This is a genomic window from Streptomyces sp. NPDC028289, from assembly GCF_055565975.1.
In genome coordinates this window covers 1-57453 of the sequence record NZ_JBVHTI010000013.1, presented here as the reverse complement: position 1 = coordinate 57453, position 57453 = coordinate 1, and the positions used below count along the sequence as shown (strand labels likewise).

The window sequence follows — 57453 nt, the reverse complement described above, 5'->3', positions numbered from 1 at the left end:
TACGGGGGGGGGGGGGGGGGGGGGGGGGGGGGGGGGGGGGGGGGGGGGGGGGGGGGGGGGGGGGGGGGGGGGGGGGGGGGGGGGGGGGGGGTGGGGGGGGGGGGGCGGGCGGGGCGCCGCCCCCCCCAACCCCCGATCCGAGGCAGGTGGTCGCCGGGGTCCGGACAGTGCAGGACCCCGGAACCGGCGCAGGGGTCCCGGGGCCCGATCGGAGGGCGGGCGGGATTGGCCGCCCGCCGCAGGCGTCACACGCGCCGCAGTACCGCGACGACCTTGCCCAGGATGGTGGCGTCGTCGCCGGGGATCGGCTCGTAGGCCGCGTTGTGGGGGAGGAGCCAGACGTGGCCGTCCTCGCGCTTGAAGCGCTTGACGGTGGCCTCGCCGTCGAGCATGGCGGCGACGATGTCGCCGTTCTCGGCCACAGGCTGGCGGCGGACGGTGACCCAGTCGCCGTCGCAGATCGCGGCTTCGATCATGGAGTCACCGACGACCTTGAGCACGAACAGCTCGCCGTCACCGACCAGCTGCCGGGGGAGGGGGAAGACGTCCTCGACCGACTCCTCGGCGAGGATCGGCCCACCGGCGGCGATCCGGCCGACCAGCGGGACGTACGACGCGGCGGGCTTGCCGGCGGTGTCCGTGGGCTGCACGGTCACGGCCTGGTCGGAGCCGCGCACCTCGTAGGCGCGCGGGCGGTGCGGGTCGCGGCGCAGGAAGCCCTTGCGTTCCAGTGCCATCAGCTGGTGCGCCACCGAGGACGTGCTGGACAGGCCGACGGCCTGACCGATCTCCCGCATCGACGGCGGGTAGCCGCGCCGCTGCACCGAGTCCCGGATCACCTCGATCACCCGGCGCTGCCGGTCGGTGAGGCCCGAGCTGTCCGCCCGGATGCCTGGAGGTCGGCCCGGCAGGGAACGCTTGTGTCCCTCGGGATTCACGGCTTCGTTCATGGCATGCACCGGGTCGATTCGGCCCTGGGAGCGGTCCTGGGCGGTGATGGTGGCACTGTCTGCGGTCGTGGTCACGTCGGCCCCTCTCGATGGTCTCCCTGCTGGACAACGGTAGTTGCTTTCGAAAGGTTGCGCCAAACACACGTTCGAGTGAAAAAACGCGGTTCACCGTACGTGATCGCATGTCCGGGTGTATGGCTCACGCGGTACCCGGCAGGCAAAAGAGACCATCGTTGTACTCTTCACCGCCGGGGGACGGCCTTGTGGGTGTGCCCAGTCTGCCATCCGGGCCGCCGCCGACCGGGATGTCCGTCCCCATCTGCGCCGGAGTCGCACGTGACCTCCGTGCGGCGCCCACGGTATCTCCGTATCCGCCCTAGCGGTACGTGTGCGACACGCGCAACCTGGTGATGTATCTGCCAATCACCACATCTAGTGGTTGGATTGCTACAGCAGCCCACAAGTTGTGGTCCCCCGGGTCTCCGGTCTCTCTGAGATCGCCTATGCTTGGGGCTGCTTCGAGGGGCCCATGTGGCCCATCGAGGCTATTGAGTCTGCTGTGAGGAGGGTTGGAGATCATGCACTGCCCCTTCTGCAGGCACCCCGACAGCCGTGTGGTCGACAGTCGTACGACCGACGACGGCACGTCGATCCGCAGGCGCCGCCAGTGTCCGGACTGCTCCCGTCGTTTCACGACCGTGGAGACCTGCTCGCTCATGGTGGTCAAGCGGTCCGGAGTCACCGAGCCATTCAGTCGTACCAAGGTCATCAACGGCGTGCGCAAGGCATGCCAGGGACGGCCTGTCACCGAGGACGCACTCGCCCAGCTCGGCCAGCGGGTCGAGGAGGCGGTGCGGGCCACCGGGAGCGCCGAGCTGACCACCCATGACGTGGGGCTGGCCATACTCGGCCCGTTGCAGGAGCTCGACCTGGTCGCCTACCTGCGATTCGCCTCCGTCTACCGGGCGTTCGACTCGCTCGAGGACTTCGAGGCCGCGATCGCGGAGCTCAGGCGGGCGGCCCAGGACCCCGTCGCGGACGACGAAGACGCGGGAACGGGGGGCCGGGAGGACGATCACGGGCCAGGCGGGCCCACTCGGGTGCCCGCGCCCGTCGACATCGCCGGCTGACGGGCGGACCGGACCGGGCGGAGGACCCGGATCCGGTTGTCGGACGGCGATCCAGGACTTGTCGCGGGGGCGGCTCAGCGTGCTCGCGACGCGAAAACAGAACAGCGTGCCACGGGAACATCGTGGCATTTCAGGGCGTTTTAGCCCGTACAGGGAGGCGGCATGACAGAGACGGCGAGCGGTCCGGCACGGAGTTCCCGCGCGAAGGGCACCAAGGCCACCAAGGGACTGCGTATCGAGCGCATTCACACCACCCCCGGCGTACACCCGTACGACGAGGTGAGCTGGGAGCGCCGTGACGTCGTCATGACCAACTGGCGCGACGGCTCGGTCAACTTCGAGCAGCGTGGCGTCGAGTTCCCCGACTTCTGGTCGGTGAACGCGGTCAACATCGTCACCAGCAAGTACTTCCGCGGTGCCGTCGGCACCCCGCAGCGCGAGACCGGCCTCAGGCAGCTGATCGACCGCATCGTGAAGACGTACCGGAAGGCCGGTGAGGACCACAAGTACTTCGCCTCGCCCGCCGACGCCGAGATCTTCGAGCACGAGTTGGCGTACGCCCTCCTGCACCAGATCTTCAGCTTCAACAGCCCCGTGTGGTTCAACGTGGGCACCCCGCAGCCCCAGCAGGTCTCCGCCTGCTTCATCCTGTCCGTCGACGACTCCATGGAGTCGATCCTCGACTGGTACAAGGAAGAGGGCATGATCTTCAAGGGCGGCTCCGGCGCCGGCCTGAACCTCTCCCGCATCCGCTCCTCCAAGGAGCTGCTCTCCTCCGGCGGCAACGCCTCCGGCCCGGTCTCCTTCATGCGCGGCGCCGACGCCTCCGCGGGCACCATCAAGTCCGGCGGCGCCACCCGCCGCGCCGCCAAGATGGTCATCCTCGACGTCGACCACCCCGACATCGAGGACTTCATCGAGACCAAGGTCAAGGAGGAGGAGAAGATCCGCGCCCTGCGTGACGCGGGCTTCGACATGGACCTGGGCGGCGACGACATCACCTCCGTCCAGTACCAGAACGCCAACAACTCGGTCCGCGTGAACGACGAGTTCATGAAGGCGGTCGAGCAGGGCGGACAGTTCGGTCTGCGCGCCCGGATGACCGGCGAGGTCATCGAGGAGGTCCAGGCCAAGAGCCTGTTCCGCAAGATGGCCGAGGCCGCCTGGGCCTGCGCCGACCCGGGCATCCAGTACGACGACACCATCAACCACTGGCACACCTGCCCGGAGTCCGGCCGGATCAACGGCTCGAACCCCTGCAGCGAGTACATGCACCTGGACAACACGTCCTGCAACCTCGCCTCGCTGAACCTCATGAAGTTCCTCAAGGACGACGGCAAGGGCCACCAGTCCTTCGAGGTCGAGCGCTTCGCCAAGGTCGTCGAGCTGGTCATCACCGCGATGGACATCTCCATCTGCTTCGCTGACTTCCCGACCCAGAAGATCGGCGAGAACACCCGCGCGTTCCGTCAGCTCGGCATCGGCTACGCCAACCTCGGCGCCCTGCTGATGGCGACCGGCCACGCCTACGACTCCGACGGCGGCCGCGCCCTCGCCGGTGCCATCACCTCCCTGATGACCGGTACCGCCTACAAGCGCTCCGCCGAACTCGCCGCGGTCGTCGGCCCGTACGACGGCTACGCCCGCAATGCCGACGCCCACAACCGCGTCATGCAGCAGCACGCCGACGCCAACACCGTGGCCGTCCGCATGGACGACCTGGACACCCCGGTCTGGGCCGCCGCCACGGAGGCCTGGCAGGACGTGGTCCGCCTCGGCGAGAAGAACGGTTTCCGTAACTCCCAGGCGTCCGTCCTCGCCCCGACCGGCACCATCGGTCTGGCCATGTCCTGTGACACCACGGGCGTCGAGCCCGACCTCGCCCTGGTGAAGTTCAAGAAGCTGGTCGGCGGCGGCTCGATGCAGATCGTCAACGGCACGGTCCCGCAGGCCCTGCGCCGCCTGGGCTACCAGGAGGAGCAGATCGAGGCGATCGTCGCCCACATCGCCGAGAACGGCAACGTGATCGACGCCCCCGGCCTCAAGCACGAGCACTACGAGGTCTTCGACTGCGCCATGGGCGAGCGCGCCATCTCCCCGATGGGCCACGTCCGCATGATGGCCGCGATCCAGCCGTGGATCTCCGGGGCCATCTCCAAGACGGTCAACATGCCGGAGACGGCGACCGTGGAGGAGGTCGAGGAGATCTACTTCGAGGCCTGGAAGCTCGGCGTCAAGGCGCTCGCGATCTACCGGGACAACTGCAAGGTCGGCCAGCCGCTCTCCGCCAAGACCAAGGAGAAGGAGAAGGAGGAGGTCGCCGCGAAGACCGAGACGACCATCCGTGAGACGGTCGAGAAGGTCATCGAGTACCGCCCGGTCCGCAAGCGCCTCCCGAAGGGTCGTCCCGGCATCACCACGTCCTTCACCGTCGGCGGCGCCGAGGGCTACATGACGGCCAACTCCTATCCGGACGACGGCCTGGGCGAGGTCTTCCTGAAGATGTCCAAGCAGGGCTCGACCCTCGCGGGCATGATGGACGCCTTCTCCATCGCGGTCTCCGTCGGCCTCCAGTACGGCGTGCCGCTGGAGACGTACGTCTCGAAGTTCACCAACATGCGCTTCGAGCCGGCCGGCATGACGGACGACCCGGACGTGCGCATGGCGCAGTCGATCGTCGACTACATCTTCCGCCGCCTGGCGCTGGACTTCCTGCCGTTCGAGACGCGCTCCGCGCTTGGTATCCACTCTGCCGAGGAGCGTCAGCGGCACCTGGAGACCGGTTCGTACGAGCCGTCCATCGACGATGACGACGTCGACGTCGAGGGCCTGGCCCAGTCGGCGCCGCGCGCCCAGGAGCTGAAGGCCGTCGCCGCCCCGCGGACCGAGGCCGTCGCGGCCAAGGCCGCCCCGAAGCAGGCGCACACCAGCGCCGAGCTGGTGGAGATGCAGCTGGGCATCCAGGCCGACGCCCCGCTCTGCTTCTCCTGCGGTACGAAGATGCAGCGGGCCGGTTCCTGCTACATCTGCGAGGGATGCGGCTCGACCAGCGGTTGCAGCTGACGAGTCGATGTGACGTGAAGTAAGGGGCGCCGGCCGTGGCCGGCGCCCCTTACTGTTCCGCTGTCACGGGCGGTCGTCCGCTGTCAGGGGCGGCCGAGTCCGCCCATCTCCCGGCTGAAGACCACCGGGTCGTCCTCGAATCCGTGCAGCCCGGGCCGGAAACCCCAGTCGCCGGACCCGTCGCGTACGAACTCCGCGACGGTGGCCGCCGTCGCCCCGAGAACCGAGCCGAAGTCGTCCTCGGCCAGTACGTTGTAGCCCTCCCGGACGCGGACGGCCGGGTTCAGGACATTCACGAACGTCCGGTGCGTGGCCCGCTGCTGGATGACGACTCCGACGACCACGCGCGCGTACCGGCTGTCGAGCCGGTCCAGTTCGAGCGTCATCACCTCGTCCCAGCCGAAGCCCTTGCCGTCCTGGCTGTCCCGGTTGAGAAAAATCGTGCCGTCGGGCGAACGGCTGTCGAAGTGCACGAGATAGGCCGGAGTTCCGTACGGTTCGGCCGTCGTGAACGTCCCGGCGACGACGTCGAGATCGGTGGGCGGCTGTCCGGAAGGGCTGGGATCCCACTTCACCGCGACCTCGACCTTGCGGATCGCCTTGCTGAAACCGCTCACCACGCGTCCCCTTCCCCCTAGAGGTCCCTACCCCAACTGATGTTTTGCCAAGGCTCTTTGTCCATCGTGCCACGCGCGCGGGGGCGTATGCGCGGGTGATCTCAGCCGGAGCGTGACCGACGCCACGCCCCATGGCCTTACGATGGCGCGGTGCTGGTCAAGTGGATTCGCTGCACCGTGGTTGACCGCCGGGGCTTCGAGCGGGGGCAGCGGAAATGGGCGGGGCTTCCGGGGGAGCCGGGATTTCGGGGACAGGGCGGGGGCTGGAGTCGGCAGCGACCTGGAGTGGCGCACATCTTCGCCTTCTGGGAGAGTCGTGCCTTCTACGACTCCTTCATGGCGCGTTCGCACGACCGCCTGGCCGCGTCCCAGTTCGGCACGTACAAGGACCGACAGGTGAAGCTGTTCGAGTACCGGTTCGACGTGAAGACCGGCTTCGAACCACGGTTCACGGACAGCGACCTGGTCCGGGTGGCTCTCTGCCGGGTCCACGAGGAGCGGGTCGAGCACTTCACGCTGATGCAGGAGAAGGTCTGGAACCCGGCGATGGCCGGCTCGCCCGGCATGATCCGCGGCATGTTCGCGGAGGCGCCCGAAAACGAGTTCATGATCCTTTCGATGTGGCGGTCGGCCGCCGAGCACGGCAAGTACCGCACCGAACGGGTGGAGCGGCTGGCGCTGCGCGCCCAGACGGAGGCCGACATCGCGGCCCTCACGGGTGACATCGTGGAGCTCGAGCCGAGCTGGATCGTTTGAAAATCCAACCCAGATGTGTGTGACCTGCGCTGTATGGGGGCCATCCGAGTGCTCGATTTTTCGTCACTCGATCTAGGGTTTCGGCATGGCACGACCACGGCGCATCGTCCTTGTCCGGCACGGCGAGTCAACCGGCAATGTCGACGACTCCGTGTACGAGCGGGAACCCGACCACGCGCTGGCCCTGACCGAGCGGGGCCGGCGGCAGGCCGAAGAGACCGGAAAGCGCGTTCGGGAGATCTTCGGCCAGGAGCGCGTCAGCGTGTACGTCTCGCCCTACCGGCGTACACACGAGACCCTCCGCGCCTTCCACCTCGACCCGGATCTCATACGCGTGCGCGAGGAGCCCCGGCTACGCGAGCAGGACTGGGGAAACTGGCAGGACCGCGACGACGTGCGGCTGCAGAAGACGTACCGGGACGCGTACGGACACTTCTTCTTCCGCTTCCCGCAGGGTGAGTCCGGGGCCGACGTGTACGACCGCGTCGGCGGCTTCCTGGAGAGCCTGTTCCGCAGCTTCGAGGCGCCGGACCACCCGCCCAACGTGCTCCTGGTGACCCACGGCCTGGCGATGCGGCTGTTCTGCATGCGCTGGTTCCACTGGACCGTCGCGGAGTTCGAGTCGCTCTCCAACCCGGGGAACGCCGAGATGCGGATGCTCGTTCTCGGAGACGACGGCAAGTACACGCTCAACCAGCCGTTCGACCGCTGGCGGGACCCGGAGCCCTACTGGATGAGCGGCTAGGCTGACCGCGATGACCTCCTCCTTCGATTCCCCGACCCCGGGGCGCCTGGAGCGCGCCCTGGCCAGCCTGCGCGGACTCGCGATCGGCGACGCGCTGGGCTCGCAGTTCTTCGTGCCGGTGAACTACCCGCTGCTCAAGCGACGGGAGCTGCCTCCCGCTCCCTGGCAGTGGACCGACGACACCGAGATGGCCTGCTCCGTCGTCGCCGTCCTGGCCGCGCACCACCGCATCGACCAGGACGCGCTGGCCCACTCCTTCGCCGCGCACCACGACTTCGACCGGGGCTACGGCCCCGCCGTCAACCGCCTGCTGCGCCTCGTCCGGGAAGGCGGCGACTGGCGTGAGCTGGCCGCCGGGCTCTTCGAGGGACGGGGATCCTGGGGCAACGGCGCGGCGATGCGGATCGCACCCCTGGGCGCCTGGTACGCGGACGATCCGGAGCAGGCCACGCACCAGGCCGAGATCTCCGCCTACCCCACACACCAGCACAGGGAGGCCGTGGCCGGTGCCATGGCCGTGGCGGCCGCCGCAGCCCTCGCGGCCGCGCCCGACGGCCCGCCGAGCCCCGAGGCGCTCCTCGACGGGGTCGTCGCCCTCGTCCCCAAGAGCGCCGTGGGCCAGGGCCTGCGGCGCGCCCGCGACATGCTCGACTACGCCGACGCGGGCACCGTGGCGGCCGTCCTGGGCTGCGGACGCCGTACGACCGCCCATGACACCGTCCCCTTCGCGCTCTGGTCGGCGGCACGCGCCCTCGGCGACTACGAGACGGCGTTCTGGGCGACCGCCCAGGTGGGCGGTGACGTGGACACCACCTGCGCCATCGTGGGCGGCGTGCTCGCGGGCGGCAGGGCGGGAGCGCCGCCGGCCGCGTGGGCGGAGCGGGCGGAGGCGCTGCCGGAATGGGTGCCGACGGGGGCCGGTACCGGCGTCGGCGGGTGACCGGCTGAGGCCGGGCTCGCACCGCGTGCCGCAATGACGCGGTTCGGTGCCCCTGCGGAGCCGGCTCGTGGGGAAAGCCGCCAGGCAGCGCCGCTCCTGAGACATCGGAGACGTGCGCCGAGGCCGGGCGCTGTCGTCTCGAGGCGGGCTCTGCGTCCGAGGACCGTCGAAGCGTGCCATGGCGAAGCTTCGTCGGTCCGAGGCCGCCCGTTCCCCTCTGGCCCAAGTTGAATCCCGCGATCCACATAAGAGACTCTCCGTACCTGGCGGGAACTCTGCGTGACCGTCAGGCGTTTTCCAGGCAGCCGCCCCATCCGGCGCATGTGCCGGGGGCGGGCGGAAGGCGTAGTCGCGGGGGAGGTGTGGGGCGTGTGGGCCGGGTCGGCTCTTCCGATGGTGTGCGCCGTGCTCGTGATCGCGGCGCCGACGGCCAGGATGCGGATGGCCGGGAGGCGGGTGGCCGGGACGCAGATGGCCGGACCTCTGCCTCTGCCGCCTGTCCCCTGGCGGAGGTCCGGCCATCCGCGGCTCTGCACGGACCCGGTGGGGTCAGCCCATCCCCGGGCCGGCCGTACCGGCGAGCGCTTCGAGGTCGCTCTTGCGGACCTTGATCACCAGCCAGGCGGTGAGCAGCCCGAGCCCGGCCATGACGGCGGCGGGGACGAACGCGGTCGAGATGCCGTGCGCGAGCACCTCGTGCCCCCACGGCGCGGGCAGCTGATGGGTCTTGGTGAACGCCGCCTTCTGCTCCGGCGAACCGTCGGCGAGGAACTTCGGCAGCTGCTTCTTCGCCTCGTCCTTGCTGGCCGAACCGAACACCGTGGTCAGGATGGACAGACCGAGCGAACCGCCGACCTGCTGCATGGCGTTGAGCAGCCCGGAAGCCGCCCCGGCCTCGTGCTGGTCGACACCGGAGACCGCGGTGACGGTCGCCGTCACGAAGTTCAGCCCCATGCCGAAGCCGAAGACCAGCATGGGCCCGAGGATCCCGCCGAGATAGGAGCTGTCGGGCTTGATGAACGTCTGCCAGGTGAGTCCGACGACCACGAGCGCCGAACCGGTCATCATGAACGGCTTCGGGCCCAGGACGGGCAGGAACCGCTGCGAGAGCCCGGCGCCTACGGCGATGGCCGCCGTCACGGGCAGGAAGGCCAGACCGGCCCCGATCGGGCTGTAGCCCAGCACGTTCTGCACGAACAGCACGATGTAGAAGAACATGCCGAACATCGCGGCGGCCAGGCTGAGCATGATCACATAGGTGCCGGAGCGGTTGCGGTCGGCGAACATCCGCAGCGGGGTGATGGGCTCCTTCGCCCGGGTCTCGATGAAGACGAAGGACAGCAGCAGGACCACCGCGGCGGCGAACGACCCGAGTGTCAGACTGTCGCGCCAGCCGTCCTCCGCGGCCCGGATGAAGCCGTAGACCAGGGCGGCCATGCCCAGGGTGGAGGTCAGCGCGCCCGCGATGTCGAACCGTCCGGGGTGCCGTTCGGACTCGTTGATGTACTGCGGGGTGAGGGCGGCGATCAGCAGCCCGATCGGTACGTTGACGAACAGCACCCAGCGCCAGTCGAGCCAGTCGGTGAGCATGCCGCCGGCCAGCAGGCCGATGGCCCCGCCGCCCGCAGAGACGGCGGCGAACACACCGAACGCCCGGTTCCGCTCCGGGCCTTCGGGGAAGGTCGTGGTGATCAGCGCCAGCGAGGTCGGCGACGCGATCGCGCCGCCGACTCCCTGGAGGGCGCGGGCGGCGAGCAGTTGCCAGGGTTCCTGGGCGAGTCCGCCGAGGAGCGAGGCGAAGGTGAACAGCAGGATGCCGGTCATGAACACCCGGCGTCGCCCGAGGATGTCGCCGGCCCGCGCGCCGAGGAGCAGCAGGCCGCCGAAGGTGAGCGTGTAGGCGCTGACCACCCACGTGAGGTCCGTGGTGCTGAACTTGAGCGCCTCTTGAATGTGCGGGAGCGCGATGTTCACAATCGTCGCGTCGAGTACCACCATGAGCTGACAAGCGGCAATCACGGTGAGCGCGATGCCGGGGCGCCCCTGCCGGCGGGCCGCACCTGGTTTCTGGTCCGGTATCAGTTGAGAGGTCGTCACTATGGATCCCCCACGAAGGTGTTAGTGAACGGCAGCGTTCACTGTCGCGTCAACGGTAGTGAGTCCCCGATAGAGAACGCAAGCGTTCACTTAATTGCGCGTCGTGTGCCGCGTCCCCCTTGCCGTCGCGCGCCGCGCCCCCCGCTCCGGACTTCCCGCTTCCCCTCGCTCGCTGGAGAAACATCAGATGGTTACCTCGCGCTGGACTGCCGCTGCTCCCCAGGCGGCCTCCCCTCGTCGGCGCGGTGCGGTCCTCGAACGCGCGATCCTGGACGCCGCCTTGGAGCAGCTCAGCACCGTCGGCTGGAACGGCCTCACCATGGAGGGCGTCGCCGCCGGCGCCCAGACCGGGAAGGCCGCGGTCTACCGCCGCTGGCCCTCCAAGGAGGAACTGGTCGCCGACGCGCTGCAGGCCGGCCTGCCACGTCTGGAGGAGGCCCCCGACCTCGGAAGCGTGCGCGAGGACCTGTTGGCCCTGTGCCGGCAGGCCCGGGACGCGATGTTCTCGCGCCCCGGCTTCGCGCTGCGCTCCGTGATTCACGAATGCGATCCGCTGCAGGTCGAGCGGTTCCATGGCGTGATCTTCGACGGGGTGGTGGGGCCGACGATCCGGCTGATCGGTGACGTCGTCGCCCGCGGCATTGAGCGGGGAGAGGTGCGCACCGACGCGGCCAACGGCTATGTCATCGACGCCATTCCGGCGATGATGATGTACCGGAACAAGATTTCTGGAAGCGAATGGAACGACCGGGAGATCGAGGAGATGATCGATCGGTTCATGCTTCCGCTGCTGCTGTCGCGCGGGATGTGAGCCGCGGCTCCGGCGGTCCCCGGCGCGGTCCGGGAGGCCGGGGTGTCGCTCGGGGATCAGTGCGGCGTACCCTAAGGGCGCCATGCCGTACGAACCGCCTACTCACACCGTCGAGCGCTCCCTTCGCGCCACGACCGGAGCCAAGGTCATTGCCGGTGTCGACGAGGTGGGGCGCGGCGCCTGGGCCGGGCCCGTCACCGTCTGTGCCGCGGTCACCGGTCTTCGCCGACCGCCCGAGGGCCTCACCGACTCCAAGCTGCTGACCGTCAAGCGACGTACGGAACTTGCCGAGGCGCTGCGGGGGTGGGTCACGTCCTACGCCCTCGGGCATGCCTCGCCGGAGGAGATCGACGACCTCGGGATGACGGCCGCACTGCGACTCGCGGCGGTCCGTGCCCTGGAGACCTTGCCCGTCCGCCCCGACGCGGTCATCCTCGACGGGAAGCACGACTACCTCGGTACCCCGTGGCGGGTGCGCACGGTCATCAAGGGTGACCGATCGTGTGTGGCTGTGGCCGCTGCCTCGGTGATCGCCAAAGTTCAGCGCGACAAAATGATGGCCGAACTGGGTATCGACCATGCAGACTTCGGATTTGCGGACAATGCCGGGTACCCGTCGCCCGTGCACAAGGCCGCACTGGAGGAGCGGGGCCCCACCCCGTACCACCGGTTGTCGTGGGCGTATCTTGATGCGCTGCCCCAGTGGCGGCACCTCAAGAAGGTCCGCAGCTGGGCGGAGGGAAGCGTTCCGGAGATCGAGGGTCAGCTCGGCTTCGATTTCTGACGTTCCGGTCGCACGGTTGTGCCACCCGGTTCACGTGACCTGCACCAACGTTTGATAAATATCAGCTCATGCCTCTCATTCCCGAGGAGCCTCAGATTCACGAGAGTGCCCAGGGTCCCCGCGCCACTCCGGCCAGTGGCCGTACCGCGCCGACCCCTCGTCCCGTACCCGGCCCCCGCCCCGCGGCTCCGTCGCGTCCCGGTCGTCCCGGCCCTCTGCGGCCCACGCCGCCGGTGCAGCGCACGCCGCGTGACGTGGCCAAGCCAGGCCAGCCCGGCCCGGCCGTCCCCGCCGCGGCAGCGGCGGCCCCGCAGATCCAGCTGATCCCGGCCTCGGTCGAGAGCGCTCTCGACGCGGCCGAGGAAGCAGTGGACCTGCTCCTCGAATCGGGTCGCGCCCCCGGCGACGTGCTGGTGATCACCACCGGCGCGCAGCATCCGTGGGCCGACCACGAGCTGTCCTTCGGCGAAGCCTCCTACTGGGCCCAGCACGACGCGGGCGACGACGTCTTCTACGCGGACGCCGCCGTCGCCTCCCGTGCCGTGACCCGCTCCGTGGTCGTCGTCGCTGTCAACGGCGGCCCCGACACCGTCGCCGCCACCGCCCTGCCGCTGGCCCTCTCCCGGGCCGGTGCCCTGCTGATCGTCTGCGGCGACCCGCAGCGCATCAACTCGGTGCTGGGCGCAGGCGTCTGAGCTGCCTCCGGCGCCTCCGGGACTCCGGAGGTACCGAAGGAGCCGCGGCGGTGACCCGCACAGTGGCGCCTTCGGCGTGCCCGGACGACGGACGGGAGCCGCTGTCCGTCGTGGCGGTGGCCGTGGGACGGGCGGAGGATCCGGCAGCGCGGGCACCGGGCCGGATCCCTCGGGTGGCTCGACGGGGAGCGGCGGGACGTCCGCTCCGGTGCGAGGCGCGGTGTGACTGCCGAGCACCCGATAGGGCGACTTCAGGGCGCCGTGCCCGGCGGGGCGTGCCTGCCCGGTGGCTCCCCTGCGGGGGCCGGCGTTCAGCGGGCGGCCGCGCGGCGCAGTACCTCGGAGGCGGCGCCGCCGGTACGCGGTGACAGAGGCGGGGCCTCGGACAGGGCGAAGGGTTCGGGAGGCGAGTCGGCGTTGGGACGCCGTCCGCCGCGGCCCTCGCCGAGCACCTGCCAGCCGTCGTGGGTCAGCGTGATGTACGCCCCGCAGCGCAGCCCGTGCAGAGTGCACGCGTCCCGCAGACCCCACATCCAGGCACCGTCCTCCTCGGTCCAACGCGAGTCCCCCTCGCGGCAGTAGAGCAGTACGGCGGTCCGCACCGGAGTACGGCGGCGCAGGTCGTGCGGGATGACCCGGCGCAGCTGGGCCAGCAGCGCGTTGCGGAACATCCAGCCGTCGGCCGGGGCCGCGCGCCGGCCGAAGGAGGCGCTGGCACACAGCCGTTCCTCCGGATCGAGGACGGCGACGACCGCGGTGCCCGGACGGGGGCGATGCCGGGTGTGCAGACCGCTGACGACTTCGCGGGGATTGCGCAGCAGCGGTATTCCGGCGTCGGCCCATTCCGCGGGCTCGAGCAGACGGCTGGCGGACGCGGCGGATGCGGACGTCGAGAACGATGCCGCCGAGGACGGAGCGAATCCGAAGGTCACGTTCCTCCCTTCGGCTACGCGCCCACACTGCGGGCGAGATCGGATTCGGGGCCGCGCGCACCGCAGCAAAAGCCCAACCGGATCACGGGCGAGCCGTGCGGGGAGCGGACCTCAATTCTTGCTGTCGAACTTGGATGCGGCAACGAGCAAATGGGGCCACCGACTGTTATCTGGTGGTGCGTGGCTTATATCCCTACCCGTTGATGTGCCCGGCGACCCCTGGGACGTTCGAGCGCGGCACGTTCGTACGCCGCACTCGGTGCCGCATTCGAACAGCAGCGGGTCGGTCAGCCCTGAACGGCGAGGACCAGGGGCAACACCCCCCGGGCCCCGGACCTGCGGAGCATGCGCGCCGCCACCGCCAGGGTCCAGCCGGTCTCAGTGAAGTCGTCCACCAGCAGGACCGCCCCTTGGGCTTCGGAGATCGCGGCGGCGAGGCCGGGCGGCACGGTCAGCGCACCGTCGAGGGCCTTCAGACGCTGGGCACTGTTGCTGCGCGAGACCCGGGACGCCTCGCCCGCGTACTCGACGGAACCCAGCAGAGGCAGCCTGCCGACCTCCGCGATGCGCGCGCCCAGGGAGTGAACCAGCCGGGGCCTGGAACGCGAGGCGACGGTGACGACACCCACCGGGCGCGGCTGCGGGTCGGTCGCGCCCGGAGCCCAGCCGCCGGGTCCCTTCGCCCAGTCCGCCAGCACGTCCACCACGGCACGGGTGACATCGTCCGGCACAGGCGTGTCCGGGGCCTGGGGAGCGAGCAGCGGTCGTAGCCGATTGCCCCAGCCGATGTCCGACAACCGCCCCAAGGCCCGTCCCGCCGATGCCTGTTCACCGGTCGGAATGCGCCCCTTGAGATCGATGCCGATCGCCGGCAGTCCGGTCGGCCACATCCGGCGGGGCTCCACCTCGACGCCGGCGCGGCCCAGGTCGACCCGCGCGGCGTCCAGCGCGGCCGAGGTGGTGTCGGCCGTGAAGCGGGGTTGCGCGCAGTTGTCGCAGCGGCCGCAGGGCTTCGCGCCCTCGTCGTCCAGTTGGCGCTGCAGGAACTCCATCCGGCAGTCCGGCGTGGCCGCGTACTCGCGCATCGCCTGCTGCTCGGTCTCGCGCTGCCTGGCCACCCAGGCGTACCGGTCGGCGTCGTACGTCCACGGCTGCCCGGTCGCGACCCAGCCGCCCTTGACCCGCCTGACCGCGCCGTCCACGTCGAGGACCTTCAGCATGGACTCCAGCCGTGAGCGGCGTAGTTCCACCAGCGGCTCCAGCGCGGGCAGCGACACGGGGCCGCCGGCCCGGGAGAGAACGTCCAGGGTGCGACGCACCAGCTCCTCCGACGGGAAGGCGAGCGAGGCGAAGTAGTCCCAGATCGCCTCGTCCTCCCTGCCCGGCAGCAGCAGCACCTCGGCGTGCTCGACACCGCGGCCCGCACGGCCCACCTGCTGGTAGTAGGCGATGGGGGAGGAGGGCGAGCCGAGGTGCACCACGAACCCGAGGTCGGGTTTGTCGAAGCCCATACCGAGCGCCGAGGTGGCGATCAGCGCCTTCACCCGGTTGCCGAGCAGGTCGTCCTCCGCCTGCTGCCGGTCGGCGTTCTCCGTCTTCCCCGTGTACGAGGCCACGGGATGCCCGCGCTGCCGGAGGAACGCGGTGACCTCCTCGGCCGCGGCCACGGTGAGCGTGTAGACGATGCCGGAACCCGGCAGTTCGTCCAGGTGGTCCGCGAGCCAGGCCATCCGGTGCGCGGCGTCCGGCAGCCGCAGCACGTTCAGGCTGAGGCTCTCCCTGTCCAGCGGCCCGCGCAGCACCAGCGCGTCCGAGGCGCCTCCGGTGCCGAGCTGCTCGGCCACGTCGGCGGTCACGCGCGCATTGGCCGTGGCGGTGGTCGCCAGCACCGGCACGCCCGGCGGCAGGTCGGCCAGCATGGTGCGCAGCCGCCGGTAGTCCGGCCGGAAGTCGTGGCCCCAGTCGGAGATGCAGTGGGCCTCGTCGACCACGAGCAGTCCGGTTGCCGCGGCGAGTTTGGGCAGGACCTGGTCGCGGAAGTCCGGGTTGTTGAGCCGCTCCGGGGACACGAGGAGGACATCGACCTCACCGGCCGCGATCTCCGCCTGAATCGACTCCCACTCCTCCGTGTTGGAGGAGTTGATGGTGCGGGCGTGGATACCGGCCCGGGCCGCGGCCTCCACCTGGTTGCGCATGAGCGCGAGCAGCGGCGAGACGATCACCGTCGGGCCACCGCCCGAGGCACGGAGCAGCGAGGTCGCCACGAAGTACACCGCGGACTTGCCCCAGCCCGTGCGCTGGACGACCAGGGCCCGGCGCCGGTCCGCGACCAGCGCCTCGATCGCCCGCCACTGGTCCTCACGCAGCCGGGCGGCGCCCGTGTCGTCCCCGACGAGACGGGCGAGGACGGCGTCCGCCCGGGTCCGCAGTTCCGCGTTGCTCGTGTGCTCCATGCGTCCCATACAACAGGACGGGACCGACAGCCGGGCGAGCCTGTGGATACCGGACACGGTTTTGTCGTGTCCCTGATTCAACTTATCCACAGGCGACTTATCCACAGGTCCAACCGGAATCGCGAGATCCGGGAGATCGTCTGCGCATGACGAATCACGGCGAAACCACCGGACCCTCCGAAAACGGCGACATCACCCGAGGCTCGGTCCCCCTCGGACCGTCCGCCCACGACACCCAGGTCACCCTGCGCACCCCGGCCGAGCTGGCCGACGCGCTGCCCTATCTGCTCGGGTACCGCCCCGAGGACAGCATGGTCCTGGTGGCCCTCCACGACCGCGCCGGGCGCGGCCGCTTCGGCGGACGCGCCCGGCTCGGCATCCCCGCCAACAAGGACGACTGGGAGTCGGCCGCACGCCAGCTCGCACAGGGCCTGGTGACCGGCGGCGAGCGCCGGGGAGCCCGGCCCGAGCAGATGGTCGCCTACGTCTGCCAGGAACCGGCGCCCGGCGAATCGGGCCGGGACGTGATGCAGCGGCTCGCGCCGCTGACCCAGCTGCTGCGTGTCGAGTGCGGTCGGCTCGACGTACCGGTGATCGAGGCACTGTGCGTCTCGGACGGCCGCTTCTGGTCGTACTGCTGCCCGACCGAGGCATGCTGTCCGCCCGACGGCGCCCCCATGGGCCTGCCCGGCACCTCCGTGCTCGCGGCCGCCGCGACCTACGCCGGGATCCAGGTGCGCGGCAGCCTGCGCGAGCTGCGGGCCAGGCTGCTCCCCTGGGAGTCCGGCGCCCTGCTGGAGCAGGAGATCGCCCTGGACAGCGCAGGCATGGCACTGGTGCCCCGCATCCTCGACGACACGTTCCGCACGGACGTGGCCGAGGAGACCCTGGCCCTCGCCGAACGGGTCATCGACCGGTATGCCGCCACCACCCCCGTGTCCGGCACCCACCAGGCGGATGCCCGCGACGACACCCTGCTCTCCCACGACGAGGCCGCGACGCTGATTCTCGGACTGCAGGACCGCACGACCCGCGACCGCGCGGCCGTCTGGATGGAGGGCGACGCGGCGGGCCCGGCCCTGCGGCTGTGGCGAGCCCTGGCCCGCCGCTGCGTCGGCCCCTACGGCGAACACGCCGCCGCTCCGCTCACGCTGGCGGGATGGGTCGCGTGGTCGACCGGTGACGACCTGGAGGCACGGGAGGCCTTCGCGATGGCCCTGGGCGCTGACCCCGACTACCTCTTCGCCAAGCTGCTCCACCAGGCCTGCAACGAGGGTCTGGACCCGGAGTCGATCCGCCGCTGCCTGCGGAAGGAACGAACGGACCGCACGGAGCGGATCGAACTCACGGACCGCGTCGGCCGCGTGCCGGCGGACGGGATCGCGGCAGTCGGCGACGCCGGTCCGCCTCACCACCATGCCGACGACTCGTCGGCGGCCGCCGCTTCCGGCACCCGCCGTGGCCGCCCTCGACGCACCGGAGACCCCGCCGACGACCGCCGGCCGCGACCGGCCGGAACCCGGCCGCGACAGGTGCACTCGGGGCACACCCGCCCCAGCGCCGCCGGGCCTGGCCGCACGCGCACGCGTGCGGCGGAGGAGGCGGAGCGGAGTGAGACAGGCGGCGGCCGGGCCGCGCAGGAGGGCAGGCGATCGGGGGCCGGTCGCAACGAGGCGGACGAATGAACGGGGGACGGGCATGGGCGGCAGCCGGCCGGACCTGGGCCGGTGCTGTCGGCCGCTGGGCCCGGAGTCTCGTCGGAGGGGCACGGCACCGTGACCATCCGCTCTCCGGCAGGCGCCGCATCGGCCTGCCGCACCAGGGCGTTCGCGGTCGCAGGCGCAGGCCGGCCGATTCGAACGACGTGGCACCACACCGGCATCCGATCGGCTTCGGCAGGCGGGGGCGTGACCAGGAGGAGTCCGTCTCCGTTCACCTGAGTGGCGGAACGACTGGACGGGCCGTGCCGCTGTCCGTCCCTCCGGAGCCCTCCGCCCGGCGCCCGGCACGTCACGGGCGCACAGCGCACAGAGGAAGCCTGCCCATGCATCAGCCGACTCCGCCCTTGACCGCCACCGACAACCGCCGCCTGCGGGACGGGCCGCCCTCGCCGCCGAATGCGGAAGGCAGCCTCGGCCACGCGCAGCCGCGCGGGCGCGTATCCCGGCCCTCCCCCGCCCGACCGGTTCCCCCGGCCCCGGGCGGCGCCGGCGGGCTGCCGCCCACACACGCCGCCCTGATCTGCGTCGCGCTGCCCGGCCTCGCCATCTCCACGGAACATGGTCAGTTGACCGGTCAGGGGCTGGAAGGGTTCTACCGCGCGGGCCGACGGCTGCTCGCGCGCTGTCAGGTCCGTGTCGCGGGCCACGAACCGCTCGCCGTGCAGGCCCGGATGACAGGGGCGGACTCCGCCCGTTTCGTCGGCACGCTCCGGGTCTCTCCGGCGGCGGGACCGGATCCGGACGTCGTCGTGGAACGGATCCGGCACGCCGACGGCACGGAGCGCATCACCTTGCGCAACTGCGCACCCCACCCCCTGCGCCTGCCTCTGGAGGCGGCCCTCGGTACGGACCTGGCTGACCTGAGCGCCATCGCCTCCGGCGTCCCCGGACCCGAAATCCCGGCCAGCGTCCACGACTCCGGCCTCCGCTGGACCACGCCTGCCGGCGACGCCTCGGTCACGGCGGACCCGCCACCGTCCGACGCGCTGGCCTCGGCCGGACTGCTGCGCTGGGAGTTCGAGCTGCCGCCGGGCGGAACGGCGAGCGTGGAGCTGCGGGTGCGCCCGGACGGCGCGAGCCCCCTGCGCGCCGTGGGACGCGCCGCGACCAGCCCGCTGGCACCGGCCAGAGCCACCGGCGACGATCCGCGGGCCACGGTCCTGCTCAGGGCCGGCATCGACGACCTCCAGGCGTTGCTGCTCCGCGACCCCGCGCACCCCACCGACTGCTATCTCGCCGCCGGGGCGCCGTGGCGGTGTGGTCTGGCCCCGGCCGAGGCACTCGCCGCCGCCCGGATGGCCCTGCCCCTCGGCACCCGTCTCGCCGCCGGCACTCTGCGTACGCTGGCCCGCACCCAACTCCGCGGTCCGGGACCGCGGACCGGCATGATCCCCGGTCCGCGCCGCGACGCCGGAGCGCACCTGCCACCGGGCTGCACGGGGACGGAGGCCACCCTGCTCTTCCCTGTCCTGCTCTCGGAGGCCCGCCGCTGGGGACTCCCGGAACAGGAGACGCGGGAACTGCTGCCCGCCGCCGAGCGCTGCCTGGCCTGGCTGCGCACCGCGGTGGGTGACCAGACCTACCTCCGCGACCCGCAGCCCGGCGGCCCCACGCGTGGCGAGACCCAGGCCCACGCCCACCGTGCCGCTCTGCTCGGCGCCGACCTCCTCGATGCCTTCGACCGGCCCGGAAGCGCCGGGCTGCGGCAGTGGGCTGCGGAGCTGAGGAAGGCGTTCCGGGCGGACTTCTGGGTCGAGGACCGGGGCGGCGGCCGTCCCGCGGCGGCCCTGACCCCGGACGGCCGTCCCCTGACCCACCTCGGCTCCACCGCCGTGCACCTGCTCGACACCGGCCTGCTCGGTGCGGGCGAACTGGCCGTCGGCCTGCTCGACAAGGTGCAGACCGAGCAGCTCGCCCGGCTGCTCGGCGGACCGGCCATGGACTCGGGGTGGGGGTTGCGCGGACTGGGAGCCAAGGAGGCGGGACACAGCCCGTTCGGACACCGGTCCGGCGCCGTCAGGGTCCACGAGACGGTACTGGCCGTCGCCGGGCTGGCCGCCGCCGGCTACGAGAAGGAGGCGGGCGGGCTGCTGCGCGGCCTGCTGGCGGCGGCTGAGCACTTCGACCACCGGCTGCCGGAGATGTTCGCCGGAGAGCAGCGCGGCGAGGGCAGTGCTCCCCTTCCGCACCCCGCGGCCTGCCGCCCGGCGGCCACGGCCGCCGCTGCCGGGGTCCTGCTCCTGACCACGCTCGCCGGCATCCGCCCCGACGCCCCGGCAGGTACCGTCACCCTCCGCCCGGCCCACAGCGCGCCCCTGGGCGAACTCGGCCTGACCGGGCTGCGGGTCGCCGGTGCGCCTTTCTCGGTGCGGGTCAGCCGGCTCGGCCTGGCCATGGTCGAGGAGGCCGCGGACGGCCTGCAGCTGGGGATGTGAGCTTGCGCAGGGATAAAGGCGAGCCCCTGCGGCGTCACGGCCGCGGCGAAAGGACGACCGAGTCGAGAACGCGTGCCGGAACGAACCGGGGGGCGCACACCGGAGCGAAGTGGATCAGCCGTCGGAGTGAGTACCGAAGGGAGTGTTTATCGTCAGGCAGACGACTATGATCACCGCATGCCCTACGACCCGTCAGCCTTTCCGCCGTTCGCCGTTACCGTGGACCTGGTCGTGCTGACCGTGCGCCGACATGCCCTGTGCGCGTTGGCGGTACGCAGAGGCGAGTCGCCGTTCCAGGGACGCTGGGCGCTGCCGGGCGGCTTCGTGAGGGCCGACGAGGACCTTTCGCAGGCGGCGGCGCGGGAACTGGCGGAGGAGACCGGGCTACGGGCCCACGACCCCGACGCCCCCGCCCAGGAGGGCGGAGCCCACCTGGAGCAGCTGGCGACCTACGGCGACCCCAAGCGCGACCCCCGGATGCGCGTGGTCAGCGTCGCCCACCTCGCCCTCGCCCCCGACCTCCCCGCACCGCGCGCGGGCGGCGACGCCAGCAACGCGCGCTGGGCACCGGTGGAGGAACTACTGGCGCAGGGCGGCTACGGCCGGGACGGCGAGCCCGTCGCGCCGCTCGCCTTCGACCACGCCCAGATTCTGTCCGACGGGGTGGAACGGGCCCGGTCCAAGATCGAGTATTCGTCCCTGGCCACCGCGTTCTGCCCGCCGGAGTTCACGGTCGGCGAGCTGCGCCGGGTCTACGAGGCGGTGTGGGGGGTGGCGCTCGACCCGCGCAACTTCCACCGCAAGGTGACCGGAACCCCAGGCTTCCTCGTCCCCACCGGCGGTACGACCACCCGCCAGGGCGGTCGCCCGGCCCAGCTTTTCCGGGCTGGTGGGGCCACTCTGCTCAACCCACCGATGCTCCGGCCCGAGGTGTGACCGTCCGACAGCGCGAACTCGGGCCGGGTTAAAACCTTCTATACCCGGAAAAACGGTCATTCCGCGCTATCTTCCCTAAGGTGATCCAGGCCTTCGGACTGACCAGCAACCCCCGCAAGGCGCACCCGCCCGCCGTCGACGACGTGACCTTCGAAGCGGGCGCGGGCCGCGTCACCGCACTCCTGGGCGATGCGGGCGCGGGCAAGACCACGACGCTCAGACTGATGCTCGAACTCCAACAGGGCCGCGGCCTCACCTACTTCAGGGGCCGTCCCCTGCACCGCATCGCCCACCCCGCACATGAGGTCGGCGTGGTTCTCGGTGACGTCCCCGGTCATCCGTCTCGCTCCGTCCGCGGGCATCTGCGCATGCTGTGCGCGGCGACCGGGGTGCCGGCCCGGCGCGCCGACGAAGTGCTCGAAGCGGTCGGGCTCGTCAGCCTGCGCGAGGAACGCCTCGGCACGCTGTCGCACGGCGTGGACCGCCGACTCGGCCTGGCCTGCGCCCTCCTCGCCGACCCGCACACACTCGTCCTGGACGAACCCACGGACGGCCTCCCCACCCGTGAGGCCCACTGGCTGCACCGCATGCTCCGGGCGCACGCGGCGCAGGGCGGCACGGTTCTGTTCACCACCGCCGACCCCAAGGAGGCCGCCCGTGCCGCCGACCGGGTCGTCACCCTGGAGACCGGCAGGCTCGTCGCGGACCAGGAGGCCGGCGAGTTCGCCCGCACCCGGCTCCGCCCACGCGTGGCCGTCCGCAGCCCCCACGCCGCCCGGCTCGCCGCCGCCCTCAGCAAGGAGGCCCGCGCCGCCCACCGCTCGGTGGAGGTCGTCCGGGAAGGCGGCAACCGCCTCTCCGTGTACGGCAGTTCCACCGCCGAGGTCGGCGAGACCGCCTTCCGGCACGGCATTCTGGTCCACCAACTCGCCGACGAGACCGGCGACATGGGGCCGGGCGCCGGGGCGGAGCCGCCGACGGGGGCGGGCCGGGAGACCGGCACAGCGCCGGAGACGGTGTGGCAGGAGCCGGACGACGGTGAGCCGACCGCGGCCGAGGAGGGGTGGCCGGCGTGCGCGCGGCGATGTGCCGGGAGTGCGGGGGAGCAGGCCGCGGTGGACGGTGCCCGGCCGGCGTATCCGCAGTGGGCCGAGGAGGTGTCTGCCACCGGGCGGCAGGACGCACCGCACGCGGACCGGCGCAAGGACGTGGACACGCCTGCGGTCGCGCCGCAGCCGAGGACGGAGCTGGGCGGCCCGCAGCCCGCGGCCGCCCCGGGCCTCGCGCAGCAGCCGCGCACGACCGACCAGGAGCCGGTCCGGAGCCGGGCGACGGCCGCCACGGAACCCTGCGACACGGCTGAACCCCAGCACGCCCCGACCGTCGCCGGCCGCACCGACCACCCGGCCGTCACGTCTCGGCCTGCGATCCCGGACACGGAGCGTTCCCCTCACATGCGTCCCCCCGGCGAGTTGCCCGCTCCGGCAGCGGCCGAGCCGTCGACCGCTCCCTCGCCCGCCAAGCCGTCGGCCACCCTCGGCTCCGCCGAGCCCTCCGGTCATGCCGGGTCCACCAGGACGGCGCCCGCTGTCCCCGCCCAGCCACCGGCCGCCACTTCCGCTCAGTCGCCGGGCCGCCCGGTGTCCGTCCAGACCCCGACCGCCCAGCCGTCGGCCCATGCCGTACCCGCCACAGCCCAGCCCACGACCCGCGCGGTATCCGCCGACGCTCCCGCGGCCCAGCTCTCGACGGACGCCGTGTCCGCCGAAGCCGTCAGCGAAGAGCAGCCGTTCCACGCCGAGTCCGCGGACGCTCCCGCAACCCGGCCCTCCACCCACTCGGGAGCCGCCGAAACCCCCGCGGTCCGAGTGCCCACCGGGCACACGCACCCGGAGCCGGAACTCCGCAAGGCCCCGAGAGCCGGCGCGGAGTCCACCCCAGCGGCGATCGGACCCGCTCGCCGCGACGGAGCCGTCGGCGAGCCGGACCCTCTCTCTCCGCTCCCGCCTCCCATCTCCGTCCGCCACGCCCCAAGCCCCCTCCGCCCGCTGCGCTACGAACTCCGCCGGGCCGCCGGGATCGGCACCGGCTTCCTCACCTGCGGCGCGGTACTGCTGGTGTCCGCCCTCACCGCCCTACTGCTGGCCCGGGCGGGACACACCCCGCAGGCCCGGCTGTTCGCGGCGTGGCCGCGGGAGCTGCCGCTGCCACCGGCCGCGCTCGGCGCGGGACTGCTCGGGGCACTGGCCTTCGGAGACGAGTTCCGCCACCCCGCGCTGGCGTCGGACCGCGGCACCGTGCCGCGCAGACTGGGGCTGCTCACCGCGAAGCTGCTGGTCTCCGGTGGGACCGCGGTGCTGCTCTCGTTCCTCACCATGGGCTGTGACGCCGAAGTGCTCTACCTCGTCTACGGTCGGGAACTCGCACAGGTTCCCGCCGACTGGGTCTCACTGACCGCGAGTTGGTTCGCACTGATCGTCGGCTGTGCCTGGGCCGGCGTACTGGCGGCCGGTGTCTTCCGCTCCACCACGGCCGGTCTCGCCGCGGTCCTCGCCGTACCCGTGCTCGTCGTGCCCGTAGTACACCGGGCCGTGCAGGGGACGGGTGTACGGATGGCCGCCGGATTCCCGATGCGGATGCGGGAGATGTTCCTGCTGAAGTGGCCCTTCGGGGGAGAGCGCTATCTGGTCGGAGCGGCCCGGGTGCTGGCCCAACCTGTGGGCGGTGCACTGGCGTTGTCGCTGGTGGCGCTGGTCTGCGCGTATCTGTTCAGCACCCTGCGGACCAGGGCCCGATGACCGCGGACCGGGCGCTTGCGATCCCGTCGTGCGCACAACTCCCCGCAGAACGGCCATTTCTTTCCGATAAGGCGTCAATTGCGATGGGGTGAGCGATCACCCTTTCGTGTGCTTTTCACCAAAGACCTCAAGGGAGTTGGAGGCAGCGCCGACAAAGGATCCGTGAGTACCCTTGCGCACACCATGATGACCGCCGCCCGCTCCGCAGACTCTGGTCTGGTCGGCCCGGGCGAACTCGACCGCTATCCCTATGCGGAGGTCCCCGTCACCGATCGGGTCGGCACGCCCGCCTGGGAGGGCGCGGATCCGGAGCTGGGCCGTGTGGGCCGGCGCGCCGCGGGCAGCCGCGGCCGCGGACTGCACGGTCAACTCGTCCAACAGCTGGGTCAGATGATCGTCTCCGGCGACCTGGGCGCGGACCGTCCCCTGGTCCCCGAGGAGATCGGCCAGCGTTTCGAGGTCTCCCGCACCGTCGTCCGTGAGTCCCTCCGGGTCCTCGAGGCCAAGGGCCTCGTCAGCGCCCGCCCGAACGTCGGCACCAGGGTGCGTCCCGTCAGTGACTGGAACCTCCTCGACCCGGACATCATCGAATGGCGGGCCTTCGGGCCGCAGCGCGACGACCAGCGCCGCGAGCTCAGCGAGCTGCGCTGGACGATCGAGCCGCTCGCTGCCCGCCTCGCCGCCGGGCACGGGCGCGAGGACGTCCAGCAGCGGCTGTGCGACATGGTCGAGATCATGAGCCACGCCATGGCACAGGGTGACGCGCTGACCTTCTCGCGTGCCGACGCCGAGTTCCACTCGCTGCTCATCCAGATCGCCGGCAACCGCATGCTGGAACACCTCTCCGGCATCGTGTCGGCGGCCCTCCAGGTGTCCGGCGGCCCGGTCACCGGCTGTGAGCGGCCGAACGACACGTCCCTGGCCCAGCACGCGCGGATCGTCGACGCGCTCGGCACCGGCGACGGCACCGCGGCCGAGTCGGCGATGCGTCAGCTGCTGACCGTCCACCCCGAGGTGGAGCGCGTGGTGCCCGCCCCGCGCGAGCACTGACCCGCGTCGAGAACAGTGTGCTCGGTCAGTGCCGCGTTCTCGGGGCGCCGTCGGTCCGGGAACCCGTTTCCGCCGGCCGCCGCCGGGCCCCGCCGGATCCCTCAGGGCTCCGGCGGGGCCCCGCGGTACGGCGGGGCCGACGCGGTGCACGGCGACCGGTCGCGCGACAGGTTCCGCAGCGGTCGTACGACGGGCTGCGCGGCGGCCGTATGCCAGGCTCCGTGGTGGTCCGAACGGCCGGAGAGATCATCAACGACAACCTCTGTCCATGTCTGACCGTTTTTGAGCGCTTACGGGGTGTGACTCGGGCCACGTAGATTGGGCGTAACGCTCTTGCGAACAACGCGATGACCTAAGAGGTGACAGCCGCGGAGGGAATACGGACGCCATTCATGGCGCTGTGCATCTTCCCGGCCCCCGCCCGCGCCGTCGGCCCATCCCCAAGCCGGCGGTCGGCTCCAGTCCGTCCCGGACGGGGCCGGAAGCCGTTTTCCAACGTTCCGAGAGGTTGTTCGTGTCGGCCAGCACATCCCGTACGCTCCCGCCGGAGATCGCCGAGTCCGTCTCTGTCATGGCTCTCATTGAGCGGGGAAAGGCTGAGGGGCAGATCGCCGGCGACGATGTGCGTCGGGCCTTCGAAGCTGACCAGATTCCGGCCACTCAGTGGAAGAACGTACTGCGCAGCCTCAACCAGATCCTTGAGGAAGAGGGTGTGACGCTGATGGTCAGTGCCGCGGAGCCCAAGCGCACCCGTAAGAGCGTCGCAGCGAAGAGTCCGGCCAAGCGCACCGCCACCAAGACGGTCGCGGCGAAGACGGTGACCACCAGGAAGGCCACCGCCACGGCCGCCCCCGCCGTGGCGCCCGCCGTCGCCGACGACCCGGCCGAGGAGGCGGGGCCCGTGAAGAAGGCCGTTGCCAAGAAGGCCGCCCCCACCGCAAAGAAGGCGGCCGCGAAGAAGACCGCGACCGCCGCCGCCAAGAAGACGGTGGCCAAGAAGACCGCCACCAAGAAGGACGACGCCGAGATTCTCGAGGACGAGGTTCTCGAGGAGGTCAAGGCGGGCGGCGAGGAGCCCGAGGGCACCGAGAGCGCGGGCTTCGTCCTGTCCGACGAGGACGAGGACGACGCGCCGGCGCAGCAGGTCGCCGCGGCCGGTGCCACCGCCGACCCGGTCAAGGACTACCTCAAGCAGATCGGCAAGGTCCCCCTGCTCAACGCCGAGCAGGAGGTCGAGCTCGCCAAGCGCATCGAGGCCGGACTGTTCGCCGAGGACAAGCTGGCCAACGCCGACAAACTGGCCCCCAAGCTCAAGCGCGAGCTGGAGATCATCGCCGAGGACGGCCGCCGCGCCAAGAACCACCTCCTGGAGGCCAACCTCCGTCTGGTGGTCTCCCTGGCCAAGCGCTACACCGGCCGCGGCATGCTCTTCCTGGACCTCATCCAGGAAGGCAACCTCGGTCTGATCCGCGCGGTCGAGAAGTTCGACTACACCAAGGGCTACAAGTTCTCCACGTACGCCACCTGGTGGATCCGCCAGGCGATCACCCGCGCCATGGCCGACCAGGCCCGCACCATCCGTATCCCGGTGCACATGGTCGAGGTCATCAACAAGCTCGCGCGCGTACAGCGCCAGATGCTCCAGGACCTGGGCCGCGAACCCACCCCGGAGGAGCTGGCCAAGGAACTCGACATGACCCCGGAGAAGGTCATCGAGGTCCAGAAGTACGGCCGTGAGCCCATCTCCCTGCACACCCCGCTGGGCGAGGACGGCGACAGCGAGTTCGGCGACCTCATCGAGGACTCCGAGGCCGTCGTCCCCGCCGACGCCGTCAGCTTCACGCTCCTCCAGGAGCAGCTGCACTCGGTGCTGGACACCCTGTCCGAGCGCGAGGCCGGCGTCGTGTCCATGCGGTTCGGTCTCACCGACGGTCAGCCGAAGACCCTCGACGAGATCGGCAAGGTGTACGGCGTCACGCGTGAGCGCATCCGCCAGATCGAGTCCAAGACCATGTCGAAGCTGCGCCACCCGTCGCGGTCCCAGGTGCTGCGCGACTACCTCGACTAGGTCGCGGTCGTACGGCGTCGAAGGCCCGGCCTCCCACCGTGGGGGCCGGGCCTTCGTGCTGCGGGTCGCGGTGCGCTGGATGACTCTGGGTGTCCCAGTCCCACCCAGAGTGAGGAGCGTGCATGCGCCGTTCTGTTGCCCCGGCCCTGATCCAGCCGCTGATCCTGGCGGCCGTCAGCACAGCCATACCACTGGCCACCACGGCTCCCGCCACTGCCGACAGCGTCGTGGTCGGCGGCTTCCCCGTCGACGTCTCCCAGGCCCCGTGGACGGTCGCACTGTCCAGCCGTGACCGGTTCGGAGGTACGCGGGCCGGTCAGTTCTGCGGCGGGGTGGCGATCGGCCGGACCACGGTGCTGACCGCGGCCCACTGCCTGGCCGACGAGGTCATCGGCGGGCCGTCCGACCCGGTCCGCGACCTCAAGGTCATCGCGGGCCGCACGGATCTGCTCGCGACGCAGGGCCAGGAGATCCCCGTGACCACCGCCCGGGTCAATCCGGCCTACGACCCCGACGCGAACACCGGTGACTTCGCCGTGCTCACCCTCGCCGAGCCCCTGCCGGCCCGCGCGGTCATCGCGATGGCCCCTCGGGGGGACACCGCCTACACGCCGGGCACCGGCGCCCTGGTCTCGGGATGGGGGGACATCACGGGTGGCGGCGACTACTCGCGCCGCCTGTACGCGGCGCGGCTCCATGTGCTGCCCGACGAGACGTGCGAACGGGCCTATCCCGGCGGCCCCGACGGCACCTACCGGTCGGACTCGATGGTGTGTGCGGGCGAGACCCGCGGCGGCCCGGACGCCTGCCAGGGTGACAGCGGAGGGCCGCTGGTCGCCAAGGGGAAGCTGATCGGGCTCGTGTCGTGGGGGAGCGGCTGCGGGCGCCCGGGGAGTCCCGGCGTCTACACGCGCGTCTCGGAGGTCGTACGGGCGCTTGCTCCCAGGGGTGCCCTCAGTGGCTCGCGAGGGCCGCACAAAGCCTCCTGAAGGCTTTTGCGCGGATACGACGAGGGCGGCCACTCCCTGAGAAGCGGCCGCCCTTCACCGGCCTGTGCCGGAGCTGGCTCGTCGTGGATGCGAGAGGTCAGCGCTCATCTTCGGAGGCGGTGGCCTGAACGGAGGTCAGCCGTTCCGTCTCGTCCTGTATCTCAGCGGCGATCTTCTTGAGTTCCGGCTCGAACTTGCGACCGTGGTGGGCGCAGAAGAGCAGTTCTCCGCCGCTGAGCAGCACGACGCGCAGGTATGCCTGGGCGCCGCAGCGGTCGCAGCGATCGGCGGCCGTCAGGTGGCTCGCGGGGGTCAGAACAGTAGTCACGTCGCCTCTTCTCTAGCTCGACGAGCTGTCGTACCAGGGTCAACATCCAACCAGCCCGAAAACGTTCCCGCTCGGGGCTTCTCCTCGAAAAAAATCTTTCGAGGTGGCCGTCTGCTGCCGGTTGGCGGCGAATGTGCCGTATTGCGTCGTCTTAGGTGCTTACGGGTTCGCGCGGATCATCGGTCTCATCCTCCCGGCCGGGTTGCCGGTTGTTTGTGAGGACGTGCCCGGAGCCTAAATGGTTCATGCCTCGAAGGGAACGTGATATGTACTTCACTCCATCGAGGGATCGAACACGCATACGACCCTGGGCTAGTGTGAGTTCATGACGAGGGTGGCGTTACAACGGCTCTACCAGGCCTCGGTACCCTCTGAGCGGCGACCGAAGCCGGCCCCTTACCCCAAAGGGGCTCCATTGAAATTCAGCGAGGAGCGAACCGCGTGACCGCCGATACGTCCGTGCCGTCCACAGCGCTGCTGGCAGGAGCAGACCGGGACGGCTCCAACTACACCGCGCGGCATCTGCTCGTCCTTGAGGGCCTCGAAGCCGTGCGCAAGCGCCCCGGCATGTACATCGGCTCGACCGACAGCCGCGGTCTGATGCACTGCCTGTGGGAGATCATCGACAACGCCGTGGACGAGGCCCTCGGCGGGTACTGCGACCACATCGACGTGATCCTCCACGACGACGGCTCCGTCGAGGTCCGGGACAACGGCCGCGGCATCCCCGTGGACGTGGAGCCCAAGACCGGCCTGTCCGGCGTCGAGGTCGTGATGACCAAGCTGCACGCCGGCGGCAAGTTCGGCGGCGGCTCCTACGCGGCCTCCGGCGGTCTGCACGGCGTCGGTGCCTCCGTGGTGAACGCGCTCTCCGCGCGTCTCGACGTCGAGGTCGACCGTGGCGGCAGTGTGCACGCCATCAGCTTCCGCCGTGGCGTGCCGGGAGCCTTCACCGGTGCCGGCCCGGACGGCAAGTTCGAGGCCGGGAGCGGGCTGCGCAAGACCAAGAGGGTGCCCAAGACCCGCAGTGGCACGCGCGTGCGCTACTGGGCCGACCGCCAGATCTTCCTCAAGGACGCGAAGCTCTCCCTGGACACGCTCCACCAGCGCGCCCGCCAGACCGCGTTCCTGGTGCCCGGCCTGACCATCGTCGTCCGTGACGAGTACGGTCTCGGCGAGGGTGGCAGCAAGGGCGAGGAGTCGTTCCGCTTCGACGGCGGCATCAGCGAGTTCTGCGAGTACCTGGCCACCGACAAGCCGGTCTGCGACGTCCTCCGCTTCTCCGGACAGGGCACCTTCAAGGAGACCGTCCCGGTCCTGGACGAGCACGGCCAGATGACCCCCACCGAGGTCACCCGGGAGCTCGGCGTCGACGTGGCGCTGCGCTGGGGCACCGGTTACGACCAGACCCTGAGGTCGTTCGTCAACATCATCGCCACGCCCAAGGGCGGCACCCACGTGGCCGGCTTCGAGCAGGCCGTCCGTGAAACCCTCAACGAGGCGTTGCGCGCCAAGAAGCTGCTGCGCGTCGCCGAGGACGACATCGTCAAGGACGACGCCCTGGAGGGCCTCACGGCCGTCGTCACCGTCCGGCTCGCCGAGCCGCAGTTCGAGGGCCAGACCAAGGAGGTCCTCGGCACCTCGGCGGCCCGCCGGATCGTGAACAGCGTGATCACCAAGGAACTGAAGGCGTTCCTCACCTCCACCAAGCGCGACGCCGCCGCCCAGGCCCGCGTGGTCATGGAGAAGGTGGTCGCCGCCGCGCGGACCCGCATCGCGGCCCGCCAGCACAAGGACGCGCAGCGCCGCAAGACGGCCCTGGAGTCCTCGTCCCTGCCCGCCAAGCTCGCCGACTGCCGCAGCGACGACGTCGAGCGCAGCGAGCTGTTCATCGTCGAGGGCGACTCCGCGCTCGGTACGGCGAAGCTCGCCCGGAACTCCGAGTTCCAGGCCCTGCTGCCGATCCGCGGCAAGATCCTCAACGTCCAGCGGTCCTCGGTGACGGACATGCTGAAGAACGCCGAGTGCGGGGCGATCATCCAGGTCATAGGGGCGGGCTCCGGCCGCACCTTCGACATCGACGCGGCCCGCTACGGCAAGATCATCATGATGACCGACGCCGACGTCGACGGCTCGCACATCCGCTGCCTGCTGCTGACGCTGTTCCAGCGGTACATGCGTCCCATGGTCGAGGCCGGCCGGGTCTTCGCCGCGGTGCCGCCGCTGCACCGCATCGAGATCGTCCAGCCCAAGAAGGGCCAGGACAAGTACGTGTACACGTACTCGGACCGCGAGCTGCGCGACAAGCTCATGGAGTTCCAGAGCAAGGGCGTCCGGTACAAGGACTCCATCCAGCGCTACAAGGGTCTCGGAGAGATGGACGCCGACCAGCTGGCCGAGACGACGATGGACCCGCGCCACCGCACCCTGCGCCGCATCAACCTCTCCGACCTGGAGGCGGCCGAACAGGTCTTCGACCTGCTGATGGGCAACGACGTGGCTCCCCGCAAGGAGTTCATCTCCGGCTCGGCGGCGACGCTGGACCGGTCGCGGATCGACGCGTAGCCGCTGCGCCGGGCCACAGCCGCAGAGGCGGCCGACGGGCCGGGGCCCGGTAGGCCGGGCCGGGCGGCGGGTGTACCGCTGTCCGGCCCGGTCTGTCCGGCAAGGGCGCCGGCGTCGGCCGCCCGGTCGGGGTACGAGCGGTGGTTTGCACTGGGTGGGTGCCTGCTGGGATGCCTGCCGAATGCCCTGCGGAGGTGTCGGGCCGGCTGAGGTGTGAGGCGTCCGGCGGCCGCTGCGGCGGCGTGCCCGCCGGTCATCCTGCGGAGCTCCGGCCCGTCGTTTCCGAGAGCGGCTTGTCGGCTGCCCACCGAACGCTCCGGAGAATCCCGCCGTCGGCCTTCCGTACCCATCCGCGGCCCGTCGGCCCAACCGCCCCATCGGGCTCGACTGCGGCCTGTCGGCTCGTCCGCGCCCGTCGGCTCGTCCGCGGCCCGTCGGCCGCCCGTGCAGCCCCGCGTGGGGTTCTCCACCCGAGGGTGGAGGGATCCCGCTCGCTGGAATCCACCCGTGATCCACCCCCGCTCCGATCTGCTGATCTGCGCATTTCCGTAGCGTCGAAGGTGTCGGCAGCTCCCGCTCCCGGCACCGCCCCTTCCCGCTCACGGAGGCTCTGATGTCCGGGCTCGTCAACGCTTTGCTGATCGTGGCCGTCGTCGTCGTGGTGATCGCTCGCCAGTTCCGCGCCCGCCCGATCGACACAGGCAGGCGCTGGTGGCTGGTGCCCGTGATCCTCGCGGTCGTCGCACTGCGCGAACCCGGCGTGCTCGACACCCACCACCGCACCGCCTCCGTCCTCCTGCTCGGCACGGAATTGCTGGTGGGACTGGTGATGGGCGCCGCCTGGGCCTGGACCACCCGGGTGTGGGCGGAAGCCGACGGCGTCGTGTGGACCAAGAGCACCAAGGCCAGCGCATTCGTCTGGTTCGGCGGCATAGCCCTGCGCATCGGTCTCTACGCTCTCGGAGCCGTCGTCGGCGTCCATCAGAACAGCGCGGCCCTCATGCTCGGACTGGCGCTCACCCTGCTGGTCCGGGCCGGCATCCTCGTCTGGCGCGCGCAGTCGCTCCCCTCCGCCGCCTCCGCGAGCGGTCCCGCCCGGGCGTACGGTGACGGCATGGCGCGGGTCACCAGGAAGGAAGGCGTGTGACGGAGAACGCCTGGACACGCTGGCCCTCACGAGAGGCGCTGAGCCGGCAGGGGCTCTCCCAGCCTCGGCGCGCCCTCGCCTGGGCTGTGAGACTGCTCGTCCTCGCTTTGCTGCTGTGGAGTGCCTTCAACCAGTCACACGTCCACGGCTGGGGCATCGCCGCGGCGGTGGCGGGGGTTGTCGTGACCGCCGTGGTCTCCTGGGGATTCTTCCGGACCACCTATGCCCACCGGCTCGTGCCCTCCCTGGCGCTCATCACCGTCCTCCTGAGCATCGCGGTCCTGGCGGAGACCACCGGCTTCCGGGGACCGGCCCTCGTGATCTGGTGCGGCTGCGGCATCTCTGCGCTGGAGCGGCTGCCGGTCGCGATCGCTCTGCCCGTGGCTTCGGTGGGTCTGGCCTCGTACTCCGCGTTCAACAACGACGTATGGCTGACCACCGCGGCCACCGTCGTGGGAATGGCTCTCGCCGGCTATGTCCTGCGACTCGACGCCGAGGCCCGGGGCAGCGCCCAGCGGCTGCTCGCCCAGGAGCGGGCCGCGAGAGCGGCCGAGGCCGAGTCGGCGGCGCTGGCGGAGCGGGCCAGGATCGCACGGGAGATCCACGACGTGCTGGCCCACAGCCTCTCGGCCCAGATGGTGCACCTGGAGGCCGCACGGTTGCTGATCGAGCGCGGAGCCGACCGGGAGCAGATCCTCGAACGGGTGGTGGCCGCCCGGGGAATGGCCCGCGACGGACTCGCCGAGACCCGCCAGGCCCTGTCCGCCCTGCGTGGTGAGCTCACCCCCCTGGAGGACTTCCTGACCGAACTCGTCGGCTCGACCGACGGTGCCGAGGTCACCGTGACGGGCGAACGCAGATCTCTGCCCGCGGAGGCGTCGCAGACCGTGCGACGCGTCGCCCAGGAGGCGTTGACGAACGTGCGCAAGCACGCCCACGGCGCCAAGGTCCAGGTGCGGCTGGACTACAGCGAGCACGAAGTGGCGCTGAAGGTACGGGACTCGGGCGGTCGTCCCGGCGAGCTCAGCGGTGCCGGCGGCGGGTACGGTCTGCTGGGTATGCGGGAGCGGGCCGAGCTGCTGGGCGGGTCGCTGGAGGCAGGGCGTGACGACGAGGGGTTCGAGGTGAGGTTGAGGGTGCCCGTATGACGGAGACGGAGGGGGAGAAGAAGCCCGCACGGGTCGTGGTCGCCGACGACCAGACAGTGGTCAGGGAGGGGATCGTGATGCTCCTCGGGCTGCTGCCCGGTGTGGAGGTCGTCGGAGCGGCGGGCGACGGGGAGGAGGCGGTCCGGCTGGTCGCCGAACTCTCCCCGGACGTGGTGTTGATGGACCTGAGGATGCCGCGCTGTGACGGCGTGGAGGCGACCCGGCGGATCCGGTCGGAGTACCCCGGGACCCAGGTGGTGGTGCTGACCACGTTCGCGGACGACGAGTCGCTGTTCCCGGCGCTGCGGGCGGGCGCCCGTGGTTACCTGACCAAGGACGCGGGCGGCGACGAGATCGTGCGAGCCGTGGAGAGTGTGCTGTCGGGAGACGCGGGACTGTCGCCGAGCATTCAGCGGCGGCTGCTGGAGCGGCTGTCACAGCCTGAACCGGCGCCCGCCGCGACCGAGGCGCCCGACGGGCTGACCGCGCGGGAGACCGAGGTCCTCGTACTGATCGCGGAGGGGTTCACCAACCAGGAGATCGCCCGGAAGCTGCACGTCTCCACCGCGACCGTGAAGACACACATCAACAACCTGTTCGCCAAGACGGGGCTCAAGGACCGCGCCCAGGCAGTGCGTTACGCCTACGGGAAGGGACTGGTACGGCCACCAGCGGATTGAGTCACCTGATGGGGTGAAGAGGCCGGGGAAGAAGAGTCGGGGATCTTCCCGATCTGTCCATCCTTGGGCATGCAGTCAAGCAACGGGCGTCACCGCGACGGTGGGGGCGGCTCCGAGAGTTCGGCCGGGCGGCACGAGGACCAGGGCGAGTACGGCACGGCCGCTCGAGAAGTCAGGTACGAGGACCCCTGGTACGACGCACTGGCCTCCGGCTGGGGAGAGCCGGCCGGCACCGGGGAGCCGGCGTCGGCCGTTCCCGGCGCGCGAACGGAGCGGGACGGGGCGGCTGTTCGCGCCCGTGACGTCTATCTGGAGGTGCAGCGCAGCACGGCCTTCCAGGAGGTGCGCAGCCGCTACCGGAGGTTCGTGATGCCGGGGGTCGCCGTCTTTCTCACCTGGTACGTGGGGTACGTGGTGACCGCGACGACGGCGCCCGGGCTGATGGCGCGGCCCGTCGCCGGAGCGGTGAACGTGGCGATGGTGGCGGGGCTCGGGCAGTTCCTCACCACGTTCCTGCTCACCTGGGCCTACGCCCGGCACGCGCGACTGCGCAGGGACCGCGCGGCGCTGGAGCTGCGCTGGGACACCCAGGAGCTTGCCCGGGGTGCCCGGGGTGACGCGTCATGACGGACCGGCACCAGACGCTGGCACTGCTGCTGTTCAGCGCGTTCGTCGCCGTGACGCTCGGGATCACGACATGGGTGAGCCGGAGGCGGCACGGTTCGGCGGAGGAGTTCTACGCGGGCGGGCGGCTCTTCTCCCCGATGGAGAATGGTTTTGCCATCGCGGGCGACTACATGTCGGCGGCGTCCTTCCTCGGAGTGACCGGGCTGATCGCGCTGTTCGGCTACGACGGGCTGCTGTATGTGGTCGGGTTCCTGGTGGCGTGGCTTGTCGTGCTGTTCCTCGTGGCGGAACTGGTGCGCAACTGCGGGCGGTTCACCCTGGCCGACGTGATCGCGGCGCGAATGGGCGAGCGACCGGTGCGGATCGCGGTGGGAACGTCGTCGGTCACCGTGTCCGTTCTCTATTTGGTGGCGCAAATGGTGGGGGCGGGCAGTCTGGTCGCGCTGCTGCTCGGGCGGACCAGCGAGGCGGCGCAGGCGTGGACGGTCATCGGGGTCGGCGCGCTGATGGTGATCTATGTGTCGCTCGGCGGGATGCGGGCCACCACGTGGATCCAGATCGTGAAGGCGGTCCTGCTGCTGAGCGGGACGGTGGTGCTGACCGTGCTGGTGCTGCTGCGCTTCCACGGCGACATCGACCGGCTGCTGCTCACGGCGGCCGAGCGCAGTGGGCACGGGAAGGCGTTCCTGGTTCCGGGACTCAGGTACGGCGGGAGCTGGAGCGCGCGGCTGGACTTCATCAGCCTGGGGCTGGCGCTGGTGCTGGGCACGGCGGGCCTGCCGCACATCCTGTCCCGCTTCTACACGGTGCCGACCGCGCGGGCGGCGCGGCGTTCGGTGGTCTGGTCGATCGGCCTGATCGGAGGTTTCTACCTGATGGCGATCGTGCTCGGCTTCGGGGCGGCGGCCCTGGTCGGGCCGGACGCGGTGCGGGCGTCGAACGAGTCGGGGAACACGGCGGTTCCGCTGCTGGCGCTCGACCTGGGCGGCGGCGCGGGCTCCACAGGTGGAGCGGTTCTGTTCGCGGTGGTCGCCGCCGTCGCCTTCGCGACGATCCTCGCCGTGGTCGCGGGGATCACCCTCGCCTCCTCGGCGTCCGTCGCCCACGATCTCTACGCCTCCCTGCGCAGACCGCACGCAAGGCAGCGCAGCGAGGTCGGGGTGGCGCGCACGGCGGCCGTCGGCATCGGTGTCGTGGCGATCGCCCTCGGCCTGCTGGCCCGTGACATGAACGTCGCCTTCCTCGTGGGGCTCGCCTTCGCGGTGGCGGCCTCGGCGAACCTGCCGGTGCTGCTCTACTCGCTGTTCTGGCGGAACTTCACGACACGCGGTGCGGTGTGGGCCGTATACGGCGGGCTGGTGCCCGCGTTGGGGCTGGTCGTGCTGTCCCCGGTGGTGTCCGGTAGCCCGGGCGCGCTGTTCCCCGGGGTGGACTTCCAGTACTTCCCGTTGCAGAACCCGGGGATCGTCTCGGTCCCGCTCGGCTTCCTGGCCGGCTGGCTCGGCACGGTCACCTCGGACGAGGTTGCGGACGAGGCCAGGCACGCGGAGACCGAGGTGCGGTCGCTGACCGGAGCGGGGGCCGTGTAGAGCGCTTCCGCCGCGGCTACGGCGCCACCCAGGCGTAGCGGTGCTCCGGGCGGCCGGTGTCGCCGTACTTGAGGGAGAGGCGGAGGCGGCCGGCCTGTTCCAGGTGGCGGAGGTAGCGCTGGGCGGTGGAGCGGCTGAGGCCGGTCTCGGCGGCGACCTCGTGGGCGGAGAGCGGATGGTCGGCGCGGTGCAGGACGCCGCAGATGAGGTCCGTGGTGGGCTCGGAGTGGCCGCTGGGCAGGCCGGGCGCGGACGGCGCCGGTGAGGTGCGCAGGGCGCCGAAGATCCGGTCGACCTGTTCCTGGCCCGTCAGTCCCCGGCCGCCGACCCGGTCGACGGTGCGGCGCAGGGCCGCGTAGGAGTCCAGGCGGGCCCGCAGGGCGGCGAAGGTGAACGGTTTGACCAGGTAGTGGAGGGCGCCCAGGCGCATCGCCTTCTGGACGGTGGTCACGTCGCTGGCCGCCGTGATCATGATGACGTCGGTGCCGTGGCCCTGTTCCCGCATGCGGTGGACGAGGTCGAGGCCGGTCTCGTCCGGCAGGTAGTGGTCCAGCAGGACCAGGTCGATGGTGCCGCGGTTCACGGCCGCCAGGGCCTGGGCGGCACTGTGCGCGCGGGCGGCCACCCGGAAGCCGGGAACCTTCCCCACGTACTTGGCGTTTATCTCAGCGACGCGGAAGTCGTCGTCGACCACCAGGACGTCAATCATCAGGCCTCTCCTTCAAGGCCGGCGAGCGTTAAGCCCGTGTTTCGTCTGCGCAGTTGTAGCGCGAGCAAAAAGAGCACAACAGATGCTTGCGAGCAAAAGAACGGCTTGCGCCCAGAAGACTGCTGTCGTGGTCCGGGGCACACCTACCGTCCCGGCCCATGAGCGCAGACACCAGCCCCGCCATCGAGCTGCGGGGCGCCAGCAAGATCTTCAAGACCCCGTCGGGGGGTCTGCACACGGCTGTCCGCGACCTCGACCTCACCGTGGGGCGTGGTGAGTTCGTGGCCGTCGTAGGGCCGACGGGTTGTGGCAAGTCCACCACGCTGACCCTGGTCAGCGGGCTGGAGGAGCCCAGCGAGGGCGAGGTGCTGGTGGCCGGTGAGCCGGTCGCCGGCGTCGGCGACAAGGTCGGCTTCGTCTTCCAGCAGGACGCCACCTTCCCGTGGCGGACCGTGCTCTCCAACGTGATGGCCGGGCCCCGCTTCCGGGGCGTGCCCAAGGCGGAGGCGAAGGAGAAGGCCCGCGCCTGGCTGGCCCGGGTCGGTCTCGCCGCCTTCGAGGACCGCTATCCGCACCAGCTCTCCGGCGGCCAGCGCAAGCGCGTGGCGCTCGCCGCGACCTTCGTCAACGACCCCGAGATCCTGCTCATGGACGAGCCGTTCTCCGCGCTCGACGTGCAGACCAGGGCCCTGATGTCGGACGAACTCCTCGAGCTGTGGGAGGGCACCGGCGCCTCCGTCGTGTTCGTCACCCACGACCTGGAGGAGTCCATCGCACTCGCCGACAAGGTCGTCGTCATGACCGCCGGGCCCGCGACGGTGAAGCAGGTCTTCGAGATCGACCTGCCCCGCCCCCGCAAGGTCGAGTCGGTGCGTCTGGAGCCGCGGTTCATCGAGATCTACCGCGAGATCTGGGAGTCCCTCGGCGAAGAGGTCCGCATCACCCGTGAGAGGGGTGCCGCCAATGTCGCCTGAGGTCCTCAGCACACCCGTCGCCGACGCGGTGAAGACCACCCCGGACCGCGCCCGGTCCAGGGCCCAGGCCGCCCGCAGACGCAAGGCGATCGTGTTCGCCGTGCGCGTGCTGCTCCTGGTGGCCGTCCTCGGCCTGTGGGAGGTCCTGTCCCGGGCCGAGGTCATCGACCCGTTCAACTTCTCGATGCCGTCGAAGATCTGGGACCAGATCTGGACCTGGGTGACCCACGGCACCGCGCTCGGCTCCCTGGGCGAGCAGATCTGGTACACGCTCTACGAGGCGTTGCTCGGCTGGGTCATCGGGGTCATCGCCGGTGTGGTCTTCGGCATCGCCCTCGGGCGGATCGCCTTCCTGGCCGACGTCCTCGGTCCCTACATCAAGGTGCTCAACTCGATCCCCAGGATCGTGCTCGCCCCCATCTTCGTGATCTGGTTCGGGCTCGGCGCGTCCTCCAAGGTCGCCTCGGCCGTCGTGCTGGTGTTCTTCCCGGTGTTCTTCAACGCCTTCCAGGGCGCCCGCGAGGTCGACCGCAACCTGGTCGCCAACGCCCGGATCCTCGGCGCGAGCGACCGCAGGGTGACCCTCCAGGTCGTCATCCCGTCGGCCACCTCGTGGATCTTCACGAGCCTCCACGTCAGCTTCGGTTTCGCCCTGATCGGCGCCATCGTCGGCGAGTACATCGGCGCCACCAAGGGCATCGGCCTGCTCGTCGCGCAGTCGCAGGGCACCTTCAACGCGGCCGGTGTGTATGCCGCGATGGTCATCCTCGCCGTCGTCGCGCTCGCCGCCGAAGGGCTGCTCACCTTCGCCGAACGCCGCATCTTCCGGTGGAAGCCGTCGGACTCCGACAGCTGACCCCCCTCCTTCCACTCCACCCCGCACCGCCCTCTCACAAGGACGTGAACCGCATGCGCAAGTCCGCCAGATACAGCACCCTGGCCGCCGCCGGCCTGCTCGCCCTCTCCTCCCTCACCGCCTGCGCCAACGACGCGGCGAGCACCGCCTCCACCGGCTCCGGCGGCAAGAGCGACGGCAAGGGCACGAAGGTCAAGATCATGGTCGGTGGCCTGGACAAGGTCATCTACCTGCCCGCGATGCTCACTCAGCGGCTCGGTTACTTCGACGCCGAGGGCCTGAACGTGGAACTGCTGACCGAGCCGGCCGGCGTCCAGGCCGAGACGGCGCTCGTCGCCGGGCAGGTGCAGGGCACGGTCGGCTTCTACGACCACACGCTGGACCTCCAGACCAAGGGCAAGGCCGTGGAGTCCGTCGTGCAGTTCTCGCGCGCTCCCGGTGAGGTGGAGGTCGTCTCCACCAAGGCGGCCGGCGACATCACCTCGCCGAAGGACTTCAAGGGCAAGAAGCTCGGCATCACCAGCCTCGGGTCGTCGACCGACTTCCTCACCAAGTACCTCGCCGTCAAGAACGGGGTGAAGGTCAGCGACTTCTCGCCGGTCGCCGTCGGCGCGGGCGCGACCTTCATCTCGGCCCTCCAGCAGGGCTCCATCGACGGCGGCATGACGACCGACCCGACCGTCGCGACGATCCTGGACAAGAAGGCGGGCAAGGTCCTGGTGGACATGCGGACGCCGGAGGGATCCCAGAAGGCGCTCGGCGGGCCGTACCCGTCGTCGAGCCTGTACATGCAGACGGACTGGGTCAACGGTCACAAGGACACCGTCCAGAAGCTGGTCAATGCATTCGTCAAGACGCTCAAGTGGATGTCCACGCACAGCGCCGCCGAGATCGCGGCCAAGATGCCCGCCGACTACGCCCAGGGCGACAAGGCCCTCTACACGCAGTCCATCAAGAGCACGCTGCCGATGTTCACCGACGACGGAGTGATGCCCGAGAACGGCCCGGAGACCGTGGAGAAGGTGCTCAAGGCGTTCAACACGAACATCCAGAACGCCGATGTCGACCTGAGCAAGACGTACACCACGGAGTTCGTCGAGGCCGCGAAGTAACGGCCTCAGCCGCGGGTCGCCCACACGTAACGGTGTTCGGGGCGGCCCGCGTCGCCGTACTTGAGGGTCAGCCGGGCCCGCCCGGTGCGTTCCAGGAGCTTGAGGTAGCGCTGGGCGGTCTGGCGGCTCACCCCCGTCCGCTCGGCGATCTCCTGGGCCGACAGCGGCCCCTCGGCGCTCATCAGGGACTGGCGCACCAGTTCGGCGGTGCTGGGGGAGTGCCCCTTGGGCAGCCCCGGTTCGGACGGCGCGGACAGGGCGCCGAAGATGCGGTCCACCTCGGCCTGTTCGGCCTCGCCGCCGCCGTCCAGGGTGCGCCGCAACTGCGCGTACGCCTCCAGCTTGGCGCGCAGCCCCGCGAACGCGAACGGCTTGACCAGGTACTGCAGGGCACCGTGGCGCATCGCCGCTTGCACGGTCGACACGTCCCGGGCCGCCGTCACCATGATCACGTCGGTCTGGTGGCCGCGCCGGCGCATCTCCTGGACCACCGCGAGGCCCGTGTCGTCCGGCAGATAGTGGTCCATCAGGACGAGGTCGAGGCGGGGCAGGGTCTCCAGCCGGTGCAGGGCCTCGGCCGCGTTGTGCGCCTTCCCGGCCACATGGAAGCCGGGCACCTTCTCGACGTAGGCGGCGTTGACCCGGGCGACCCGGGTGTCGTCGTCCACGACCAGGACCTCGATCATCGTGCCTCCTCCTCGGCCGGGGTGAGCGCCGGCTCCAGCTCCGGCTCGGTCAGCGCCTCGGGGAGCACGACCGTGAACTGCGCGCCCCCGCCCTCCGGTTCGCCCACGGTCGCGCTGCCGCCCTGCCGTTCGGCGAGCCGGCGCACCAGGGAGAGCCCGATGCCGCGCTTGCCGTGTGCGGGCGGTTTCTTGGTGGACCAGCCGTCCGAGAAGACCAGCTCCCGCTGTTCCACCGGGATCCCGGGTCCCGTGTCACGCACCCCGAGGACGATCGCGCGGCCCTCCGCGCACAACTCCACCTCCACGCGCGCGTGCGGCGTACCCGCGACCGCGTCCAGTGCGTTGTCCACCAGGTTGCCCACGATCGTGACCAGCCCCCTGGGGTCGATCAGCCGGTCCGGGAGCCAGGTGCGGTCCGACACCCACAGGGCGACCCCGCGTTCGGCCGCGACGGTCGCCTTGCCGACCAGCAGGGCGGCCAGCAGCGGGTCCTGGATCTTCTCCGTGACCTGCTCGGCGGTGACCCGGTGGTCGCCGACCACCTCGCCGACGAACTCCACGGCGTCGTCGAACATCTCCAGTTCCAGCAGCCCGAGCAGGGTGTGCATGCGGTTGGCGTGCTCGTGGTCCTGGGCGCGCAGGGCGTCGATCAGACCGCGCGTGGAGTCGAGTTCGCGGCCGAGCTGCTCCAGCTCGGTGCGGTCGCGCAGGGTGGCCACCGCGCCGCCGTCGTCGGTGGGCATGCGGTTGGCGACCAGGACCCGCTGCCCGCGCACGGTGAGCAGGTCGGTGCCGGTCACCCGGCCGGCCAGGACGTCGGTGGTACGGCCGGCGCCGAGCGCCTCGTCGGGGGAGCGGCCGATCGCCTCGTCGCCGATGCCCAGGAGCCGCCGCGCCTCGTCGTTCAACAGGCGGACACGGCCGCCGCGGTCGAGCGCGACGACGCCCTCCCGGATGCCGTGCAGCATCGCCTCGCGCTCCGCGAGCAGCGCCGAGATGTCGGAGAAGGCCAGGTCGCGGGTCTGCCGCTGGACTCTCCGGGAGATCAGCCAGGCGGCCAGCGCGCCGGCCGCGAGGGCGCCGCCGGCGTAGGCGAACAGCCCGGGGATCGTGCTGAGCAGGCGCGCCCGCACGCTGTCGTAGGCGATGCCGACCGAGACCGCCCCGATGATCCGGTGCTTCGAGTCGTACAACGGAACCTTGCCGCGTGCGGAGCGGCCCAGGGTGCCGTTGTCGATCTGCATGACCTCCTTGCCGGCCAGCGCCTCCTTGGGGTCGGTCGAGACATGGCGGCCGATCTCCGAGGGCGTGGTGTGCGACCAGCGGAATCCGCCCCGGTCCATCACCACGATGTACTCGGCGTGGGTGGCCTTCCGGATCCGCTCCGCCTCCTGCTGCACCGGTCCGGTCACACTGGGACGGGTGGTCAGCACCCCCTCGGCGATCTGCGGGTCCTGCGCCGTGGTCTGGGCGATCGCCAGCGCCCTGCGCATCGCCTCCTGGTCCAGCTGCTTGCTCAGCGGCGCCAGGAAGAGCCCGGTCGCGAGCACCGCGACCCCCGCGGCGATCGCCAGCTGCATCAACAGGACCTGGGAGAACACCTTCCGGGGCAGCCGGGGGCGTAGACGGCGCACGGGGGGCGTGGGGCTCATACCCATGACGGTACGTGCGCGGGTACGCCGTGCTTAAGGGGGTGTGGCGTGGATCTCTTGACCAATTCTTGGGAAAGATCGGGTCAGCTCGCCAGGGCCGGCGTCGTCCGCAGCTCCCGCAGCGACACCACGTCCATCCGGGCCGGCGACCCCAGCACCGACACCCCGCAGCTCTCCGGGCGCGGCGGCAGCGAATCACCCTGGGCCACGCACACCCGCCAGCGGCGGCCGTCGGCGTGGGCGACCGTGACCTCCCAGCGCGGAGCCGCACCCTCGGTCCGTACGACGCTCAGCACGCCCGCCGTGTATTCGTCCGCCGCCTCGCGCACGGCCAGCTCGGCCGCCTGGCCGGGGCGTTCCCAGGCGGAGCAGCCGCGGCACCCCTCCAGCACCACACGGCCCTCGTGGATGCCGTGCAGGACCTCCTTGACGGCATGGGCCTCGGCGCGGCCGTACGCGTAGCCGTACGGCAGGACGAGCACCGTCGGCGAGAAGCGATGACCACCCAGATGGGTGACCTCCCAGGTTCCCTCCACCCCGGACGCGGCCAGCTCGGCTGCGAGCGGGCGGCCCAGCAGGGCGCAACAGCGGTCGCGCCTGCCGTTGGTGCAGACGAGCGCGAGCGGGCTGCCCGGGTGCGGCCGGCCGCCGAGGGCCGCGCCGAACGAACGGTGGTCGCCCGCGCCGAGCGCGGCGAAGTCCAGGTCGAGCAGGCGGGCCGGATCGCGGGTCGTGGCGCTGTGCAGCCAGACGTTGCCGGGGACGGTGTGGGCGACGTACACCTGGCGCACGGCGGGGGTGCCGGGGTCGGCGTGGCGGCCGGGGCGGCGGATGAGCGCGATCCGTACGCCGGTCCCCTGGGCGGCAGTCTCCAGGGCGTGGCCCAGTGCGGGGTCCAGATGGCTCGACGTGAGCGCCTTGGGACCCCACGGGCCGGGTTGTTCCAGCAGCAGCCACGTCGTCGCGGTGGCGGCGGTACCCGAAACGGGCTCGTCGAGCATCCGGGAGACGGTTGCGCACCTACTCACAGAGGTGAGCCTAACCTGACTTTCCCCCGGGTGACTTCCGGCCTCGCCCGTTCGGGACTCCGGCGGGGCTGTCGAAGCGGGCTATTCCGGCAGGGGCTGCGGTGGTTTCGGGCCGACGTAGTGGCCGCTGGGGCGCATGCGCAGCGGGCGTTCGCCGTACTCCTCCAGGGCGTGGGCGATCCAGCCCGCCGTTCGGGCGACGGCGAAGATCGTCTCGCCGGCGGTGGACGGCATCCCGCAGGAGGCCGTGAACACGGCGAGCGCCAGGTCGACGTTGGCGTGCAGCGGGGTGTGCCGGGCGGTCGTGGCGACGACGTCCCGGGCCGCGAGCAGGGCGGGCTCCGCGCGGGGGACCTCCTCCAGCAGCGTGAAGAGCACCCGCGCGCGTGGGTCCTCGCCCTGGTAGAGGCGGTGGCCGAGGCCGGGGATGCGGCGGCCCGCGCGGAGCTCGTCCGCGATCACCGTGACCGCGGTGCCCTGGTCGAGGACGTCGAGCAGCAGCCGGTGGGCGAGGCCGCTGGAGGCACCGTGCAGGGGGCCTTCGAGTACACCGAGCCCCGCCGACACGGCCGCGTAGGCGTGCGCACGGGCGGAGGCGGCGACCCGGACGGCGAGGGTGGAGGCGGCCAGGTCGTGGTCGACGAGCAGCGCGAGAGCGGTGTCCAGGACGCGCAGTTCGGCGTCACCGGGGTCGGTGCCGGTCAGCCGGCGCCACAGGCGGTGGGCCAGCGGGCCGTCGTCGTGCCCCCGCCGGCGCCGCACCGGGAGCGCGGCGACGAGTGTGGGGATCAGTACGCGCGCGGCGCCCAGGACGGACTCCTCGGACAGGTCGAAGCGCAGCGGGTCCTCGGCGGCCGCGGCGATCGTGGCCACCCGCAGCCGGTCGGTGGGCGAGGTGTGCTCGGGCAGTGCGTCGACGGCCCGGCGGGCGACCGCGACGGTGGCCTCCGGAGCGGTGAAGGTCGTGCCCCGGGTCATGCGGCCCGTCCACAGCCACTCGGCCACCTCCTCGTAGGAGTGGTGCGCGGCGAGCTCGGTGGCGTCGACGCCCCGGAAGAAGTACCGGTCCTGGTCGATCAGCGTGATCCGGGTGCGTACCGACAGTTCTCCACCGGAGCCCGGACTCCCGGCGGCCTCCCGCCTGTTGCGCCGGGCGAGCGCCGCCACCTCCCCGGCGTCGAAGGTGCTGGCACGGCCCCCGGGCTCGCGTCTGCTGCTGAGCTGACCCCGGCTCACGTAGGCGTACACGGTCTCGGGCTTCACGCCGAGGAGTTCGGCGGTCTCCCTGGTGCTCAGCCGCCGCGCGGGACTGCCGGGAGTGGGGTGTTGATCGCGCATGGGCGTCACCGTAGCCGTTTCGGCATGAGTTGACTCGGTCAATGTTGACAGGAAGTCTGCGGTGTATCGACGAGCGGGTCAATGCGTGCAGTGGGCCGGCGGTCGTGGAGGTGCCCGGGCCCATAAGCTCACTGCATGACCGACCACACCCGTACCCTCTCCCTGGTCCTGGGACTGATCAGGAGCGGAGCGGCCGTGACCAGGCCCGACCTCGGCCGGCAGACCGGGCTGGGCCGGACGATCATCACGCAGCGGGTGGACCACGCGGTCCGGGTCGGCCTGGTGGCCGAGGGCGAGCCGGCCCCCTCCACCGGCGGACGGCCCTCCCGCATCCTGCGGATCGCCTCCGGTCGCGGTGCCGTCCTCGGCGCGGTGTTCGGCGCCACCCATCTGCACGCCGCGGTGACCGACCTCGACGGGACCCTGATCGCCGACCGGCGGGTGCCGTGGGACATCGAGTCGGGCCCCGAGGCGTCCTTGGCCACGCTGGTCGAGACGGCGGGGCGGCTGCTGGGCCCGGCGCTGCGGGAGCGCCTGTGGGGGGTGTGCGTCGGCGTCCCCGGACCGGTCGACTTCGCGCGCGGGATGCCGGTGCGGCCGCCCATCATGGCCGGCTGGCACGGCTTCCCGCTCCGGGACCGGCTCGAAGACCACTACGACGTGCCGGCCTGGGTCGACAACGACGCCAACCTGATGGCGCTGGGCGCCTGGAGCCGGACTCGGACGGCGGCGGGCGAGAACATCCTGCTCGTCAAGGCGAGCACCGGGATCGGCCTGGGCCTGATGTCCAGGGGCCGGCTGCACCGGGGAGCGCGCGGCGCGGCCGGCGACCTGGGGCATACCATCGTCGCCGAGGAGTCCCGGCACCGGTGCCGGTGCGGCAAGTTCGGGTGCCTCGAAGCGTTCGCGGGCGGCTGGGCCCTCACCCGTGACGCACGCGCCGCGGCCCTGGAGGGGCGCAGCCTCTTCCTGGCCGAACGCCTGGAGCGCCTGGAGCGTCGGGAGGCGCCGCTGGCCGTCACCGACGTGCTCGACGGCTGCCGGGCCGGGGACCGGGTCAGCACCGAGCTCGTCACCAGGGCGGGCGAGCTGGTCGGCGGGCAACTGGCGACGCTCGTCAGCGTCTTCAACCCCTCGACGGTCTACCTCGCCGGAGTGCTGGCGCAGGCGGGCGACGTGTTCCGGGACCCCGTCGCCGAGGTCGTGGCCAGACGGTCCCTGCCGCTCGCCACCGACGAACTCGTCATCGCCCGGGTCGACCTCGACCGCGCCGAAGGAGTCGTCGGAGCGGCGACCCTGGCCGTCGACGAGCTGCTGCACCCGGACCTGCTCGACCAGTGGCTCCGGCACGGCAGCCCGCGCGGGATCCGCGCACGCACCGGCGGCTTCACCGACCCGCTTCCCCTCGACGTGCCGCTGGCGGGTGCGCGGTAGCGGCTCAGCCGCGCTCCTCCGCCGGCCCCTTCGCCGCCGCGGGAAGGTCGACCCAGCCGCCGCCGCGCGCCGAGTCCACGACCGCCTGGGCGAGCTCTGCCGCTCGCAGGCCGTCGGCGAAGGACGGCATCCCGGTGACTTGCTCGCCGCGGATCGCCGCGTAGGCGTCGGCCACGAAGTCGGCGAAGGCCTCGTAGTAGCCCTGCGGATGCCCGGACGGCAGGCCGGCCGCCCGCCCGGTGGGGGCGCCGGGCCGGTTCGGGTCGCGCAGCAGCACCTCGTTGGCGGTCCGGCCGCCGATCCACAGCGACTCGGGGGTCTCCTGGCGGAACGCGTAGCTGGCGTCCGGTCCGTCGAGGGACAACGACAGCGCGTTCTTGTAGCCGGCGGAGACCTGGCTGACCACGACCGATCCGATCGCGCCGGCGTCGGTTTCGAGGAGGACGACCGCGCCGTCCTCGGTCTCGACGGGGCGCGGGGTGCCGTCGGCGGCCGGTCGCGCCGGGACCGCACGGGCGAAGGACGCGTTCACCCGGGTGATCCGCTGCCCGGTCACGAACTCGGCGAGATCGCACCAGTGGACCCCGATGTCCCCGAACGCGCGCGTGGCACCGCCGTCCGCCGGGTCGACCCGCCAGTTGGTGGCCCCGGCGTCGGCGAGCCAGTCCTGCAGATAGCTGCCGTGGATCAGCCAGGGCGGCCGGTGCCCGGGCCGCCGGATCCGCTCGCGTGCCTCCCGCACGGAGGCGTAGTACCGGTACACGAAGGGCACGGCGGTGACCAGCCCGCGCTCCGCCGCCAGTTCGGTGAGCTCGCGTGCGGTCGCGGCATCGGTGGCCAGCGGCTTCTCGCAGACGACCGGTACACCGGCGGCGAGTGCCGCGCGGCAGAACCCGGCGTGGGTGGCGTTGGGTGTGCACACGTGCAGCACGTCCACCCCGTGCCTCAGCAGCTCCTCGACCGAGTCGAAGCCCTGGCCGGCCCGGAACTCCGCGGCGGCACGGCGGCCCTTCCCGGGCGTCGACCCGACCACGCCCACCACGTCGCCGCCGGCCACGAGCGCGGACCGGGTATGCACGGCCCCCATGAAGCCGGTACCGATGACACCGACGCGCATGACACGCACCTCTTCTCTCTCCCAGGAGCTAACGCGTGAACAGATCGAAAAAACGGGGAACGATAACTCCCGCAAGGTCGACTTTTGCTCACCGTAAGCTAAAGTGGCGGGAACGCCAAGGAGGCCGCACATGAACCAGAGCCAGGCACAGAGCCGGGAACCGGCCCGGCAGCCGGTCACCCTCTTCACCGGTCAGTGGGCGGATCTGCCGTTCGAGGAGGTGGCGCGGCGCGCGAGCGAGTGGGGCTACGACGGACTGGAGATCGCGGCCTCCGGCGACCACCTGGACCTGGCCCGTGCCGAGGCCGACCCCGACTACCTGCCCCACCGGCAGGCGATCCTGGAGCGCTACGGGCTGAAGGTCTGGGCGATCTCCCACCACCTCGGCGGCCAGGCCGTGTGCGACGATCCGATCGACTTCCGCCACCAGGCGATCCTGCGCCCGGAGGTCTGGGGCGACGGCGACCCGGAGGGCGTCCGGCAGCGTGCGGCCGAGGACATGAAGCGCGCCGCCCGCATCGCCCGCAGGCTCGGCGCCGACACCGTCGTCGGGTTCACCGGATCGAAGATCTGGAAGTACGTGGCGATGTTCCCGCCGGTCTCCCAGGCGGTGATCGACGAAGGGTACGAGGACTTCGCGCGCCGCTGGAACCCGATCCTCGACGTCTTCGACGCCGAGGGCGTGCGCTTCGCCCACGAGGTCCATCCGTCCGAGATCGCCTACGACTACTGGACGAGCGAGCGCACGCTCGAAGCGATCGGCCGCCGCCCGGCCTTCGGCTTCAACTGGGACCCCTCGCACATGATCTGGCAGGGCGTCGACCCCGTCGGCTTCATCACGGACTTCGCCGACCGCATCTACCACGTCGACTGCAAGGACACCCGCCTGCGGCCGCCGTCGGGACGCGCCGGAATCCTCGGCTCCCACCTGCCCTGGGGCGACCCGCGCCGGCGCTGGGACTTCGTCTCCGTCGGCCACGGGGACATGCCCTGGGAGGACGCCTTCCGTGCCCTGGCCGCCATCGGCTACGACGGACCCGTCTCCGTGGAGTGGGAGGACGCGGGCATGGACCGGCTGCACGGCGCGGCAGAGGCCGTCGGCCGGATCCGCTCCGCCCTGTGGCCACTGCCGAAGGCGTCGTTCGACTCGGCGTTCAGCAACCAGTGAGCATGCCGGGCGGCGGTCGAGGACCCCGCCCGGGCAGCAGCCGGTCACCTCACCTCGCCGTCACCCTCCCATAATATTGATTCAATCAATATTGACAGAGATTGAGTCAATCATGGACAGTCAAATCATCTTCTGGGAGGCAAACGGAGGCACGTCATGACCGTGAACAGGACCGCGTCGACCCTTGTCGAGGTGCCGCGCGGGCTCGCCGGCGTCGTCGTCACGGAGACCGAGGTCGGTGACGTCCGGGGGAGCGAGGGCTTCTACCACTACCGCCAGTAAAGACTGACGGCCTCCGCCGCGCCCCATCTTCCCTGGTCAGAGCCATGATTGACTCTGCCGGTACTCGTTGGGTCGAATCGGGGTCGAATCGAGTGCACCGGTCGTTCCACGGGCCGGTACCCCTCGCGCTGCGATGGGTAGCCTCGAACTGACGTTGAGTCTTGCACAACAAGGCCACCACGCGGCGCCTGCTGGCCGAGCACGGAGTTCCCTCAGCGCTGTCCTACCTCGCCGAAGACCCCGACCAAGCGGTGAAGATCGCCGACCGGCTGGGCTACCCCGTCGTCGTCAAGCCCCGCGGCCACGCTGGAAGCGCCGGCGTCCTGCGGGCCGACACCGACGACGACGCCCGCGCCGCGGTCGACCGCGCCCTGACCGACAGCATCCTCGGCCTCGAAGACTGGGCCGTGCCCGGCGCCCTGGTCGAGGAGTACATACCCCGCCCCGAAATCAGCGTCGAGGCCGTCGTCCTCGACAACCCCGAACACGTCCACATCGCCGCCGTCACCCGAAAGTCCCTGGGCCCCGAACCCCAGTTCCAGGAAGTAGCACACAGCGTCGACGCGGCCGACCCCCTGCTCACCGACCCGGTCCTCGCCTTCGTCGTCACCGCCGCCGTACGCGCCCTCGGCATCACCCGGGCCGTCCTGCACATCGAGCTCAGGCTCAGCCCCGACGGACCCCGCATCATCGAGGTCAACGGACGCCCCGCCGGCGACCTCATCCCCCTCCTCGTCGAGGAGGCCACCGGCATCAACCTCCCCCAGGCCCTCGCCACCCTCGCCACAGGCGGCACACCCGATCTAACCCCCACCCGCTCCAGCGCTGCGGCGATCGGCTTCCTCTACCCCGAACACACCGGCCGCATCGAACACCTCGCCCTGCGCGGAACCCTGCGCGAACAGGTCTGGCTGGAACGATTCGTGTGGACTCGCGCTACCGCCACCCACGTCTCCGCACCGCCCCACACCAGCATCGACGACCGCATCGCACACTGGATCGTCACCGGCCCCACCACCGAAGCCTGCACCCGCCGCCGCACCCTGGTCACCGACCACCTCTCCGTGCACATCTCCCGCCCCGCCCACACCACGACCTGCACCACGTGACCTCCAGCTCCGCCGTCCCAGGCAGGGGACTACCGGCATTGGGGAGCCCCGCAGTTGCCGTCATCGCCCCCGAGGCTGGCTCCCGGCACGCCCACGCCCTCCACGCCCGCGACCACACCGCCATCGCGGCCAACCCGGTCACCGCCGCAACGCCGCCCTCCCACCGCGGCGTTGCGGCCGGCGACGGCTACGCCCACGTCATCACGTATGACGGCGACCTGCGCCGCACACTCAAGAGGCTCAGGGCGGCCGCAGTGGGGACGGTCCTGGCGGCGCGCCCGGCCGGCGTCGAGCTCGCCGAACGGATCGCCTGGCACCTGCACCTTCCCGCCACCGGCGGCCCGGGCTCGACCAGCCTGCGTACCAACGTCGGCGCCCAGGCCAAAGTCCTCGCCCGCACCGGGACCGCCACCCCCCATACCCTGCGCACCAGCCGCCTCGTCGAAGCCATGTCCTGGGCCAGCTGCGTTCCGGCCCGCGCCTTCCGGCTCATGCCCGCCGTGCTCGGCACGGCCGCCGAAGCAGCCCACTGCCACAGCGGCGATCAGATCGCCCGGGCCTGGCCACAGATCCAGGACGCCGCCCACCGCCACACCGGCACGACCGCCCTCGTCCTCCAGGAACTGGTGCCCGGCCACGAGTACCTGGTCGACTCCATCACCCACCCCGGCCCCGGCGGCCCCCAGCACACGGTCACCGGCATCTGGGCACGCCGCACGACCGCGCCCGGCCAACCGCACCGGCATGACCTCCTGCACCGCCACAACCTCCTGGCCCGCCGCCTGTCCATCGAGGTGCGCCGCGCCCTCGACGCCCTCGGCGTCGAAGACGGCACCATCACCAGCCACCTCGTCCTCGCACCCGACCGCGGCCCCCTCCTGTTCTCCGCCCGCGTCGCCACCCACCGCTCCCACGCCGACGAAACGGTCTGGAAGATCACCGACACGGACCCGATCGACGCCGCCCTGGGACCCACACGCCCTGACCTGCCCATGCTCAGCCCGAGTGCCGGCCTGCGCATCGCACACATCCGCCTTCAAACCCCGCAGCCAGGCCGCCCGAGCACCGTGCCCGTTCACCGCCTTCAAGACCTGCCGACGGTCAGATGCCTCGACACACACCCCGGCCCGAACCTCTTCATGACCCCCTCGGCGGCGCCCAGCTACGAGATCGTCCTCAGCCATGACAGCCATGACGCAGTCGAGCGCGACTACCACCACATCACAGCGCTGACAGCCCCCGACCACCTGTCCCCAGGATCTGCCTGACCGCTCCAGCGGAGACTCGCTCGAACAGGGCGGCCAGCCAAAGAACCGGGCGGAGTCGGTGAAGGCGGCGACCGCGTTCACGGCTGGTGGCCCCCGGCCGGGGGCGCCACCCCGAGTCAACGCGCGACCGACAGCCCCTGCCGGACCGACGCCTCGTGCGTCCCCGTGTCCGGTCGGGTCACCGAGATCAACCAGGGCGCCTATCGTCCACGCCCTGTTGCCGACCGCCCTCAGTCCGGTCTGTACGGGCGCGGCTCGGCACCGTCCGGGCCGGCATCGGCGTACGGCAGGTGGATCGCCAAGTGAGACCGTCCCGAGGAGGTACGCAGCCCCTCTCTAGGGCAACCATCGTTGCGCTGTTCTTGCAGGTCAGGGGGTATTTTGTGGTTTGGTTAAAACCGTGTCCTACATGGTCAGTTTGAGAAACCGTTTGTAGCAGCAGAGGGCGGCTGCGAGGCCGAGAAAGACACCTCAGGCACTTAGCGTGTCAAGCTGCAGCGGCGAGGTCGACGGGGAAAGCAGTGTGTTCGTCGAACGGTTTGCGGTGCTGGAGGCAGTGGTGGAGCTGGCCGAGCATGCGGTTGAAGAGGTTCCTCTGGGCGGCTGCGTGCCAGTCTCCGTGCTCGTCGCGGCGCCTGCGGTAGTGGGCCTTGGCGCCTGGTGAGGCGGTGATCGCGGAGAAGGCCCAGAGGTAGCCGGCATGGTTGAGGCGGTCGTTCTTCACCCACCGGCGCGTGATGCTCGACTTCTTGCCAGAGGCTCTGGTGATGGGGGAAGCCCCGGCGTATGCCTTCAGGCCGCGGGCGTCGGCGAAGCGGTTGCGGTCGTCTCCGATCTCGGCGAGCACTCGGGCGCAATGCAGGCGGCCTCCAGCTGGACTAGGAGCGCGTCCTCGACCAGCGGGGCTGGTGGGCCCAGTCGGCGCGGAAGACGTCCCGGAGTCGTTCGGCCTCGGCTTCGATGCCGCGTTGGCGGCCGGCGCGCTTGAGCGCGGCCTGCAGCTGCTTGCGCGTCAGCCGCGATGCTCGTGCTGGTGTCGGAGCCGCCCTGAGGAGTTCTTGCGCTTCTCGACGGCACAGGCCGTTCTTCCAGGACTCGAAGGCGGCCCAGCGCGGACGGATAGTACTCGCGTAACAGGGAGCGGAGCTGGTTGGAGATCTGCTGCCGGTTCCACGTGGCGTCCTGCTGAGCCCTGGCGAGCACGGCCAGGGCGCGGGCCAGGTCGCTGTCCTGCGGCAGCGGCCGGTGTGCGTGCATGTCGGTGCGCAAGATATTGGCCAGGACCAGGGCGTCTCCGGGATCGGACTTCTTGCGGGAGACGCTGTGCCGGGCGCGGTAGCGGGCGGCAGCCATCGGGTTGATGGCGAAAACTTGCCGCTTGCCCGTCCGTAGCACCGCGACGAGCAGGCCACGGGAGGTCTCGATCGCGACCGGGATCGGGTTCTCCGCAGTGTCGCCGTACTCGGCGAGCAGGTCCAGCAGGATCTTGTATCCGACCGCGTCGTCGGTAATGTGCCGTTTGGCCAGTAACCGGCCACTGTCGTCGACCAGGGGGACGTCATGCGTGCGTTCGGCCCAGTCAATACCGCAGTAGATCAAGGTCTTTCTCCTCCGCTGTGCCGTTCCTGCTGGTCACGAGCTCATGCGGGCCACGCAGCGACCTAATCCCAGGACTCAGCCCTATGGCCGGTCCGCCACCTCAGTAGCTGTTCGCGGCACCAGCTCGCCCCGCGGGCCTCGGTCTCTTCGCGAGCTCGGTCAGCTCGGGCCCAGGGAGAGATCACCGCGGAGTGGGCTCGCTCCACCAACACCAACGAGTGAGCCAGGTGCGGGCGTTGACACTCGACGGCGCTGGACAGCGCCGATCTTTCTACAGGCATCAAGGCCCGGCCAGGTACAGGCGTTCGCCCAGCACCGACGAGCACCAACATCCGCGCTGTGGTGGTGGCCACGAGGACGCCGAACCGTGCTCGATCTGTCAGAGAGCATCAAGGCTTGGTCGGGCACAGGCATCAGCTCGGCGTCCACGGAGCCACCGCTACTAATCCCGGATTAGGCCAGGTAGTTGCGGGGATTGCGTTCGTAGCGGGGGCTGAGCCTGCGGTAACCGGACAGCCAGGACATGGTCCGCTCGATCACCCATCTGCGGCGGCCTAGTCGCTCGCTGGACTCGATGCCCTTGCGGGCGATACGCACTCCGATCCGCTGGCCACGGAGCCATCTCCGCAGGTGAGGAATGTCGTAGGCCTTGTCGGTGTGGAGGCATCGGGGTTTGAAATCGCGGCCGCGGAAGGGGTCGTGTTTCGTTTGGTGACCCGCCACCATGGGCTTCAGCCCTTCACTGTCGTGGACGTTGCCGGCCGAGACACCGACGACCAGGGGCAGTCCGTTCGCGTCCGACAGGACGTGCCTCTAAGAACCCGGCTTGCCCCGGTCCACGGGACTCGGACCTGTGTGGTCCCCCCTTTTTTAGCCCTGATGTGAGCAGAGTCGAGGACCACACGGGAGACATAGACGAGGCCGGCGTCGTCGAGTCGGTGCAGGACGGTTTCGTGGAGGCGGCCCCAGACGCCGGCCCGCGACTAGATCATGAACCTGTGGTGCGCGGTCGACTTCGATATCCCGAAGCACGGCGGCAGCGACCGCCAGGCGCAGCCGCTGACCAGTACATAGTTGATCGCCGCGAACAGCGTCTCATCAGGTGGGTTCTGCTTCCCGCCGCCCTGCGGCCGCACCCGGTCCTCCGGAATCAACGGCTTGGCGATCTCCCACAAGCCGTCCGGAATAATCCAGCTCCACGTACCCCGCCCCATACGCAGTCCAATGACCAACTGACCATGTAGGACACGGTCTAAGGTTGCCAGGCGACCGCGACGGTGCGCGGCACCGTTCGTACTCGCGAAGTGCCACTAGAGCGCAACCAAGCCATCAAAGGTGCATCCCTGCCCCTGCCCCTGCCCCTGCCCCTGCCTTTGGCAGGGGCAGGGGCAGGGGTGTAGGTGTGCCTCGTTGCGTGAATGGATGGGAGTCGCTGAACGTCGGCGTCACATCGTGGTTCAAACCAAATGTTATAGACTTCCCCTGAGGGAGGTTTTTTGATGTCCATAGAGGCAGTTGACCGGACGGGGCTTCCGCAGACGTACGCGAGTCGGGTTCGTGCTGACCTTGACAGGGTTGACGCTGAGATCGAAGAGCTCAAGGTCCGGCTGGAGTCCCTCGCCGGGGACCGGAGGTTTCTCAGCAAGCTGCTGGACAACATCCACGAAGAGGACCGGGCCGTCCCTGATGCAGGGGCTGATGGGGCTGGTGGGGCTGGTGCTCGACTGGCACACGGGGTTGCTGCGGTCCCGTCGGCGGGACGTGCTCCGCGTGGTGCGGTGAAGGCTGCCGTGCGTACGTTGCTGTCCGAGCGTCGGGGTCCCATGTCTGTGACCGAGATGTGTGATGCGCTCAATGCGGCTGGTGCCGGCAAGCCCGCGGGGAAAGTGGTGGTCAGGAACACGCTTGAGGCCCTGGTCGCCAAGGGTCTGGTGCATCGTTCGCGGGAGGGTGGGTCCGTCTTGTACACGTGCGCGGGATCGGCTGCCGCGGACCGGGGTTCCTCGTAGGGGAGCACCATTGCGGGCGGGCGGGCCCCTGCTGAGGCGGCAGGGACCGCTGCGGAGGCGAAACCAGGCAGGTGCGGGCCGGCCTCGTCGGTCCGGCCGTCGGCCCTGCTGCGCCGGCGCGGGGCCGACGCTCTTGAGGGGGTGCGGTGGAGAGACCGCTCGGCGGTCTCATGGTGCAAGAGATGCCAGGGCAAGGTCGAGTCGCTCGGACAGTGAATATTCGGTCGGCGTCGCTTTCCCGCGGAGCACCGCTCCTTCGAACACGTCCACCAGGAAGGCGCCCAGCGAGGCACTCGACGTGCGCTGGGTGATCTGCCCGAGTCGCTGGCCCTCAGCGATCGCGCTCGCAATCGAGGCGGTCCACCGGTCCAGAGCGGTGTGAACAGCCGATCCGAGTACGTCACCCGCCACAGGAACCTCGTTCGCAAAGGTCCCGATCAGGCAGCCGTACGACACTCCGGATTTGACGTTCCGGGCAAACTGATTCTCGAAGTGTGTGCGCAGACGTGCAACGACCGGGCGACCGTCTGGATGTAGATCATGGGTGTCGATGTCATCCGCGTAGCGAAGCACGATTGCAGCAGCCAAATCGGCCTTGCTCCCGAAGTGGTTGTAGAACGACCCTTTGGGCACGCCGGCGGCATCCACGAGGTCCTGGATGCTGGTGGCGGTGAAGCCTTGCCTGCGGAACACTTCTTCCGCGTTGTCGATGATCTTTCCCTTGACGCTGACTCTGCCCATGCACCCAATAAGACCGGTCATCTTGCTTTTGTCAAGGTGATGCATCACACGGTGCGACGATGTTCGGCGGCAGGGCTGCGCCGGTGTCGACCTGGCTGATTCGAGGGTCCGGCCCCTTTACGGATACGAGTGCCGCCCGGCGTCGCGAAGCGGTCGATGCCGATGCCCCCCGCGAGGGCGGGGGGGTGCCCCTATCTCCTTCGTCAAGCGATCGTGATGATGACGGGCATGACGGATGAGGATCAGGGCTTGGGTCGTGAGAGCCGCCAGGGGTGGACGCAGTTGCACTTCGCGGCGGATGCGCAGGATGCCGCGGTTGTCGGCTCTCTCCTGGCGGGGGGTGCGCAGGTGGATGCCCCGGATGGGCAGGGCAATACGCCTTTGTGGCTGGCCGTGTTCACGTATCGAGGCGATGGCGCAGTGTTGTCGTTGCTGGTCAAGGCCGGTGCTGATCCGGACAGGGACAACCTTCATGGTGTGAGCCCGCGGCGTCTTGCCGACTGGCGTATTGGTTCAGATGTCGCGGTGCATTTCGGGGAACGTCCTTCCTAGTAGTGCAATTTCTGCAGGTCAGGCCGCCTTGGCGGGCTGGGGTTCGTAGAAGGTGCCGTCGCGGAGCATCGCGAAGAGGACATCGGCCCGGCGTCGGGCGAGGCAGAGCAGGGCTTGGGTGTGGTGCTTGCCCTGGGCGATTTTCTTGTCGCAGTAGGCCCGGGATGCCGGGTCGCCGAGGGCGGCGAAGGCGGAGAGGAAGAAGGCTCGCTTGAGCTGCTTGTTTCCCCTCCGGGACGGCTGTTCGCCACGGATCGAGGAGCCCGAACTGCGGGTCGCGGGTGCGAGTCCTGCGTAGGCGGCGAGGTGGCCGGCGGTCGGGAAGGTGCTGCCGTCGCCGACTTCGATCAGGATGCGGGCTCCGGTCCTGACGCCGACTCCCGGCATGGACGTCAGGACCTTGGAAAGAGGGTGGGCCTCCAGCAGTTCCTCGATCCGCCCGGCCAGCAGCTTGCGCTGGTCGAGCACGGCGGTGAGGGAGTTGGCCAGGCTCGGGACGATCAGCGCGGCCGCCTGGGTCCCCGGAACGGTGACGGTCTGCTCGTCCAGGGCGGCCAAGATGTCCTCGACCAGCCGCTCTGCCATCCTCGGGGCCTTCGGCCGTAACAGCGTGACCAGCCTTCGGCGGCCGGCCTTGCGGATCTGGGCGGGTGACCCGAACCGCTCCAGCAGGGTCAGGACGGCCGGGTGCTGCATTGCAGCCGCGGCCCCAGTTCCCGCTCCAGCGACGGATGGATCTGGGTCAGCATGCCGTGCAGCCGGTTCGCGACCCTGGTGGCCTCGCCGGCCAGGTCGTCGCCGAACCCGACGATCATCTCCAGTTCGGCGATCGTCTCGTCCTGGCCGTCGATCGCCCGGAGCGTGTGGGGCATTGCGCGGGCGGCGTCCGCGATGATGAACGCGTCCTTCGCGTCGGTCTTTGCCTCGCCCGGATAGAGGTCGGCGATCCGCCGCGTCGTCAGCCCCGGAAGATAGGCGACAGGGCAGCCCATGTCCCTCGCGACCGCCAGCGGCAGGGCCCCGATCGATGCCGGCTGATCCACCACGACCAGCAACGTTCCGTGCTTGGCCTGGAGTTTCGCGAACACCTCGCGGAGCTTGGGCTCGGTGTTGGGCAGGCGTTTGTCGAAGGCTTTCTTGCCGGCCGGGGTGACGGCGGTGGCGTGGTGTTCGCCCTTGCCGACGTCCAGGCCGAGGAAGACGTCGATGTCGCCGGTGTCGACCACGTGCAGGCCCCTCCGTTCACGCTTTCGTCCGGCCTTGCCTCGGCACCGAGCTGCCACATCCACGTTACGGAGAGCTCTTCCGGCCTGGGTGAAGCCGGTGCTCAAGCCCCTCATCAGCGGTCCGTCGATGCCTCCGGGCCCGGTGACACCACCCCCCGGATCATCAACAACAAGGGGGGAAGTCATGCCGGACCCGAAGGCCGGAGGCCCCATTGCGGAGCCATGAAAACGGTAACGGGGGGGCGTTCAGCAGGCTCCGCGGTTCCCGCCCCGGCCGTCCAAGCAGCCCTGCTGCCCTATGTTCTCTGGCGACTCTCCCGGTCGGGCCGCTGCCGCGCGGCGACGCGGGGCAGTGCAGCGTCTGGGTAGCCCCATTCCCCGGGTAGGTGTAGTCTCTAAGACGACCGGTCAGCTTAAACGGTATGTCACGGACTTGGATCCGTTATCTGTCGCGCCAGGGCTGGTCGTGTCACAAACGTTTGAATGGATCCGGCGTGGAGCGGACATGGATGCCGTCTGGTGACACACTGTGGTTCACA

Annotated in this window: 42 protein-coding genes and 4 pseudogenes; 30 read left to right on the top strand and 16 right to left on the bottom strand. The window is 70.7% G+C overall.

Annotated features, from left to right (window positions below; all coding sequences use genetic code 11):
- Nucleotides 1–245 precede the first annotated feature (245 nt).
- On the bottom strand, nucleotides 246–1025 hold the full coding sequence (gene lexA, locus ACZ4UV_RS47475; protein WP_132893616.1) for a transcriptional repressor LexA: 780 nt from the start codon (nucleotides 1023–1025) through the stop codon (nucleotides 246–248).
- A gap of 503 nt (nucleotides 1026–1528) precedes the next feature.
- Here lexA and nrdR point away from each other — a divergent pair.
- Both nrdR and ACZ4UV_RS47465 read left to right on the top strand, forming a co-directional pair.
- Nucleotides 1529–2080, top strand: coding sequence for a transcriptional regulator NrdR (gene nrdR / locus ACZ4UV_RS47470; protein ID WP_451017743.1), 552 nt, complete (start codon nucleotides 1529–1531; stop codon nucleotides 2078–2080).
- A gap of 162 nt (nucleotides 2081–2242) precedes the next feature.
- Entirely contained in the window at nucleotides 2243–5143 is a 2901-nt protein-coding gene (locus ACZ4UV_RS47465) for a vitamin B12-dependent ribonucleotide reductase (protein ID WP_451017744.1), read from the top strand.
- 83 nt (nucleotides 5144–5226) lie between these two features.
- Here the strand turns inward: ACZ4UV_RS47465 and ACZ4UV_RS47460 are convergent, their stop codons facing one another.
- Nucleotides 5227–5760 (bottom strand): TerD family protein, encoded by a 534-nt coding sequence (locus ACZ4UV_RS47460; protein WP_390035099.1) that lies wholly within the window; start codon nucleotides 5758–5760, stop codon nucleotides 5227–5229.
- A gap of 150 nt (nucleotides 5761–5910) precedes the next feature.
- On the opposite strand from ACZ4UV_RS47460, the gene ACZ4UV_RS47455 reads away from it, so the two are divergent.
- The 3 genes from ACZ4UV_RS47455 (at nucleotide 5911) to ACZ4UV_RS47445 (ending at nucleotide 8201) form a co-directional block, all read left to right on the top strand.
- Nucleotides 5911–6516 (top strand): YdbC family protein, encoded by a 606-nt coding sequence (locus tag ACZ4UV_RS47455; RefSeq protein WP_351484843.1) that lies wholly within the window; start codon nucleotides 5911–5913, stop codon nucleotides 6514–6516.
- An 85-nt stretch (nucleotides 6517–6601) separates the two neighbouring features.
- On the top strand, nucleotides 6602–7261 hold the full coding sequence (locus tag ACZ4UV_RS47450; RefSeq protein WP_451017745.1) for a histidine phosphatase family protein: 660 nt from the start codon (nucleotides 6602–6604) through the stop codon (nucleotides 7259–7261).
- Nucleotides 7262–7271: 10 nt separating this feature from the next.
- On the top strand, nucleotides 7272–8201 hold the full coding sequence (locus ACZ4UV_RS47445) for an ADP-ribosylglycohydrolase family protein (protein ID WP_451017746.1): 930 nt from the start codon (nucleotides 7272–7274) through the stop codon (nucleotides 8199–8201).
- A 549-nt stretch (nucleotides 8202–8750) separates the two neighbouring features.
- On the opposite strand, the gene ACZ4UV_RS47440 is transcribed toward ACZ4UV_RS47445, so the two are convergent.
- Nucleotides 8751–10298, bottom strand: coding sequence for an MFS transporter (locus tag ACZ4UV_RS47440; RefSeq protein WP_467847860.1), 1548 nt, complete (start codon nucleotides 10296–10298; stop codon nucleotides 8751–8753).
- 187 nt (nucleotides 10299–10485) lie between these two features.
- Here ACZ4UV_RS47440 and ACZ4UV_RS47435 point away from each other — a divergent pair, with 187 nt between their 5' ends.
- The 3 genes from ACZ4UV_RS47435 to ACZ4UV_RS47425 all read left to right on the top strand — a co-directional run bounded on the left by ACZ4UV_RS47435 (nucleotide 10486) and on the right by ACZ4UV_RS47425 (nucleotide 12588).
- The gene (locus tag ACZ4UV_RS47435; RefSeq protein WP_451017747.1) at nucleotides 10486–11109 is read left to right on the top strand and encodes a TetR/AcrR family transcriptional regulator; all 624 of its coding nucleotides are present in this window, start codon (nucleotides 10486–10488) and stop codon (nucleotides 11107–11109) included.
- A gap of 82 nt (nucleotides 11110–11191) precedes the next feature.
- Nucleotides 11192–11893, top strand: coding sequence for a ribonuclease HII (locus tag ACZ4UV_RS47430; protein WP_293989591.1), 702 nt, complete (start codon nucleotides 11192–11194; stop codon nucleotides 11891–11893).
- Nucleotides 11894–11961: 68 nt separating this feature from the next.
- Nucleotides 11962–12588, top strand: a complete 627-nt coding sequence (locus ACZ4UV_RS47425; RefSeq protein ID WP_390035094.1) for a hypothetical protein — start codon at nucleotides 11962–11964, stop codon at nucleotides 12586–12588.
- A gap of 311 nt (nucleotides 12589–12899) precedes the next feature.
- Here ACZ4UV_RS47425 and ACZ4UV_RS47420 read toward each other — a convergent pair whose 3' ends face one another.
- Both ACZ4UV_RS47420 and ACZ4UV_RS47415 read right to left on the bottom strand, forming a co-directional pair.
- On the bottom strand, nucleotides 12900–13520 hold the full coding sequence (locus tag ACZ4UV_RS47420; RefSeq protein ID WP_451017748.1) for a hypothetical protein: 621 nt from the start codon (nucleotides 13518–13520) through the stop codon (nucleotides 12900–12902).
- Between the two features lie 287 nt (nucleotides 13521–13807).
- Complete coding sequence (locus tag ACZ4UV_RS47415; RefSeq protein WP_451017749.1) at nucleotides 13808–15973, bottom strand: RecQ family ATP-dependent DNA helicase; 2166 nt, start codon at nucleotides 15971–15973, stop codon at nucleotides 13808–13810.
- Between the two features lie 146 nt (nucleotides 15974–16119).
- Between ACZ4UV_RS47415 and ACZ4UV_RS47410 the strand changes: the two genes are divergently transcribed.
- From ACZ4UV_RS47410 to ACZ4UV_RS47380, 7 genes are all read left to right on the top strand, one after another.
- Nucleotides 16120–17658 carry a DUF4192 domain-containing protein gene (locus tag ACZ4UV_RS47410; protein WP_451017750.1) on the top strand — a complete coding sequence of 513 codons (1539 nt, stop codon included), beginning with the start codon at nucleotides 16120–16122 and terminating at the stop codon, nucleotides 17656–17658.
- Nucleotides 17659–18017: 359 nt separating this feature from the next.
- Nucleotides 18018–20129, top strand: coding sequence for a glycogen debranching N-terminal domain-containing protein (locus ACZ4UV_RS47405; protein ID WP_467847850.1), 2112 nt, complete (start codon nucleotides 18018–18020; stop codon nucleotides 20127–20129).
- 177 nt (nucleotides 20130–20306) lie between these two features.
- Nucleotides 20307–21065: an NUDIX hydrolase gene (locus ACZ4UV_RS47400; RefSeq protein ID WP_093498678.1), complete on the top strand. Its 759-nt coding sequence runs from the start codon at nucleotides 20307–20309 to the stop codon at nucleotides 21063–21065.
- 80 nt (nucleotides 21066–21145) lie between these two features.
- The gene (locus ACZ4UV_RS47395; RefSeq protein WP_467847844.1) at nucleotides 21146–23863 is read left to right on the top strand and encodes an ABC transporter ATP-binding protein; all 2718 of its coding nucleotides are present in this window, start codon (nucleotides 21146–21148) and stop codon (nucleotides 23861–23863) included.
- Nucleotides 23864–24025: 162 nt separating this feature from the next.
- Entirely contained in the window at nucleotides 24026–24913 is an 888-nt protein-coding gene (locus ACZ4UV_RS47390) for a FadR/GntR family transcriptional regulator (RefSeq protein ID WP_467847837.1), read from the top strand.
- A 514-nt stretch (nucleotides 24914–25427) separates the two neighbouring features.
- A complete protein-coding gene (locus tag ACZ4UV_RS47385; RefSeq protein WP_351484814.1) occupies nucleotides 25428–26981 on the top strand; it encodes an RNA polymerase sigma factor in 1554 nt (517 codons plus the stop codon).
- Between the two features lie 122 nt (nucleotides 26982–27103).
- Nucleotides 27104–27970, top strand: coding sequence for a serine protease (locus ACZ4UV_RS47380; protein ID WP_451017791.1), 867 nt, complete (start codon nucleotides 27104–27106; stop codon nucleotides 27968–27970).
- Between the two features lie 97 nt (nucleotides 27971–28067).
- Here ACZ4UV_RS47380 and ACZ4UV_RS47375 read toward each other — a convergent pair whose 3' ends face one another.
- On the bottom strand, nucleotides 28068–28298 hold the full coding sequence (locus ACZ4UV_RS47375) for a DUF7455 domain-containing protein (RefSeq protein ID WP_351484811.1): 231 nt from the start codon (nucleotides 28296–28298) through the stop codon (nucleotides 28068–28070).
- A gap of 441 nt (nucleotides 28299–28739) precedes the next feature.
- On the opposite strand from ACZ4UV_RS47375, the gene ACZ4UV_RS47370 reads away from it, so the two are divergent.
- From ACZ4UV_RS47370 to ACZ4UV_RS47345, 6 genes are all read left to right on the top strand, one after another.
- Nucleotides 28740–30863, top strand: coding sequence for a DNA gyrase/topoisomerase IV subunit B (locus ACZ4UV_RS47370; RefSeq protein ID WP_390035085.1), 2124 nt, complete (start codon nucleotides 28740–28742; stop codon nucleotides 30861–30863).
- Nucleotides 30864–31476: 613 nt separating this feature from the next.
- Nucleotides 31477–32010, top strand: coding sequence for a DUF1453 domain-containing protein (locus ACZ4UV_RS47365; RefSeq protein WP_467847831.1), 534 nt, complete (start codon nucleotides 31477–31479; stop codon nucleotides 32008–32010).
- Nucleotides 32007–33158 carry a sensor histidine kinase gene (locus ACZ4UV_RS47360; RefSeq protein WP_390035083.1) on the top strand — a complete coding sequence of 384 codons (1152 nt, stop codon included), beginning with the start codon at nucleotides 32007–32009 and terminating at the stop codon, nucleotides 33156–33158. Before ACZ4UV_RS47365 ends, ACZ4UV_RS47360 begins: the two co-directional genes overlap by 4 nt.
- Nucleotides 33155–33838, top strand: a complete 684-nt coding sequence (locus tag ACZ4UV_RS47355) for a response regulator transcription factor (protein ID WP_390035082.1) — start codon at nucleotides 33155–33157, stop codon at nucleotides 33836–33838. The genes ACZ4UV_RS47360 and ACZ4UV_RS47355 overlap by 4 nt, the downstream gene beginning before the upstream one ends.
- Before the next feature lie 69 nt (nucleotides 33839–33907).
- On the top strand, nucleotides 33908–34465 hold the full coding sequence (locus ACZ4UV_RS47350) for a DUF485 domain-containing protein (protein WP_451017793.1): 558 nt from the start codon (nucleotides 33908–33910) through the stop codon (nucleotides 34463–34465).
- On the top strand, nucleotides 34462–36054 hold the full coding sequence (locus ACZ4UV_RS47345) for a solute symporter family protein (RefSeq protein ID WP_467847821.1): 1593 nt from the start codon (nucleotides 34462–34464) through the stop codon (nucleotides 36052–36054). The genes ACZ4UV_RS47350 and ACZ4UV_RS47345 overlap by 4 nt, the downstream gene beginning before the upstream one ends.
- A gap of 16 nt (nucleotides 36055–36070) precedes the next feature.
- Here the strand turns inward: ACZ4UV_RS47345 and ACZ4UV_RS47340 are convergent, their stop codons facing one another.
- A complete protein-coding gene (locus tag ACZ4UV_RS47340; protein WP_351484798.1) occupies nucleotides 36071–36763 on the bottom strand; it encodes a response regulator in 693 nt (230 codons plus the stop codon).
- A 158-nt stretch (nucleotides 36764–36921) separates the two neighbouring features.
- Between ACZ4UV_RS47340 and ACZ4UV_RS47335 the strand changes: the two genes are divergently transcribed.
- Genes ACZ4UV_RS47335 through ACZ4UV_RS47325 form a run of 3 tightly spaced genes read left to right on the top strand, consistent with a single transcriptional unit; the run spans nucleotide 36922 to nucleotide 39705 of the window.
- Nucleotides 36922–37737, top strand: coding sequence for an ABC transporter ATP-binding protein (locus tag ACZ4UV_RS47335; protein WP_351484796.1), 816 nt, complete (start codon nucleotides 36922–36924; stop codon nucleotides 37735–37737).
- Nucleotides 37727–38593 carry an ABC transporter permease gene (locus tag ACZ4UV_RS47330; protein ID WP_451017795.1) on the top strand — a complete coding sequence of 289 codons (867 nt, stop codon included), beginning with the start codon at nucleotides 37727–37729 and terminating at the stop codon, nucleotides 38591–38593. Before ACZ4UV_RS47335 ends, ACZ4UV_RS47330 begins: the two co-directional genes overlap by 11 nt.
- A gap of 53 nt (nucleotides 38594–38646) precedes the next feature.
- A complete protein-coding gene (locus ACZ4UV_RS47325; protein ID WP_351484792.1) occupies nucleotides 38647–39705 on the top strand; it encodes an ABC transporter substrate-binding protein in 1059 nt (352 codons plus the stop codon).
- 5 nt (nucleotides 39706–39710) lie between these two features.
- Here ACZ4UV_RS47325 and ACZ4UV_RS47320 read toward each other — a convergent pair whose 3' ends face one another.
- The 4 genes from ACZ4UV_RS47320 to ACZ4UV_RS47305 all read right to left on the bottom strand — a co-directional run bounded on the left by ACZ4UV_RS47320 (nucleotide 39711) and on the right by ACZ4UV_RS47305 (nucleotide 44409).
- Nucleotides 39711–40391, bottom strand: coding sequence for a response regulator (locus ACZ4UV_RS47320; protein ID WP_467847810.1), 681 nt, complete (start codon nucleotides 40389–40391; stop codon nucleotides 39711–39713).
- Nucleotides 40388–42043, bottom strand: coding sequence for an ATP-binding protein (locus ACZ4UV_RS47315; RefSeq protein WP_451017797.1), 1656 nt, complete (start codon nucleotides 42041–42043; stop codon nucleotides 40388–40390). Before ACZ4UV_RS47315 ends, ACZ4UV_RS47320 begins: the two co-directional genes overlap by 4 nt.
- Nucleotides 42044–42126: 83 nt before the next feature.
- Nucleotides 42127–43071, bottom strand: coding sequence for a sucrase ferredoxin (locus tag ACZ4UV_RS47310; protein ID WP_390035074.1), 945 nt, complete (start codon nucleotides 43069–43071; stop codon nucleotides 42127–42129).
- Nucleotides 43072–43152: 81 nt separating this feature from the next.
- Nucleotides 43153–44409 carry a citrate/2-methylcitrate synthase gene (locus ACZ4UV_RS47305; RefSeq protein ID WP_467847803.1) on the bottom strand — a complete coding sequence of 419 codons (1257 nt, stop codon included), beginning with the start codon at nucleotides 44407–44409 and terminating at the stop codon, nucleotides 43153–43155.
- A gap of 135 nt (nucleotides 44410–44544) precedes the next feature.
- On the opposite strand from ACZ4UV_RS47305, the gene ACZ4UV_RS47300 reads away from it, so the two are divergent.
- On the top strand, nucleotides 44545–45843 hold the full coding sequence (locus ACZ4UV_RS47300) for an ROK family protein (RefSeq protein ID WP_467847800.1): 1299 nt from the start codon (nucleotides 44545–44547) through the stop codon (nucleotides 45841–45843).
- Nucleotides 45844–45847: 4 nt separating this feature from the next.
- On the opposite strand, the gene ACZ4UV_RS47295 is transcribed toward ACZ4UV_RS47300, so the two are convergent.
- Complete coding sequence (locus ACZ4UV_RS47295; RefSeq protein WP_451017801.1) at nucleotides 45848–46960, bottom strand: Gfo/Idh/MocA family protein; 1113 nt, start codon at nucleotides 46958–46960, stop codon at nucleotides 45848–45850.
- A 130-nt stretch (nucleotides 46961–47090) separates the two neighbouring features.
- Between ACZ4UV_RS47295 and ACZ4UV_RS47290 the strand changes: the two genes are divergently transcribed.
- The 4 genes and pseudogenes from ACZ4UV_RS47290 (at nucleotide 47091) to ACZ4UV_RS47275 (ending at nucleotide 50787) form a co-directional block, all read left to right on the top strand.
- Nucleotides 47091–48128, top strand: coding sequence for a sugar phosphate isomerase/epimerase family protein (locus tag ACZ4UV_RS47290; RefSeq protein WP_451017802.1), 1038 nt, complete (start codon nucleotides 47091–47093; stop codon nucleotides 48126–48128).
- 156 nt (nucleotides 48129–48284) lie between these two features.
- Nucleotides 48285–48407 (top strand): annotated as a pseudogene (locus tag ACZ4UV_RS47285) (citrate synthase/methylcitrate synthase); the annotation flags it as partial.
- Nucleotides 48408–48571: 164 nt separating this feature from the next.
- The gene (locus ACZ4UV_RS47280; protein WP_467847795.1) at nucleotides 48572–49519 is read left to right on the top strand and encodes an ATP-grasp domain-containing protein; all 948 of its coding nucleotides are present in this window, start codon (nucleotides 48572–48574) and stop codon (nucleotides 49517–49519) included.
- 38 nt (nucleotides 49520–49557) lie between these two features.
- Nucleotides 49558–50787, top strand: a complete 1230-nt coding sequence (locus ACZ4UV_RS47275) for a hypothetical protein (RefSeq protein ID WP_467847792.1) — start codon at nucleotides 49558–49560, stop codon at nucleotides 50785–50787.
- 487 nt (nucleotides 50788–51274) lie between these two features.
- Here ACZ4UV_RS47275 and ACZ4UV_RS47270 read toward each other — a convergent pair.
- The 3 genes and pseudogenes from ACZ4UV_RS47270 to ACZ4UV_RS47260 all read right to left on the bottom strand — a co-directional run bounded on the left by ACZ4UV_RS47270 (nucleotide 51275) and on the right by ACZ4UV_RS47260 (nucleotide 55136).
- Nucleotides 51275–52386: pseudogene (locus ACZ4UV_RS47270) on the bottom strand (IS110 family transposase).
- A gap of 453 nt (nucleotides 52387–52839) precedes the next feature.
- Nucleotides 52840–53600, bottom strand: a pseudogene (locus ACZ4UV_RS47265) (IS5 family transposase).
- Between the two features lie 963 nt (nucleotides 53601–54563).
- Complete coding sequence (locus ACZ4UV_RS47260) at nucleotides 54564–55136, bottom strand: TetR/AcrR family transcriptional regulator (RefSeq protein ID WP_467847789.1); 573 nt, start codon at nucleotides 55134–55136, stop codon at nucleotides 54564–54566.
- A gap of 228 nt (nucleotides 55137–55364) precedes the next feature.
- On the opposite strand from ACZ4UV_RS47260, the gene ACZ4UV_RS47255 reads away from it, so the two are divergent.
- The gene (locus tag ACZ4UV_RS47255) at nucleotides 55365–55688 is read left to right on the top strand and encodes an ankyrin repeat domain-containing protein (RefSeq protein WP_467847786.1); all 324 of its coding nucleotides are present in this window, start codon (nucleotides 55365–55367) and stop codon (nucleotides 55686–55688) included.
- 18 nt (nucleotides 55689–55706) lie between these two features.
- Here ACZ4UV_RS47255 and ACZ4UV_RS47250 read toward each other — a convergent pair.
- Nucleotides 55707–56914: pseudogene (locus ACZ4UV_RS47250) on the bottom strand (IS110 family RNA-guided transposase).
- Between the last annotated feature and the right edge of the window lie 539 nt (nucleotides 56915–57453).

Bases quoted from the DNA above. Each gene is read 5' to 3' on its own strand.
- ACZ4UV_RS47330 (WP_451017795.1), top strand. From the start codon at position 37,727: ATGTCGCCTGAGGTCCTCAGCACACCCGTCGCCGACGCGGTGAAGACC.
- ACZ4UV_RS47410 (WP_451017750.1), top strand. From the start codon at position 16,120: ATGACGAATCACGGCGAAACCACCGGACCCTCCGAAAACGGCGACATC.
- ACZ4UV_RS47315 (WP_451017797.1), bottom strand. From the start codon at position 42,043: ATGAGCCCCACGCCCCCCGTGCGCCGTCTACGCCCCCGGCTGCCCCGG.
- ACZ4UV_RS47380 (WP_451017791.1), top strand. From the start codon at position 27,104: ATGCGCCGTTCTGTTGCCCCGGCCCTGATCCAGCCGCTGATCCTGGCG.
- ACZ4UV_RS47325 (WP_351484792.1), top strand. From the start codon at position 38,647: ATGCGCAAGTCCGCCAGATACAGCACCCTGGCCGCCGCCGGCCTGCTC.
- ACZ4UV_RS47345 (WP_467847821.1), top strand. From the start codon at position 34,462: ATGACGGACCGGCACCAGACGCTGGCACTGCTGCTGTTCAGCGCGTTC.
- ACZ4UV_RS47415 (WP_451017749.1), bottom strand. From the start codon at position 15,973: ATGGAGCACACGAGCAACGCGGAACTGCGGACCCGGGCGGACGCCGTC.
- ACZ4UV_RS47320 (WP_467847810.1), bottom strand. From the start codon at position 40,391: ATGATCGAGGTCCTGGTCGTGGACGACGACACCCGGGTCGCCCGGGTC.
- ACZ4UV_RS47295 (WP_451017801.1), bottom strand. From the start codon at position 46,960: ATGCGCGTCGGTGTCATCGGTACCGGCTTCATGGGGGCCGTGCATACC.
- ACZ4UV_RS47305 (WP_467847803.1), bottom strand. From the start codon at position 44,409: ATGCGCGATCAACACCCCACTCCCGGCAGTCCCGCGCGGCGGCTGAGC.
- ACZ4UV_RS47335 (WP_351484796.1), top strand. From the start codon at position 36,922: ATGAGCGCAGACACCAGCCCCGCCATCGAGCTGCGGGGCGCCAGCAAG.
- ACZ4UV_RS47340 (WP_351484798.1), bottom strand. From the start codon at position 36,763: ATGATTGACGTCCTGGTGGTCGACGACGACTTCCGCGTCGCTGAGATA.
- ACZ4UV_RS47365 (WP_467847831.1), top strand. From the start codon at position 31,477: ATGTCCGGGCTCGTCAACGCTTTGCTGATCGTGGCCGTCGTCGTCGTG.
- ACZ4UV_RS47425 (WP_390035094.1), top strand. From the start codon at position 11,962: ATGCCTCTCATTCCCGAGGAGCCTCAGATTCACGAGAGTGCCCAGGGT.
- ACZ4UV_RS47355 (WP_390035082.1), top strand. From the start codon at position 33,155: ATGACGGAGACGGAGGGGGAGAAGAAGCCCGCACGGGTCGTGGTCGCC.
- ACZ4UV_RS47430 (WP_293989591.1), top strand. From the start codon at position 11,192: ATGCCGTACGAACCGCCTACTCACACCGTCGAGCGCTCCCTTCGCGCC.
- nrdR (WP_451017743.1), top strand. From the start codon at position 1,529: ATGCACTGCCCCTTCTGCAGGCACCCCGACAGCCGTGTGGTCGACAGT.
- ACZ4UV_RS47465 (WP_451017744.1), top strand. From the start codon at position 2,243: ATGACAGAGACGGCGAGCGGTCCGGCACGGAGTTCCCGCGCGAAGGGC.
- ACZ4UV_RS47450 (WP_451017745.1), top strand. From the start codon at position 6,602: ATGGCACGACCACGGCGCATCGTCCTTGTCCGGCACGGCGAGTCAACC.
- ACZ4UV_RS47260 (WP_467847789.1), bottom strand. From the start codon at position 55,136: ATGGGCAGAGTCAGCGTCAAGGGAAAGATCATCGACAACGCGGAAGAA.
- ACZ4UV_RS47405 (WP_467847850.1), top strand. From the start codon at position 18,018: ATGCATCAGCCGACTCCGCCCTTGACCGCCACCGACAACCGCCGCCTG.
- ACZ4UV_RS47435 (WP_451017747.1), top strand. From the start codon at position 10,486: ATGGTTACCTCGCGCTGGACTGCCGCTGCTCCCCAGGCGGCCTCCCCT.
- ACZ4UV_RS47400 (WP_093498678.1), top strand. From the start codon at position 20,307: ATGCCCTACGACCCGTCAGCCTTTCCGCCGTTCGCCGTTACCGTGGAC.
- ACZ4UV_RS47290 (WP_451017802.1), top strand. From the start codon at position 47,091: ATGAACCAGAGCCAGGCACAGAGCCGGGAACCGGCCCGGCAGCCGGTC.
- ACZ4UV_RS47445 (WP_451017746.1), top strand. From the start codon at position 7,272: ATGACCTCCTCCTTCGATTCCCCGACCCCGGGGCGCCTGGAGCGCGCC.
- ACZ4UV_RS47350 (WP_451017793.1), top strand. From the start codon at position 33,908: ATGCAGTCAAGCAACGGGCGTCACCGCGACGGTGGGGGCGGCTCCGAG.
- ACZ4UV_RS47255 (WP_467847786.1), top strand. From the start codon at position 55,365: ATGACGGATGAGGATCAGGGCTTGGGTCGTGAGAGCCGCCAGGGGTGG.
- ACZ4UV_RS47300 (WP_467847800.1), top strand. From the start codon at position 44,545: ATGACCGACCACACCCGTACCCTCTCCCTGGTCCTGGGACTGATCAGG.